Below are 49,261 nucleotides of genomic sequence, written 5' to 3'. Positions count from 1 at the left end.
AGGCTAGCCGCCGGATCACGTGTCTCTGCCTCGACTAGCGGTAGCGGGGACGGTGGCAACCTGATTCTGAAGGCTCCTGATGCGATTACAGTCAGTGGTCCTGGTGAGCTAGCAGTTGAAACTAGTGGTGGAACTGACGACGCTGGTGAAGCTGGCGATATCACTGCCGAAGCGCGAAGCCTCACTTTCTCGGATGGCGTTCGCGTCTCTGCTTCAACTGAAGGGGCGGGCGCGGCTGGCAACATCATTTTCAACTTGTCTGAACAGTTGGTAATTGACAGCAGCACAATCGAGTCAAGTACAACAGCAGAGTCAACTGGTGTGGCTGGCAACATCAACATCAGCGCCGCCGAGACTATACTGCGAAACGATGGGCGCATCACAGTTGATTCCGAAGGGGAAGCGCCAGGCGGTAATATTGCACTCGATGCCAACTCGCTTGCTCTAGACAACAGCCGCATCAGCGCCACCACGCTCAGCAGCAATGGGGGAAACCTCACCTTCAACCTACAAGACTTGCTACTGCTAAGAAACGGTAGCTTAATTACCACAGAAGCGGGCACCGCAGGAACAGGTGGCAACGGTGGCAATATCGTGCTAGGTATCAGTGAGGGTTTTGTTGTTGCAGTCCCCAGCGAAAACAGTGATATTCGTGCGAATGCCTTTGAAGGCAATGGTGGAAACGTGGATATTACAGCGCGTAGCCTTTTTGGTATAGTCTTTCGCCCGGATGTACTCGATACGCCAGAGAGCGATATCACCGCTAGCTCTCGATTTGGTAGCAGCGGCACGGTCGTGGTCAACGAACTCAACCCCGAAGCTGTGCAAACCGAGATAGAGCTGCCGACAGAGACGGCTGTTCCGCCCTTAGCGCAGGGGTGCCGTGCTCGTAACTCACGCACGAATAGCTTTGTGGCGACAGGACGAGGTGGACTGCCGACGAATCCAGCGGATCCGCTGAGTGCTGATACGGTCTGGCAAGACATTGCGCCGTTCGAGTCGGACAGTGCTGACTCGAACTCGATAGTCAGCAACCGTGCCAATGTCGAAGTAGCTGATATCAAAGCGCCAATCGTCGAAGCTCAGCATTGGACCCGTACAGCTAGTGGGAGCATTGTTTTAGTCGCGCGCTCCGAGGTCGCAGCAGAGGGTCTAAATCGAGCTTCTCTGCCATGTCATAGTTAGACAGCAACATACCTCTAGTTCACCTTTCTAACGGTAAGAAAACCGGTAAAACTATCTACTACCACTGCTTTGACTAAGGATCGAAAATTTAATAAGATGCACATTTTTTGCCGCCCTCACCCCAACCCTCTCCCGAAGGAGAGGGAGCTTGAAGTCCTTCTCCCCCAGGGAGAAGGATTTAGGATGAGGGCCTGCGGTAAGACTTGAAATCAGACAGTTTATTAAATTCTCGTTTCTAAGTAAGGATCTGACGCACTCAGAAAGCATCTAATTGTATTCTCCAGGAGTCTCTTTCTTGATAACAGTGACCCCGCCTACTTTCTTACCTGATATTCTCAATAGTTCATCACCTGAAAATTCATAGCCAAGCTTTAGTGCTATCCGCGCTACGTCATCTGCAGTTGATACGGCAAGCACCTCCTTCCTGAGAGCAGGTTCAGACTGCATTTTCTTTAAGAATGCTTTAAGTTGATCTAAAGCCATATTTTCAAGTTCCTATTTTCGCTAGCTGGACATACGATCAACAGGAACAAAGAAGTTCATAGGTATAGAACTAACTACTATAAAGTATGACAACTACTCTTCCGGGTAATTTACCTGTTGAATATGGGAGACTGTCTAAATTGAAGAAAGAACAGACGTATCGCGCAGATACCTTGCTGAGCAATCACGCTGCATGCAAAATATAAACGTTATAGAGGCTACAACTTAGATCAGTCGTAAGTTATAACCTCTATCAGTTTACCACTACGTCGTAGTCACCTAGACACTGATTACGGCTAGTACAGAACAACAGTTGCTATACACTTTGCGCTGCTGGGAAAGGACTGTAGATTCTCGTAATGTAGCGAGTAAAGTGCGGAAGGCTATACATTAGCAGTCGTAGCTTCGGCACTCAAATGCCTGTGGGTTTTCTAAGCAGTAACGTTCAAACGAAGTCTGACAGGAAGGCATTGAGGAAAGCAACCGCGCTCGACGAGAGGTTCTTAGCTCTTCAACAGTTTCCCATGCAACTGCTACGTCTACATCTTGATAACCGTACATTTGAGTAAGACGACGAGCATGCTCTAAAGCAGCCTGCAGTCGGTTCTCATAAGTCTCCTGGGGTGAGAGCGACTGCTGTTCAATTGTAGGGAGTGCCGCCGCAGATAGGATTGCCTGTTGCTCAGCGGCAGACATAGCTGTTGTAGGCATAGCTGTCTTTGGAGAAGTGATAGTCAAGTTATTCATAGCGAAGCACCTAGCAAGGGAACCGTTTGTGAACTACTCATAGATTAGTCATAACTCTAACGAATTGCAATAGTAAAAACATATAAGTTTTAGCTATATTAAATCAGCTTTCCTTAACTGTCCTCTAGCCAGTAGAAAGGTCAATCCCATCGAATATAGAGCTACATAAGGTTCGTAGCCTCAAGCTACAGAGACAGAAACACTTTTCAACTTACCTTGTCGTCACTTCTAAAGTAGTCCTGCAGCTTGCAAGCTCCTACGGCCTAGATATTCTTTGAGTTAGCTACTGCGGTAGGTTTGAGCGCGACTCATTTGTTAGCGTGTTTGTCATCAACGAGTAGCCAAACGCGGTGGCCTTAAAAAGACTTATACGCACTATAAGTTTATTGTGTTGATAAAATCTTTTATTTTTGGTGAATTGCGATAAGTTGATAAGTGTAAACAACAACAAACGAGGTCTAGTTCCCCCATGTATACTACTGTTGATGAGACAGGTCGCCTTAATAACTACGCGGTTGAGCCAGCAACGTATCTATCATCTTATCCATCTCCAGAACAACAAAAGGGTTATCTGTTACAGGGCGGCTTGGCTACAATGCTCGTCGCGACGCTTGTGACAATGGCCTATCTCGTAAGTTGAATGAATAGGAATTATGCACAACGTCTGGTGTGCTTCTCGCACGGTTTAAGTGTGCTTACCGCTGTAACAAAATTGTGACTCATTGGGTAGTTGATAACGATTTGGTCTCGATTACCTAATGAGTATTCTCTACGGGTTCCCAAGCTCAGAAGATTGAAAACGTCTTTCATAGTCTCAAAATATAGACCGAACCGTCGCAAAATCGCTTTTAATTAGTTGAATTAGACGTCTCAGACGCTAGGCGACACTTTCACCTGGAACAAGTGTGTAGGTAAGCAAAAAGCAGGCATAGCAGGGCCAAGCGCGACTCATAAGTCGCGAACTTAGCTACAAGCGGAAATTGTATAACAATCCTGTTAGATACCGGTTGTATCAAGTTTTCGCACTGAGACCGAGAATTTATCTGTGGCAAGTAGACAGTAACCGAGAGCTGCGATTCTTAACCGTAGAACTGGCCCTTGACTTCTCTTTAAACACCGTCCTTCGCATCCTCTAATACCCGATCACCCAACTGCTGAATCCGAATCTTCTTTGCCATGCTCTCTACTGCTAACCCTAGGGTCTGCATCAAGAGAGAGTTATCGCTGTAGTCAGCCTCTACTAGAGCCATCACTCGCTGACTCGCACTGACATCGTACTTGCGAGCCCATTCGCGCGCTGAGCCATCGGGAAATACCGCAATCGGAATGCCTTTATGCTGGTTTATCAAGCGAAAGCAAGGAAGATCAGAGGTGCCATCACCGACATAGATGACTTGATCGAGCGGAATATACAGCTCGCTATGAGGTACGTCTTGATAGACAAACATCAAGTCGTCTTCTGAATGAGATTCGATTCCTCTAGAAAGATAGTATAGATAGCGGACCTTGTCAGGATGCGTCACAGTATGTTTTAGACAAACGGCCTCGCCGTCTTCACCAAAGTGCAGATCGCATCCCCAAATAGCCTTGAATTGGTGAGCGATAGAAGTGCTCTTGACAATATCTGCGAAGCCACTGGAGATGATATAGAACTCCAATACAAGGTTAGGATCAATTGCCTGTACTCGCTGCCTTAGCTTGTCAAACATCTCAGCGACTCCTGAAAATAGCTGAAGCTGTTCTCCATATCTTTTCAGGTAGGAGCGTGTCAGCCTTTTCTCGTTGTCTGCTTGGTCTCTAGCGCCTTCTAGTAGCGTAAAGAATCTAGCTGGTATGCCGTCCCATCCATTCTTTTTTAACGGTTCATACTTCTCAGCCTTAAATTTCTCGATATCGTAGCCTAGATCTCCAATCAGGCTAGCAAACGTATCGGGGGCTAATGTGTCGTCAAAGTCGAAGGCGATCGCAATCCGATTGCACAGGTGCTGAGTTGTTCTACCAGTCATAGGTGGACATATTCTGGAACAGTGGTTCAATTAGCGCACGAGTACGGTCTCCGCCTCTTCCACCTCCCGACAGAACCTAGCCGGACGGCTTCTATTGCATTAGCCAGGCCGATTACGCCTCTCGCTGATATACCTGCAGCTCAAAGCTATCCAAGTTCATCGTGCCTTCTAGCGATCGCGCTTCAGTCATCTCATAGCGTCCTTGCAAAAGCGCGTCGGTCTTGGCCGCTAGCGCTACCACCTCTGCCTCAGTTTCAGGCGTATTCCACAGCGGATAGTTTGCTCGTAGCCACAGTACTCTGGCATAGTCCTTTTGCTCCAAAGCCGAAGCCAATACAGTTTCTAAATCCGCCGGATCGCTGACCAATATCTCTGGATTCACGCCTTCATCCAGGTAGTAGATCAGGCGATTCACATGGCCCCAAGCCTTAGAATTCATCGCGACTAAGGTGGGCTGGTCAGCGCTACCTTGGTTGGCTAGCAGCGCTGCATTAACCGAGTGAAACATCTGGCGATCGCGTCCCTCAAAATCCACCAGGTTCACGGCTAAATATACGGCCAAAATGCCTGCAGTTAGCCCCTCACGCCAGCGTCCCGTCGCTTTTTCTAGCCAGGCCGCTACCAATAGCACCATCCCCGGCAGCACCACAAACGTTGCCCGTCCCCAGCCAAAGCCCAGCGTATTGTTGTTCGTGACCACATCGACGCCTAGCGCCAGCAGCAGCGGAAACAGTCCCAATAGCCCGCAGCTAATTAGCACCCAGTATTGCCGGCGTCGGATTAGCCCGACTACACACATCACCACGAAGGCGATCGCACCGCAGCCAACCGCTACCGCCGTCGGTTTGATCGGCTCTGCTACGGGTAGCATCCCCGTGGTCAGATGCCCTAGCAGCAGATAGTTCGCCATCGTCTGCGCCAGGTCGCGGCCATGCTGCATCATCAGCGTCAACAGACTGCCTTCTTGAGACAGCCGCTCTAACACGTCCTTGCGATTGCTAACCTGCCGCAGCGTCCCCCACAAAAACCAGGGCATAAACAGCAGCGCTCCGCCGCCTAACAGCAAACCATGCTGAAACCACCGCTTACGATCGACAAATAAGACGAACGCCGACAGCGCAAAAAACCAATAGCCAAACAGATACTGAGTCATCAACCCCGCCGTTAGAGGCAGCACAACTCCGGCTCTTAGCAGCCACGCTCGCCAGCCTTGCGGTCGGATATTGGCCTCGCCCGCTGTTTCAAAAGCTGCCGTCTTGGACTTGTTCACACCCATCAAAGCCAATAGGCACAGTCCACTCAGGCAGGCCCACAGCGCCAGGGGTGAATACATCCGCAGGTTTAAAGAATGAGATAGAAAGAACGGGTTTAATGCCAGTAGAGCCGTAAAGATCAGTCCCCCTCGCTCGCCGAGCAGTCGCTGCCCTAAATAGTAGGCCGCGCCCAAAGTTGCTATGCTCATCAGCATTACCAAGCTGCGAGTCGCCCCTTCACCATTGCCAAACACCCTCATCCATCCGTGCTCCGACAGATATAGAAGCGGCGGGTGCGGCTCACTCAAGCAGCTCAGTATCAGCGCCTTCACCGTCTTGAGTGCATCGACCAAACCATTTTCTGGCGGAATTCTCAACAGCCCTGAAAAGTCAGCCAGAGCAAACGGCACGTCCTTCGGCAGCTTGTACGCACCCCTTTGGCCTGCCGAAAATAGCAGCGAGAGCACCTCGTCGTACCAAAACTCTCGTTTCCCTACCCACAAAAAGCGCAGGATAATTCCTAGCGCCACACTTCCCCACAAAAACCAAGTCATCAGCCGATTCGCCAATTTGTGAGACCAACGCTTCATAACCACCACATCTTCGATAGCAACTAGCCATAACATTCCCCCACACCTTCGCCCGTACCGATGCCCGCTCAAAGACTGCTCACCCCAGTCTGTATCTGGGCAATCTGCTAATAGGTTTCCAGCGCTAGCGATTCCCGCCGTCATCTCTTTTCTAGTCACCATGAGCAATCTGCTGCTTTCTCCACCGCCAGGCCCGCTAGAAGTCCCGATCGCCTCGCCCGGAGCAGATTCATCCACCGCTGCCGAAGTTGTCTTTTCTTTGATCATTCCGACTTATAAAGAAAGCGGTAACGTTGCCAAAATCGTGGCTCAGCTGACCCAGCTTCTAGACAATTTCATTCCAGATAGGTACGAGCTGATCCTGGTAGATGACGATAGCCCCGATCTAACCTGGCAGGTCGCTCAGTCGCTGACAGATAAATACCCTCAGCTCCACGTCATGCGGCGTCAGGGCGAGCGCGGTCTCTCTTCGGCGGTGATTCGCGGCTGGCAGGTAGCTAGAGGAAAAATATTAGGCGTCATTGATGCAGATCTGCAGCATCCGCCAGAAATTCTGCTAAAGCTGCTGAGCAGTACGCTAGATGGCGCGGACCTAGCGGTGGCCAGTCGTCATGTAGAAGGCGGTGGCGTCAGCGATTGGAGCGTGGTGCGGAGGCTATTGTCTCGCGGGGCTCAGGTGCTGGGACTGCTGGTCTGTCCGGCGGTGGTGGGACGGGTGAGCGACCCGATGAGCGGTTATTTTATGGTGCGGCGAAGTGCGATCGCCCACCATCGGCTCAGTCCTATTGGCTACAAGATTTTGCTCGAAGTGATTGGGCGGGGCGAGATCAAAGATATTGCTGAAGTGGGCTATGTCTTTCAAGAGCGAGAATCAGGCGATAGCAAAGTCACCTGGAAGCAATACGTCGAATATATCGGCCATCTGATTCGGCTGCGATCGCAAGGACGCATCAGCCGGATTCGTCAAAAGTGGCCAATGAGGCGCTTCATCCGCTACGGCACCGTTGGCTTTAGCGGCGTTATCGTCGATATGGCTTTGCTCTATCTGCTGTATCAGGGGGTTGGACTAGGACTGACCACCAGCAAAATTATTGCGGCTGAAGCAGCTATTCTTAGCAACTTCTTCTGGAACGATATCTGGACTTTTGCCGATATGGTCAGGCGGCAGACCGGCTGGAGCAATCGCTTCAAACGTTTGCTCAAGTTCAACACCATCTGTATCAGCGGACTGGTGCTAAACGTCTTGCTGCTACAGGTATTCTTCAACGTAATCTTCGGTCAAAATCTTCCGTATCTTGCCAATTTAATTACGATTCTCCTAGTCGCCGTTTGGAACTTCTGGCTCAACCTCAAACTAAGCTGGCGAGTGACTGCGGTGGAGCAGGGCAGGTAGGCAGTAGGAGTGGGTGCATCCCACTTATGCAGAGCTATCGAGCCCTCATCCCCTAACCCCTTACTCCCATAGAGCTTGCTCTTCTCGTAGAGTAGGGAGAAGGAGAACCGGATTCAAAGTCCCTCTCCCGATGGGAGAGGGATTTAGGGTGAGGGCGAGCAAATGACTTACGAAAGCGGGATGCACCCCCATAGGCAGTGATAACCAACGCCGAGTTCAACAACCCCGATTCAACTCGATAAACCGCAGGGGCGCTAGCATTTCTACGCCCTTCGACAATTTCTTCGACAATTGATGGATAAGCGATATAGGCAAGGGCTACAGCTTCTAGATATTGCTTGTGGGCTAAACGCGAGTTGATACGACCTAACTTTCTCTCCAAACTTCTAATAGCGCTGCGGCCCGCTCCGCACCTTCCCCATTCTCCTGCTCTTGATAGAGCTGTAGTGAACGCTGAAGTTCGTCGAGAGCGCTATTTCTGCTGCCCTGACCCCATAGCGCCAGGCCCAGGTTATAGCGGACACCCGCATCTTCTGGAAAAGCTCTGGTGAGCTGACGGTAGGCCAGTATAGCCCGCAGGTACTGCTGTCTTTCTAGCAGCAGCTCACCGAGTGCGGCTTGGGCAGGGAGCAGCCCTGGGTTGAATTCCACAGCCTGCTCAAAATGATTGAGGGCGCTGTTGATCTCTCCCCTTTGGCGAAGTATTTCGCCGAGATGATACTGAGAGTCTGAGTCTCTAGGGTTGAGGGCAACGGCTCGCTGCAAAGAACTGAATGCCTGGGCCTCGTTGTCTCGCTCCAGCCAAATTTTCGCTAGGTTAGCGTGGACACTCGCCCGGTCGTTGTCTATAGAACGCGCCCGCTCTAAAGGAGATAACGCCGCGTCGTAGTTGTCTTGAGCAAGATAGAGTAGTCCGATGGCCTCGTACGCCTGGGCATTACCAGGGGCGATCGCCACCGCTTTTTCGTAGGCGCTGCGGGCCTCTTCATAGGCTTCTAGCCTCAGCAGCGATCCGCCTAGCCCAACATAGGCATCTGCCGCGCGGGGCGAAATATCGATCAAATCGCGATAGGTGTCTGCGGCCTGATCGAATTCTTCATCCATGAACAGGCTGTGGGCTAGGCCATAGTAAAAAGAAAGATTGCGCGGCTCACGGTCTAGCGCCTGGCGGTAGTACTCGGCAGCGGGCTGATAGTTGCCTTGTTTGAGCTGTAGATAGGCAATGCCAGAGTAGATACGAGGATTGTTACGATCGACCTGAAGCGATTGTTCATAGAGGGCGATCGCACCAGGGTAATCACCGGCATCGACCCGCTGCTGCGCTCTGGTCAACAGATCTGCTAGCCGCTCTTCTTGCTCGTCACTGAGGTTGCCGCTAGCTTGAGCAAGGACTACTTCAGCAAGAAGTACTTCGGAGGTTTCTAGCGCTAGCTGTGTCTCTAATAACCGAGCTTCTGTATACGGAGGCGGGGCAGGCTGAGTGGCAGAAGAATCGATCTGAGCTGAGATCGCGCTTTCAGCCAAGAGACTCGCAGGTAATGCTATACCTACGGCGAGCCCAATCGGTGCAAATAGAATTGTGAACTTGTGTGGGCAGCCCATAGACTAACGCCTCCTAATAACTTGACAATGGCAAAGCCATAGAAAAGCACTTACGAACAACTGCACTAGAAAAATTGCACTGAATCCATGATTCTATCAACAACTGACTCCCTTCAAGGCGAAGAAATTAAAAACTACCTGGGAATCGTCACTGCCGAGGTGGTCTATGGCAGCAATGCCCTACGAGATTTCTTCGCCGGTATTCGCGACGTCCTGGGTGGGCGTACGGGCGCTTACGAACGTGTTTTTGAAAAAGGACAGCAAGAGGCACTCAAAGAGCTAGAAAACCGGGCAAAAAAAGTTAGCGCGGATGCGGTAATCGGCGTCCAGATCAGAACAGATACTATCAATATCGACGATCACGGGGTGCTGATGCTGATCACCGCTACAGGCACAGCAGTGAGTCTGTAGCGCGTACTTTAATGTCTAGCCGCGTCTGGCCTCGACGTTTAATCTCGTCGAAACACAACTGAGAAATTGTTGGCGGGCATGGGGATCACATCCGTCAGCGTCAAAGCGTGTTTCCTGGCGACTTGACTGACGGCTTCTAGGTCCCGAATTCCCCAGTTGGGATTGCGATCGCGCAGCATGGCATCAAACGCTTCATTACTCGGCGCAGTCTGCTGGCCCTCTCGCTTAAATGGCCCATACAGATACAGCACGCCATCAGAGGGTAAAACTCTCTGGGCTCCGGCCATCAGGTGCTGGCACATCTCCCACGCTGAAATATGCAGCATATTGATGTTTACAATCGCCGTGATTGGCTGAGCTAGCTTAAAGCCTTCCTGCTCAACTGGCCAGGGCTGCTGACTGACGTCCAGTGCTAGAGGATCTATCAAGTTGTCAGAAGGCAACGCTTTTACCCAGGCAGTCACACTGGCTCTAGACTCTGGGTCGGGCTCGCTAGGCAACCAGTGCAAATGACTCAACCTAGGTGCAAAAAACGTAGCGTGCTCACCCGTCCCGCTAGCAATTTCTAGTACCGTACCAGTGTTGGGCAGCACTTTGTGCAACACGTCTAGTATCGGCTGACGATTACGCTCAGTAGCAGGGGCATATCTGCGAGAATCTACCATTTGCAATTCTGCTGACAACAAAGCATCCGAGGACTATAGCGTTGGTCACTTGACTGAGGTACAGTTTTCAGGCTGAAAGCTTTATGTTGCAACGGGTCAAGTGTCGCGCCTGTACCGTAGGCTTTGCCTTCTCGTCGAGTATGCATCCGGTACAGGCTATATTGCTTGAGCCTCGAATGCTATTTTTTTAGGCTGGCTTTCGGAACCTAGATTTTAGAAACTAGCTCGAAAGAATAGCTCTGAGGATGGCTACTATGCTTCAGGCAGGCTAGCAGGAGTGCGGCCTTCAAGCAAATAGTGACCGAACGTCGTGCTCAAAAACGATAATGCAATAGGTCCGACCAGGAAGCCGACCAGGCCACGAACTTCAAACCCTGGCACAAATGCAGAGGATAGCCACAGGCAAAAGCCATTGACGAGCAAAGAAAATAGCCCAAAGGTAACAAAGGTCAAAGGCAGCGACAGTAGCTGGATGATCGGTTTGACCACGCCGTTGACTATACCGATAGAGACAGCGGCCAGAACCGAGGCAGTGACAGTATCTATTGTAATTCCAGGCAGCAGCCAATCGAGAATTAGTAGGCTAAACGCAGTAATAATAGCGGGCAGTACTATCCCAAGCATCCTAAAACTCCTGTCTCTATCAGAGATTAAACTATCCTCAACACTGGCCTAATAGCAGTAAGGAAAGCATCTTCATACAGACAGAGTTTCTAGAGCCTCAGCCTTCTTTTTCTACTTATCTAGTCTTTTCCTATTATCTAGTTTTGTTTGGTGTCTAGTTCGCCTTAGAGGCTACCAGGCTGTTCGGGAACTGCTAGAGCCCTAGTGTGGCAGGCGAGGTGTTCAGCAGCGCTTCGGCAGTACGGTAGTAGGTCGCCCAAAAGTAGGTTTCAGGGCGCGATCGCCACTCCTCTCGATCCACTCGGAGCGCCAGAATCGGCACCGTAATTCCTTGGCTTTCTACCACCACGCTAACCGATACATTAGTCGTTAGCAAATCTTGATCAAAGCTACGCTGTGCGCCAGCTCTAGCAGCCATCTCAGCTCGACGGACCAGAGCCTCGTAGTCCTCGCCAGCTTCTCGCGCTATGAACAAATCTAGCCGCGAGGTATATGCCTGCGAGGCTTGAGGAGCAATCAGCGCCTCAGTGATCCACACACCCGTGCCACCAATCACTGCAGCGAGTCCTGCCGATAAAATGGAGTGCCCTACAGACCGCCTCAAAGAGCGGCGTCTACGGCCTTGGTAAGCAGATCGCTTGCCAGGGAGCTGTGCTAAGTAGGGGGTACGGGTTGAATAGCGAGTTGGCCACATGCGGTTAAATCAAAATGAGTGTTCAGCAATTAAATTTGACAGCGTTCTGCATTGATAGCGCTTTATGCCTATCAGGCTACATCTATCAAGCTTCCCAGTTTAGAAGGTCTTCCCACTTTAAAGCGTTGCTTTTCGAGTAGCCTGCTAAAAAAAGTCACTGCATGAAACGCAGCAGGTGTGATACCTTCTGGTGCATACATAAATCGCTAGTTGCTAATTGCGTCAGTTTCCAGCCTAGCTAAAACTTACTTGGGCCTAGCTGATGCGGGCTGACTCGCTTGTCATTGTCATATGCACAGAAAAGGTTAAGAGACCTCTTTTGGACACATTTTTATCTGTCTGATTTATCTATCTAGGTCTGCTCTATTCGGGCCTCAAACCCTCTAGGTCTGTTTTGTTCGGGCCTAGACCCTCAACGCTATAGTTTTGGAGACGCTCAATGGCTAACTACTGGGCCATCACGATTGGAATCAACCAATATCAGCATTTGCAGCCTTTGATGCACGCGCAAGATGATGCTCGCTCCATGCATTGGCTGCTGACGCACTCAGCAGACATTGCTGCTAATCATTGCGTACTGCTTAGCGATCTAGGGCCTTCTGTCGGCGAGCAGGCAGCCTACCCAGATAAATCAGCGATTACTGAATGGATACAAACCATTACTGGGCAGGTGGGCGCGGATGACGTTCTCTGGGTTTTCTTCAGTGGCTACGGCGTCCAGCTAGAGGGCGCTGACTATCTATTGCCCATCGATGGTGAACCAGACAATATTGAAGAGACTGGCGTTGCGATCGCCGATCTGATCAGTACGCTAGCCCAGCTTCCTACTGATAGAACCCTTCTGATTCTAGACATGAGCCGATCGCAAGGTGCTCTATCGGGCCAGACAATTGGCTCCGAATCCATAGAACTCGCCCAGCAGCGTCAAGTGCCGTTACTGCTCTCTTGCCAGCCTGGGCAGTTCTCTCACGAAACTATGGTTCTTCGCCACGGTCTATTCACCGCCACCCTGTTAGAGGCTATTGGCACGCAAGGTCAGAACTACAAAACCTTAGCGGCGCTCAGCAGCTACGTTAGCCAGAGACTACCTGAGCTGTGTGAGCATCACTGGCGACCTATCCAAAACGCTGTCTGTCTTATCTCTGAAGCGCAGCAGGATGCTGTCGTTGTTCCTGATCTCAAGAAGCCCTTCGTTGACATCATCACCTTGCCCGTTGATAGTTCGGCGACTGAACTAATGACTGAACCAGCGGCTATTCAGAACACTAATGGTCAGGCTGTAAATGGGGCTGCTCTGAACGCCTCTGGCCTGAGCGATTCCGACTTAGATACACCTGCAGCGGGCGCGACGGCTGTTGCGACTGGGCCTGATCGTAGCCGGTTCGAGGACGAAGGTAGTGCCCCTAGCGATCGCATCCACCCCACGCCAATCACTACAAGCGATCTTGAGAGAGACTTCGAGCAAAAAGCAAGCAGTCATGTCATAGAGCCCGATAATGGAACTCAAAGCAATGGTGATCTAACTGGCGATCCAGACGATCGCAGTAGCGCCATCGTGCCCTACAGTCAAAATTCTGCTGAAACCGTCAGCGGCGCTAAGCTACGCAACTGGGGCTTGTTGGCACTAGCGATTTTGCTGTTAGGCGGTGTGCTGTTTGGCCAGCCAGCCGTCCGCACTGCGCTACAAGATTTAGTAGAAAGAGCTTCAGCCCTGACGGCAGGGGACTCAGAAAGCGGCCCAGAGAGCGGCTCAGAGCCTGCAGAAGATCCCGCAGAAGAAGCTGGGAATGCAGGTGATGCGGCAGAGCCTACCGAGCCTGTTACTGAGGATTCTTTGGAAGAAGGCGGCGCAAGTGATTCGTCTAGCCCAGAGCTAGAGCCTTTCACCACAACCGACATGCCAGAAGACGCCCCTTCCGAACCCGTCGCGTCATCGTCGGATACGGTGCCGCCGTCTGATAGCGACGCCGCCAGCAGCAACCCAGGTCAGTCTACTGCGGCGGCGCTGATTGCTAGTGCCAACTCGTCTCTTCAGCAGGGACAGTATTCTGAAGCTTTGGCTACTTTGCAGCAGGTGCCAAAAGCGCAGCGAGATAGCGCTTTTTCTGATGTCTTGACTCAGGCCAGAGCAGGCGCGGCAGCAGCACGACAGACAAATGCTTCGGTGCTGACCAATGCCAGGACGTCTATTCAACCTATCCAGGCTTCTCAGTTTGCAGAGGCGATCGCCAAAGCTAGGCTGATTCAGCCAGGTGAACCTTTCTATGAGGACGCCCAGCGAGACATTCGTAGCTGGAGCCAGGTGATATTAGATATTGCCGAGGGCCGGGCGACGAGCGGCGACTTGGAAGGGGCGATCGCAGCAGCTAGTGTCATGCCCTACGACAATGCCGAACTCTATCAAGCCTCTAAAGATCGCATTGCTTTTTGGCAGCAGCGTCAGAACAGCCGCGCTATTATTACTACCGCTCAAGCTATCCCGCGTTCTGGTCAGGCTAGCTCTTACCAGGAGGGCATTGTCAAACTACGTGAAGTGTCGATTGAGCACCCAGAATACGAAACCGCTCAGCGGCTAGCAGACGATTGGAGTCAGCGGATTTTTAGTATTGCTCAGGCCCGCGCTGCTCAAGGGAGACTGCGTGAAGCCGTGCAGGCGGCTGTGCTAGTGCCGGCTGGGACAGCTGCCTACGAGCCCACTCAGCAGGCAATTAAGCGGTGGCAAGATCAGTAATAGTATGAGCCAATAGCGCTATTCTAGCCTTGCGCCAGTAAATGGCAAAGGTACTTGTATCGATAGTTGTTCTTCAGACCAGCCGCTATTTTCAGATCAACCGCTATTCTCTTAGCGCAGTTCGAGTGCCAGTGAGACCATCGACAGCGCGCTGTAATTTAGCCTCAATCGCCTGTTTCTTGTTCATTAGCTGGCGGAATTTGTGGTATCGGGCGATCGCCATGCTAACCGTGCCCATTTGCTCAGATGGACAGGGTTGCGATATCACCTGTCCACTTCCATTCATATGACACAGGCGATAAGTCGCTGTTGCCTCCTTTACTTTTGTGGCGTCACCGCTTTGCCCAATGCTGCTAGATCTATTCATATCGTTCGAGCTAGCACTATCCAAGGCTTCTACATACCGAAGCAGTGCATCCGCGTCGCCGTGGCGCAAGATAGTAGAATCGGCCCCAGCGGCCTGGGCGACTGGGCGCGATGGCTGCACAGAAGATTCTAACCAGCCATCAACCATCGGGCCTTGAGCATGCAGCGCATGCAGGGCGTTGACAATCTGCCGTAGCTGCTCGTGCCAAACGGAGACTACCGACTGAATATCTTTGAGCAAGTTAAAAGCAAGTGCCGGATTAACCTCGTGCTTTTGACTGACAAAATGCTCAGAACGAACGGGTGGCAACACAACTGTTCCAGGCAAACTCTTCAAAGCGTCTACGCCAACGTCTATACCCGTCTGAGAAGAAATCATAGCGGTTGTCCCTTGGACGAAGAATTCTCGTAGTTCTTGAAGCTTCAGAGAATATTACAAAGAAAGCTATAGGAAGATCGATACCCTAGCTTCGGAAAACATACTGAATTGGATAAAAATTAATGAAAATTTTTGGTTTCCGCGCTAGGTCTTCAGAACAGGCGCAATAGCCTCTTTTCAAGAACGGGCATCCTAGTCAGCAGCAGTTACTATGTCAGTATTGTGGCCAAACCCTCGTTTATGAAATTACTGCCTACTCGCACAAAGTCACTGAACTATTTACTAATGGTGGGGGCTCCTCTTAGCATTCTGGCGCTGCTGTGTCTGGTCTTTTGGCAGTATGCCAAGCAGCCCGGTTGGCGACTTAATGCAGGCGGCAGCGCTGCCGCCCCTATCCCAAACGGTCAGGACCAAACCGCTCAAGAGACCGCTTTTTCAGAAGCAGACATGCTGCAGATGCTTTTAGAAAGCTCTGGCGATGGGGTGGGCTCTTTGGACGCCACGCTGCCGACGACTGACGCTAGGGCTGGGCAATCCGATCTCAACTTGCCATCAGAGCTAGCACTGAGTGAACCCAGTCAGCTCAATAACCAGTCAGCTCAGTCGTCTTATTCACCGTCTTATTCACAGCTATCTAGGCCAGCCGGTCCATTCGCTAGGTATAGAGCTGAATATCAGTTCCCTGTCGGAGTAAACGCTACGCCAAATGATGCGATCGCCAATACTCAATCGGCTACCCTATCTTCCCCCAACAGCCAATATGGCTTGGACCCGAGCTCAACGACTCCAGCCACGTCCACTCAAAACACGACTCGAAAAAGCGCCATGGTTGAGGCGCTTGAACAGCAAGCCGCTGCGAGAGCACAAACCAACAGCCGAAACAGCGCTAACCAGAGCGAAGACCGTACTGGCGCTTCGTCTAATACGCTGCCTAACTCTCAATCGAACCAGCTAGATAGAAACAGCCCCAGCGGGTATAATTCGCCCTCTGACCTTGGTGGCTCGAACGGTTCCGCTTTACCAGGTTCCTTGCCAGGAACGAGCGCAGCGGGCAATCAGCCGATTCCCGGTAGTTCTATCACCGCGCCGTACAGTCCTACCCCCTCGCAGATGTCGCCCCCGGCGGGTACGACCGGATACCAGGTACCCCCTGCAACCCCGTTTCCAAGTTCTGCGCCGCCAGCGCCGCGAAGCTCATCTCAGCCGCTAACCTCGCCTTCGGCTGCTGATACCCCTGCTTTTTTATACACACCGCCCGCTTTCACTCAGCCAGACCAAGGACGTCCAATCAATCCAAGACAATAAGTGCTAACTTTGTCTAAAACTCATCATCAGCCACAAATTCGCTTGCCGCTGCGATGTATGGTTTTTATGAATTTCTCGTTCTTGACGTCGTCTGTAGGTGTGGCAGCATGCAAAAGATTCTGATCGTTGATGATGATCGCACTCTACGAGTTGCCATTACTCGCTATCTAGAAGGCAGAGGTTTTGCTGTACTTAGTGCCGCCTCTGGATTAGAAGGGTTCAATAGCTTCAGCCAGGAAGTGCCAGATCTGATCGTTTCTGACGTAGTCATGCCTGAAATGGATGGCTTTGAACTTTGCACTAAGATCAGAGAGACCGAAGGCGGTCAGCTGCTGCCTTTCATCTTTTTATCTGCACGCTGCGAGCTAGAGGATAGAATCCAGGGTCATACGCTTGGGGCTGATGACTATTTAGTCAAGCCTTTTCACCCCAAAGAACTGATCGCGAAGGTCGAAGCGCAGCTCGCGAAAGCCAGTCGCATTAGCTCTCAAATTGATCTCGCCTTGCAAAGAACTCGCCCTCACTCTGCGCTGGAGAAGCCACCGCTACCGCTCACACCAGCGGAGAAAAAAGTGTTTTGGGAAGTAATTCAGGGCTATACCAATAAGAAGATAGGCGATCGCCTATTTATCAGCCCTCGCACCGTTCAAACCCACCTCAGCAGCATTTTGAGCAAGTTAGAGCTGGAAAATCGCTCTCAGCTAATTCGCTATGCCTTTGAAAATGGCCATACTCCGCTACAAAGCACTCGGTGAAAAGAACCCAGTGAAAAGCACTTGGAAAAGCACTTGGAAAAGCACTTGGAAAAGCACTTGGTGAACTAAGCAAGCATTCCACTATTCTACTATCATTGGACAAGCCGTAATCCATCACCGCAGGCTTGTCATATTGGCTGCCCCTGCCCTTCGTCTAACGCATGTCTTCAAACGCTACTGGGATAGATACCCTCACAGCCACCCTCGCCGCAGGCTCTTTAAAAAAACAGCTACAGGCCGTGTATGAGCTATCTGAATTAGACGCTACGGGCGATCGCATCCTAATTGATTTTCTAAAAGCTGAGCTAATCGGCCAAGACAATACCCCGAGCGCTATCCACGGCAGTGCTTATCAGCGACTTTGTGCCAGCGAATCGGATACGACCAAAACCTTTCTCTATCAGCGCTTTCCCAACGGCTTACTCACACCTCAATCAGAACGAGGCATAGACTACAGCGAGCTACAGGCGCTTTTGGTGAAACAAGACTATCAGAGCGCCGATAAACTCACCATGCAAAAGCTGTGCGAGCTAGCAGGTGAACAGGCTATGCAGCGCAAGTGGGTTTACTTTACCGAGGTCAGTCAGTTCCCGGTGAGCGATCTGCAAACCATCGATACGCTCTGGCGCATTTATTCAGAAGATCGCTTTGGCTGGAGCAAGCAGCACGAGCTGTGGACGCGCCTAGGCAAAGATTGGGAACGCTTGTGGACACAGTTAGGCTGGAAGTCAGCAGAGGGCGCTTGGACTCGCTATCCAATGGAATTTATCTGGGATCTATCAGCCCCAATTGGTCATCTACCGCTTTCTAATCAGCTGCGAGGCGTCAGGATGATGGATTCGCTTCTCTCACATCCGGCCTGGACACAATAGGCGATCGCCCTCGATAGTCTTTACGCACCCAGCTAGGATTCACCAGCATTTGCGCCATGCCTAGTAGCTGACGGGGATGATCGATCAAAAAAGCAGGGGATTGATTCGCCAACGCCTCTCGGCTGCTAAATCCCCAGGTCACCGCCGCAATCGAGATGCCTACCTGCTTAGAAGCATCAATATCTCTGGTCTCGTCACCGACATAGATCACCTGAGAGAAATCAAGACCCTCCCGCCGAATCATCTGCTTTAGGGTGCGAGCTTTGCTCAATAGACCCACGCCCCCCTGAATGACACTAAACAGATCGGCAATCTGCTGCCGTTCTAAAAACCGCAAGATATTTTGCTTGGAGTTAGAGCTCATAATCATCAGCTCGTGCCCGTTTCTCTTCAGAGATTTAATCGCAGGCACCAGTTCATCCGCGACTGAAACCGTCTCTAGCTCTGCACTCATTTCTCGGCGGACCTGGCGCAGCAAAAACGGCAGGCGAAACAGCGGAATTTCTGATTGCTTGAGCATTTCTTGGGTGCTCAAAGACTGATAGTAGCGCAGCTTTTCTGGCGTGGTTGGCGAATAGCCATACTCTGGAGCAATGCGGTTAGTAATCCGCACGATCGTATCGAGCGTGTCGGCAATAGTGCCATCAAAGTCAAAGATTAAAACTGCCACGCTGCCGGAGGGAAACTGAAACGTCGTTCCCTCAGCATACCTTTATCCTTGCTATTGCCAACGGCCTGAGCGCAAAATACTGCCGATCAGCCATAGCCCCAAGAAAGAAGCTGAAGCAAAGAGTAAAACGCTCAGCCACTGTAGTTGTTCGGTCTGCTGATTAGTAGAAACAATGGCCGCACCGATGATCAAGGCTGCAACCACTGTGCTAAACGCGCGTCGATTCGCAGCTTTTTCTAGGCTACGCTGCATAGATGATAGGCCCTGAATCTGTAGATTCCACCGTAGGGTTTCATCACTGAGTCGATCGAGTAAGAAGCCGACTTGCCTAGGCGCAGACATCGATAGGTTACGAAACTCTAACCCCGTACGTAAAAGTAGCTGTAGTGGATCGGCTCCGATGAGCTGCTGTTGAAACAGATCAACCATCAGCGGCCTAATTTCGCTCATCAGGTTCACAGAAGGATCGAACTGTCTAGCCACGCCTTCTAGATTGGCTAGAGATTTAGTGAATAGGCCAATATTGGCGGGCCAGCGCAGGTGATTGCGAATGCCCGTTTCAATCACTGCGCCAAAGGCTTCAGCCGTATTGAACCGACTTAGATCGAGGCCATAGTAACGGCCTAGCAGTCGACTGTAGTCGCTTTCTAATCGAACCAGATCTACCGGCTTCAGCGGTTCGGTGACTTGAAGCGTCAGCTGAGCGCAGCGTTGAGCATCAGAGCTAACAATGGCCAGCACCAGTTCTGTGAGCGTGGCACGAGTTTTAGGATCCAAGCGGCCCATCATGCCGCAGTCTAAAATGGCGACTCTGCCATCGTTGAGATAGAACAGATTACCAGGATGAGGATCCGCGTGGAAAAAACCTGTAACAAAATACTGTGAGAGAAAAGCGCGAAACAACAGCGTGGTAATTTTGCTTCTCGCTTCTTTTTCTTCTGTGTTGATGTCGTCTGTTCTATCTGCTTGAAATGGATTCTGGAACACGCCAGGGAACGTGCTTTGAGGCAGACGAGCGATAGTGTCAAACGGACTGTCTGTTCCGTTGTTTGGCCAGCTATTGCCGAACGGACTGTTGGCAGCGCGGTTGCTAGCTTTTTTAGTAGACTTGTAAGAAAAAATAGCCCCCTGTAGCAGCGGCTTGCCATCTAGCCATTCCATCACTAGAATTTTTGAATTGGTAAGGGGCCAGAGAATTTTGGGTACTGTTAGCCGTTCGGAATCGACCCAAGAGCTATCTAGCAGGTTTTGGCGCAGCTCGTCGGTGTAGCGAGCTTCGGTGGTAAAGTCTAGCTCAGCGGTCAGCGCTGCTTTGAATTCGTCGGCGAGCTGGGTGATGTTATAGCGCTGGCCAAACTGCGTAGGGGAAACCAGCCGAGCAATATCTTTGATCAAGCTGATATCGCGCTCGACCTGTTTGACGATGCCAGGGCGCTGCACTTTGACGGCGACAGGCTGACCGTTTTGGAGAACGGCGCGGTGGGTTTGACCAATCGATCCTGCGGCGATCGCAACATAGTCAATTTCGGCAAATATCTCCTCGGGCGATCGCAGCATATTTTGCCGGATAAACACTTGAATTTGATCGGCGCTCACCGCTGGCACCGTCGACTGCAGGTCACTAAGCGCTTTGATATAAGAAGGCGAGAGCAAATCCGGGCGGGTGCTCAGTAGCTGGCCTAGCTTGACATAGACCGGGCCTAGCTCAGTCAAGATATTACGGAGTACAGCCGGCGGGGGCAGGTCTGGCTCGTCTTCCGCGTTGCCAGTGAGCAAGCGCCGCATATAGTCCCAACCATTTTTGAGGAAAACCTCGGCAATCTCGCGCTGCCGTGAAATTTGGCTAGGTGTCAGTATGGAGGGAATAGGAGAGCGGGGCATAGTATTCACACGCTAGAGCGTCAGGTGAACGCAGAGAACAGAAAAAAGAGATAAATCTCTACCACGATGCTAACAAGTGTGATGCCAATCAAGTGTGGCATCGGCTGTATTTAGGGCTGCTGACGACTGTTCCGATACATTTTTCTGGCTGTCTAGCTCTACACATGAGCCAGGTTATGAAGATAGTTATGAATGTGTGTATTCGTAGATACCAGTGCTCTGAGATCTCTTAAGATCACTCTTGTCGTCAATAGCTGTGCCTGCCCCCAATAGTTGATAGCTATATCGGATCGTCGCTGTATCTAAAGCCTTGATCCGTAGGTCGGCTTCACTTTCGCCCCAACTGCTATGGATTCAGGACAGCTCTTTGAGCAAGCGGATCAGCAATGGAATATGGCAAGACTCTGTGCCGATCTGGCCGCTGCCAAGGCTAATGTAATGCCTCACAAGCGACCCGATCTAACTGAGGTAGAGCAAATCAGGCTGCGTGGGCTACTGCTAGGATATAGCCCAACTGAGATTGCTGAGCAGCAATATACCGCTACTCGCACTGTTGAGGTGGCGCTCAGCCAAGGGCTCTATCGCTATGTAGAAGTGCTAGTAGAACGCGATCGCAACACCTTGACTAGCTGGCGAGATGTGGCAACCTGGCTCGAAGCAGCTGGATATCGAGGCAATTCAGTAGCTGTTAACTGGGCTCAGATGCCCGATGTTCCTGTGCTCTACGGTCGTGACGTGGAACTAGACCAGCTTAAAAACTGGATTTTAGGAGCCTCTCCCTGTCGGCTAGTGACCATCAATGGCCCCGCTGGCATCGGTAAAACGTCTTTGGCCATTCGACTAGCCAAAGCCGCCCAAGCAAACTTTGATGGGGTGATCTGGCAGTCACTACGGCACAAGCCTCAGCTGCAGCACGTCCTCAGCCACTGGCAAGCCCAGCTACCCGAGCCGTTTAGCGAAGGGGTCGAATGGTATGACCAGCTCCAGGCCGTGATGACTTATCTCAGCGAACATCGCTGTCTGATCGTGCTCGATAATTTAGAGAGTATTCTGAGCGGCGGTAGTTTGATCGGGGAATACGAAGCGGGCTACGAATCTTATCGGGAATTACTCAAGCGGCTAGGCGAAGAACCTCATAAGAGTTGTATCATCGTCACCAGCCGAGAAAGCAACCGTGAGCTCAAAGGCTCAGCCACTAGCCTTTCGATTCGCCATTTAGCGCTAAAGGGGCTTCACTACGAGGCCGCAGAGTGCATCCTAGCAGAGGAGGCGCTCTCAGCCCAGTCCTACTGGAAACTGCTGGTAAAGCAGTACCAGGGCAATCCGCTGATGCTAAGGATTGTAGCAATGACTATTCAAGAAGTTTTTGATGGCGACGTTCGCAGCTTTCTTAAGCAGCGCATGACCTTGTTCGGCGATATTGAGTATCTGATCGACCAGCAGTACGAACGTCTTTCTGATGAGGAGCGAGATATCTTGTATCAGTTAGCTGAGCGCGCAGAGCCCGTACAGCCTGGTGAGATGAACTCTCCTCATACGCTGCCAGCGGTCAGTGCATTGTTGCGGCGATCGCTGATTGAAAAAAGCGCTGCTGGGTTTACGCTAAGGCCGATGGTGATGGAATACGTTCGTCTTCATTTGCCTTGAGGTTACCTGTGAGCTATTCACCTGTGGGCCACTTGCCTGTGAGCTACTGTATCAATCCCTGGTGCCCTGCTCGGCAGAATATCGCCTCTGACGACTGCTGCCAAAGCTGTGGCACGCCGCTCCTAGTACAGGGTCGCTATCGTCTGCTCCGGCCTTTGCGAAAGCTAGATGAGTGGGAGCCCTCAGAAATCTTTGAGGTAAGCGATCGCGGCACGCCCAAAGTGCTCAAAGTGCTCAAAAAGCCAGCCTTGTTCCCTTTATTCAAGCGGGAAGTAGAAACTTTACAGCAGATCAACCATCCTGGCATTCCCAAAGTGAACCAGGACGGCTTTTTCTCGGTTGCCATCAAGCAGCGCGAACTTCACTGCTTGGTAATGGAGAAGATTCAGGGGACGAACCTAGACACCTGGCTACAGAAGCACGGACCGATTGACCAAAAAACCGCTATTGACTGGATCACGCAGCTAGCAGAAATTCTGGCAATTATTCACGAAATGGGACTGTTTCACCGAGATGTAAAACTCACTAATATCATGCTGCGCCCGACCGGACAGCTAGCGCTGATTGACTTTGGCACAGTCCGACTGATGACTAACACATACTTAGCAAAAGTCGCCGGACAGCGCGATATTACCAGCGTCGTATCGCCTGGATACACGCCGCTAGAGCAGATGAACGGCAAAGCGGTTCCTCAATCGGACTTTTATGCGCTCGGTCGCTGCCTGATACATCTACTAACAGGACAGCATCCGATTGATTTACCAGAAGATGATAAGACAGGTCAGCTAAACTGGCGCGATCACACCACTCAGCCAATAGACAACTGGCTAGTCCAGCTTCTAGATACGCTGACCGCTCCTTTTCCAGGACAACGACCGATAGATGCTAGATCCATCATTGAACGAGTAGCCAGTCAGCCACGCCTAGATTTCTCCAGGACTGCTTCCGTACCGTCTGCTAGCGGCGCTAGTCGCTGGGCCGATCGTTGGCTGGATCGCTGGACCAAAAACTGGTCAGAAAAGCGATTGTTTCAGATGCTGGTGGCCAGCAACCTGGTCTTACTAGTCGCACTGACGGTGCTGATTGGTCTACGCTTAAGCGATCGTGAACGGAGTGAACGCGAACAGATAGTGAACCTGTCAGCATCAGCTATCGCTGTTCGATCCTTCTAAATTCAATAATTCTCTAGTCTTAGCTTGAGCCTCTGCCATCGCCTCGTCTACCGATCGATTGCCATTGATGATGTCGCTCAAGGCCGTTTTTAGAGCGTCAGAAGCAGCACCATAGTTGGTAACTAATGGACGAGAGACCGACGAATTTTCTAAGTAGTCAAGCATTCTAGGCATGTGGGGATACTGCTCGCGAATCTCGTCATCTTCAAAGAGCGCTCTTCGACTAGGCAAAAATCCAGACGCTAGCGTAAATTTCTTCTGTGCGGCTTCGCTGGTGAAGTATTTGATAGCGGTCCATGCCTCATCGGGATAGGCTGCATTCGTCGGAATACCAAAGCCCCACCCCCCGCGACAGCCAACGCTATCTGCTGAGGTAAAAGAGAACGGTAGCGCGATACCAATTTTGCCTTTCAAGCTGTCTTCCCGGCTGTCATCTGTTAATACTGACCAGAAAGAGGGCCATCCCCGCAAGAAAACGCCGCCCTCATTCATAAAATCATCTAGCGAGGACTGTTCTACATAGCCTTCTTTGTCTGCGGTGTCAGCTGCTGACGATTGTCCTGATTCCCTGGTGTCTCTGGTGACGGGTGAAATGTTTCTTTGGACGAGCGATCGCAGCAATCGGGCCGCCGCGACTGTCTCCGGTTTGGTCAGACCAACTTGATTGGTTGCCGGGTCAACCCACTGCCCGCCAAATCCATTCATCACTTCTATAAAAGTGGTGATCAAGCCTTCGTACGGCCCGCTCTGCCAGAGATAGCCAAATTTCACATCGGGCCTTTGAGTCAATAAATCACTTACCTGCTCTAGCTCAGCCAGGGTTGACGGCAAAGCTGCCCCGATTTCTTCTAGCAAGTCCTTGCGGTAATACAACAGGCCAATATCAGCCCTCATCGGCAGCCGATACAGCCGTCCCTCATATTTACCTGCCTCTAATTCGCTTTCTAGAAAGCCAGTGACATCGAAGCTATCGGCTTCAGCCAGGCTGGTCAAATCCTGTAGACGGCCTGCAAAGTCAGGCGTCCAGACGGTATCCATATAAACTAAATCGTACTGAGCCGGGCTCAGTTCAAAGTCAAGTGCATAGGCATTCTTGCGGATGTCAGTGGTTTCGTACTGCTGTCGGTTGGTGACAACGTTAATTCTGATATCAGGATGCTTTCTTTGAAAATCTTCGCTTAACCCTTCCCACGGTTTGACCTCATCTACAGGGACTAAGAACGAGAGTTCGACCGGAGAGGCGGAAAGGGTAGCCTGTTGCCTAGGCCAGCTCACCCCTAGAACAAACAAAACTACTAGCTGAAGGACGAAAGTGATACTCAGCCACCGCAGTGGCAGCAGATAACGAGATCGACTAGATGTGCGACGCACCTTAGCACCTACGACTTAGCACCTATGACTGTTTCCTACTATAGAAGTTGTGCTCAAGTTTTCTATAGTAGCGCGCAGTCTAAGGGAGTTTAGCAGATGAGACTTCGCTAAAGTGGTGTAGAACATCTTTTTAATCACCGATGACGACTGGCAACCATCTTCGATATTGTCTGGGCGCTGAGCACTGCTTACTTCGCGGTATGAGGATTTGATAGTTTCCATGTTTCTTCTGCCTCATTAGAGAAACAGCTGAGTTAACACTTGTGTTCTAACTCTATGTTCTACGGAGATGTCTGCTGCATGAGTCCGGTTATGAAAATGGTTACGAAGAGATCTGCGCTATAAAGTGCGATCTAGATGCAGCGGCTGCCCCGGCTTTAATGCCTTGATTTGAGCGCTAAAATCTAGCCACGGTTGTAGCTGTCCACGCTGAAATGTGCGACTCATGACGACGTAGATTGAGGTTTGGTCGGCGGCAATCCCAGCAGAGACGACTGCTTTCTAGTTAGGCGATCGCAGCTGATCAACCACGCGCCAGGTCTCGCCCTCCCATCGCAGCTGCCGGACAAACTGAAATGTCGTCGGTCGCTTGCCAGTGATCAAGACTTTTTGTAGCAGCTTACGGATCAGGTTTGGAAAAAAGCGGCCAACGGTAAACATCACTATGCGTAAAATCAATAGATTCAGCGGCGTCATCTGCTTTTGCTTAGCCCAGCCTAATGCGCCCCGAATTAAAATTTCGTCCTGATTCACCTGAGTATCATAAGTGCCTACCAGGTGACCAACCGCATTGCTTAGCTGGCGGCCCTGACCCACCTGAAGCGAGAACTGGGTATCTGAGCACACCAGGCGATCGCCTCGAAAGAACTTAAATGCGCCCCCTTTGTTAAGCGCCAAATACAGCTTAGTATCAGCCCTTTGAAAGTCTGCTCATAAAGCAGCGCCTGTATCCGATGTCAGGAAAAAAACGGTGAGGGTATGATAGCCAGGGTCGCAGCCCTCATATTCTTGAAACCAACCTTCGGTATCTTGCCAGGCAAAGGCTCGACCCAGGCGCTCTAGAATGGCGCTGTCCCATCGGTCGATCTGTAGCAGCGCCTTAGCTCGTAGCAGACACAGAACAATTAACGCCTGGTGATTGGTCAACTGGCTGCTCTCGTGATGATGAGCTAGCCAGTTCGATCGCAGCTCGAAAAAGCGTAGCATTGACGCGCGGCATAGGGAATGCCAGCCGCTACCCAAGATTTGATAGAGGGCTGCCGGTAGTAAGGATTATCAGGTTAAGGCAGAGCGTATACCAGCGCTAGGGGCCAAACGAACTCCTGAGACATACCGCTGGGAAAGTCGATGATTTTGTACTGCCAAAAGTTGCGCTCAAAACATGGGCGCATCGGCAACTGCAGTACGGCTAGCGACTCGAACGGCCCAACTGCCTAGCCGCTGCAATAGCTTTTTGGTCGCAGAAAAGTGTTTAATTTGTTGTATTGGTCTAGCACCAATCACAATCTGGGCATGTCCAGAGAGGATAGGCGCGACCAGTCTAGGAATAGCTGATAATGTGATCGACGCCCAGTTCTTTGGCTACTTCGACAGTGCGATCGCGGCTGCCATCATCAATCACCAACCACTCTACGCTATCGATACCCGGAACCTGGCGAGATAGGTCTGATAGCGTCACTGCCAAAGTTGCTTCTTCGTTGTAGCAAGGAACTTGAATAATCAGCTTTATCAGTTGGCTTATCAGGAAGAAACACGTTAAGGCTTATATTGTTCTTACCGTGTCTGATAGTTACTGACATTTTGTCTAGTTATATTGTTATTGTATTGTTACGTTTGTCTCGCCAATTGAGCTAGACCTCACTAACTGAGTTAGATATTGAGCCAGATACAGTTGACGAGACACCTATCGCTGAGTGCTAGCAAGGCGGCATCCAACGAAGCCTTTAGTTGGCAGCTAGCAGTCGACAGCTTGCTACCTAAGAGAAAAGAACAAAATCCTCAGCGCCAATTGTATGGGCACTGATACCAGAGAGGCTGACTAGAGTTGCGTTGTTAAAACGAATCAGCGTACTGTCACCTCGACCAACAATATTTAGGTCGCCAAAAGAGAGACCATCCGAGAGTCCAAGAGAGTCAACCCCGTTCTTAAAGTCTCGGATAATATCACGCCCCTGATTTAGCTCTAAGACAAAGATGTCGCGTCCTTGATTACCCGTCAGCAAATCGAAGCCATTTCCTCCGATTAGAACATCGTCGCCGCCAGCGCCTCTCAGGTTGTCTCTCCCACCACCACCGTTGAGCGTATCGTCTCCGGCCTTGCCAACTAGTCTATCGTCACCACCAAAGCCATTGATAATATCGTTCTTAGAAGAGCCAATCAGTCTATCGTCATCTCGCGTTCCATTGAGCTCATTTACCAGTTTGAGCACTTCGATGCCTCGTAGGTCATCGTAATCACCTTCTCCAATGAAGGTCGTCTCACCTGTTTCTACATCGATCTGGTACAGCGCATCTCTAGCACCGAACAAACTGCCATCCTCGGTAAAGACGATACTTTGAATGCCTGCATCAGCACCGACGCTAGGATTCACATCGGTAGTCGCTGCCGTATCAGGATCGATAATCACTAATCCCTCGGATATATCCCATCCATAGAGCGTTCCTTCTGGCGAAAAATCTAGTCCTTGAATACCAGAAAACCCCTGCGTCACGCCGACTAGAGTCCGCTCTCCCGTTTTGGGATCTAGTTTAAACAGCTCGTCACCATCAGGTGGTTCAGAAGAAAACTGAACTGCGAACAGCCTGTCCTCTGGAGAAAACGCTAAACCTCTAACATCTAAGTCGGTGAAATCGCCAGCAAGACCAGCTAACCCTGTGTTTGGATCAATCTCTACTAGCGGTCGAACACCATTGGGCAAGCCACTGATTGTAAAGAACTCATCCGCACTATTACTGGCTAAGGAGTTACCACCAAAGCCGTTGTTTTCAACAAAGAAGCCGCTGCCATCTGCTTCTATTCGAAATACGCCACCGGCCCTATTTGCAAGAAACTGAAGCGGCTGGCCATCGACTGTCTTAAACGCTTCAATTCCTCTAATGTCGTCGTAATCGCCTTCGCCAACAAATGTTGCTTCGCCTGTTTCTATATCAATCTCATAAAGGGCATCTCTAGCACCGAACAGACGTCCATCGTCCGTTACTGTAATGCTTTGAATAGCCGCATTAGCGCCGACCGCTGAATTGACGTCAGTGGCTTCTCCTGTCTGAGGGTTAATAGTGATTAATCCAAGAGAGAGATCCCATCCATACAGCGTTCCATCTGGAGCAAAGTCCAGTCCTTGAACGGCATTAGCACCAATGATCCTATTGATTAGAGTTTGCTGACCCGTTTCAATATTGAGCTCAAATAGTTCAAAAGCAGATGAGGGCGGTTGACTGATGGCAAAGAGCTCATCTGCATTAGAAAATGCTAGCGCTCTGACATCTCCAACTCCAAACTGCGTATTGCTAACGCCTACCCCAGTTTCTGGATCGATTTTTACTAGAGGCCCCGCTATTGTAAAAAGATCGCCTATGCTATCACTGGCTAATGAATTGCCGCCAAAACCACTATTGCCAATAAGAGAGCCGCTACCATCGGCTTCTAATCGAAATATTTCGTCAAACCCGAGTGCGATAAATTGAGTTGTATTCTTTGCCATTGTCTATGACTCCAGATTTCAAGATTTTAACTGCACGCTGGAGTAGAGTTATCAATAGAAAGAAAGCGTTTTCTGTTGTCTACAGCTAAAACTTCATCAAGTTTAGTTAAAACTCTACAGCGTCGATGTTGTGAAACCCGCTGCGTCAATTGGATCTAGGCTCTGAAAACAATCGTTAAGGAGAAAAGATTACTGCTGGTCTCAAGTAGGTTGGCTATCTCAATTGCTTGGAAAGTGGAAAAGCCAATTTCATGAACAACATTCGTCACCAGTGACTACTAGAATTATTAGCGGCGGCGGACTAGATAACTCTCCCTAGCACACCCCTTAGCATGCGTAGGCACTGGTCCTTTGCCAGCATATAGTCGCTGTATGACGCTAGGGAACGCCTACCAAGACAGCGGTAGGAACCCGCGTAGTCGCACGGTGCTAGGAGACGCCTACCAAGACAATTCACTAATGCATTAGCGGATTGTGCATTAGCAGATTGCTGTGGCTCAAGTCAGACGGCGTCAGGTTCGATTTGGTTGAAGGGGACAAAGCACTCTTGTGGAAGTAAGACAGGCTTGTCGCCAAAGACTAGTTTGCCGCGATGGTTTAATCGACCAATAGCGACTCCAATCGGTCTTTGTATGACTTCTGGATGCACTTCATAGAAAACACGATAAATCTGCCGGGCAGCCTTGATCAAATCTGGGTTCAAGAGAACAGAGTCATCTCCAAAGGCAAGGCGCTCAGCGGCGCTAATTGGCCTTTGTGTAGTCATAGTCGGCATGAAGTGCTCCTTTCGGTGCCTGATTTACAGGTGTTTTTGAGTAGTCAGAAGATCTATTTGCTTAAGCTAGTTTTGGGTCGAGCTCTATTTCGGCCTGACGAGCGATTTTACCCGGTAAGCGAATCTACTATCAGAAAAGTTGGCTCAAGTCTACTATAAGGCGTTCATTTTGACCTGTTTGGTCAGATTATTCAGTAGAATTACAGACGCAGCCTTTACGAAGAAAGCGCAGTTTGTAGAGCTTCTCCCATAGCTTTGCAGCCGACCACTTTCATCCCTTCAGACATAATGTCACCCGTTCGATAGCCCTGATCTAGCACGCTCAGTACGGCCTGCTCTATTCGATCGGCGGTGGCGGGCCGATCTAGTCCATAGCGGAGCATCATCGCAGCGCTGAGCACTTGAGCGAGTGGGTTGGCCTTGTCTTGTCCGGCGATATCGGGCGCTGATCCATGTACAGGTTCGTAGACGCCAGGGCCGCTCTCACCCAGGCTAGCAGAAGGGAGCATGCCAATACTGCCAGTGAGCATCGCCGCTGCATCGGAAAGGATATCGCCGAATAGATTGCCCGTGACAATGGTGTCAAACTGCTTGGGGGCACGGACAAGCTGCATGGCCGCGTTATCTACGTATAGATGGGACAGCTCAACGTCTGTATAGCTTTTGCTAAGTGCGGTGATGCGATCGCGCCAAAGCTGCGACACCTCTAGCACATTCGCCTTGTCTACAGAACATAGCCGCCCCTGCCTTTTCTGTGCCGTCTCAAAGGCAACTCGGCCAATTCGATCAATCTCTTTGCCAGTGTAGGCCATCGTACTCACCCCGCGCTGATCGCTATCTTCTGTTTCAAAGATTCCTTTGGGCTGGCCAAAGTAGATGCCGCCCGTCAGCTCACGCACCACCATAATATCTACGCCTTCAACCACTTCTGGCTTGAGTGAAGACGCCTCTAGTAGCTGCGGCAAGATAGTCGCCGGGCGCAGATTTGCAAATAGTCCTAGCCCTGCTCGCAGGCCCAACAGTCCGGTTTCTGGTCGCTGCGATCGCGGTAAACTATCCCACTTGTAGCCACCAATCGACGCTAGCAAGACAGCATCACTTTGACGGCAGATGCTCAGCGTATCTTTTGGCAAAGGCACGCCAGTGGTATCGATTGCCACCCCGCCGATCGGCGCTTCGGTAAAGTCGAATTTGATGCCTTCTTGCTCTCCAATCTGCTTCAAGACATTCACCGCCACCGCCATAATCTCTGGGCCAATGCCGTCTCCCGGAAGAAGCGTGATCTGAAAAGACTGGGCTGTAGAATCGGTCATGGCTGGCGCAAACAAGGTTTTAGGGACGGGTGCCATAATACCCGATTCAGAGGTGCTGTAGAATGCATGAGTGTTAGAAGGGCCAGCGTTGTCGGTTTGAATTGTATGTCTTTTTTACGTGCTGATTTAGCTCAGCTAGCGGCGTATCAGTCGCCTCACCCAGCAGATAAATCAGCTTCACTGTCGCCTACTGCCGAGCCACTAGATATCGACCCGCTAGATACTAATGAGAGTCCGATCGATCTACCAGCAGCACTCAAAGCAACGCTGGCGGAAAAGTATCAGTATGTGATCGCTGCCAACCGCTATCCAGACGGCTCGCACTCAGCCCTAAAGCAGGCCGTCTTGAGCTATGTCACGGCTTCTAACAGCAGCCTAGATACCCTCACGCCCAGTCACATCACTCTGGGGAATGGTTCTGACGAACTTATTCGCTCTGTATTGATGGCCACCTGCCTAGGCAATAACGGCTCCATCCTAGTGGCCACGCCTACTTTTTCCATGTATAGCATCTTGGCTAGAACGCTAGGCATCACTGTTCACAGCATAGAGCGCCAAGACAGCTTTGAAATTGACATTCCCGCCGCCCAGGCCACCATCGATCGGTTCGCCGCTCAGCCGACTGCCGCCCAGTCGACTGCCGCTCAGCCAACTACAGCGCCAACCAACGCCTCTACTCAAACGGCTCCCGTTCGAGTCATCTTCATGGTGCATCCAAATTCGCCGACTGGCAACGTCCTGACTCAGCAAGAGTTGGCCTGGCTCAGGCAGCTACCAGAAGATATCTTGGTCGTTGTCGATGAAGCCTACTTTGAATTTAGTGGTCATACTACCCTGGTAGAAGCGCTCAGTCGGCCCAACTGGATCATCCTACGAACCTTATCAAAGGCCTTTCGCCTGGCCGCTCACCGAGTCGGCTACGGCATTGCTCATCCCAACATCATCGCAGCTCTAGAGAAACTAAGACTGCCGTACAACCTGCCTAGCTTTTCTCAGGCAGCGGCCATGGCTGCGCTACTGCATAGCGATCGGCTACTAGAACAAATTCCAGTGCTGATAGGCGAACGCCAGCGACTGCTATCTGCTTTGACTAGCCACCCTGGTTTACAGATCTGGCCCAGCGACAGTAATTTTATCTATGTTCGATTGCGCGATCGCGCGCTGGCTCATATAGGCGCAACTAGCCAAGAGGAAGGGCTCAATAAAGTCTGTCAAAGGCTTCTCACCCGAGGCACTCGGATCAGACACACGGGCGGCGGACTTCGCATCAGTATTGGCACCGCTGCAGAAAATCAGCGCACCCTCGCTAACTTTTTGCAAGTGATAGGTGAAAAAGCCTAACTACAGCGGTTGAACAAAGCCGCAGTCAGCTACCAAACAAGTTCTGAACGCACTCGGTGAATCGTTTGGGGAAGCACACCAACAAGCATGGCAAACGCCTTGTCAGAAACTGAATCCACTGTCTCTTGATCAAAGTAGGTCTTAAATTGCTCTAGGATCATTCGAGCTCTGTCCGCTGGCTCTGGCTGATCTGTAAAATTTTGCGTCAGGCGAATCCACTGCAGCCGAATCTTAATCGCATTTTGATGGCCTTCATGTGAATCTGGCGCTAACAATGAAAGATTGCCGATTGGAATCACATCCACAATATCATCATCTATCAAGCCGCCAACCGCCGCCCCAGGACCAGCAAACTCTGCATGGAACTCCCGCAGCACAATCAAGCCATTGCGACGGCGACTGTTAACAACCCAAAGCTGTCCGCTACCGATCTTTTCCACTTCGTTGTCAACTTTGAGTTCTTGATTCACCGATGCACCAAAGAATTGCCAGCTGCCTTTATTAATACCCTGGTTGAGGCCCTGACCACCTACCTTTAGCTGCACGCTTGTGCGCTTTAGTGCGTTGGTCATATCAGAGCGAGGAACAGTATTCACCTTGTTCAGAGCCACCTGTCTATAAATCTCACCACGGATATTGGCATTGTCACTGCTCGGTACTAGCACGTTGCTCAACAGGAATCGCACTTATGTTTTAGCTGATGTTTTAGCTAACTAAACGCCTTAGTTGACTGAGCTACGCTGACTGACTAAAAACCCTCAAAGAAATCCTCCAAAGGAGAACATAAGACCGTCAACGAAACTGCTCTTCTACCAATGTGGTACGAATATCCAACAAACTGATAATGAACAAATAGTTTTTATTCATTCTTTACGACAGTGCCCCTCGTGCTTTACATACTGTACATAAAGCCCTGGTATAGCTGCACCCTAAAAATATTCGACTCCAACGCACCAAACGCCTATGCTGTAGGCGTTTAGAACTGTCCTGTCTGACCTAAATTTTCTTAATAAATAATTAATTAAACTTTAGTTTCACATAGTTTTGACTGTTCAGTAAATCTACTTAAGGCAGTGCCCCTGCTCACTTAATCTACCTACTTAGAGATATTATTTAGCTACTTAAAGAGAATCTTCATTTACAAACAATCTGCTTAGACATCAATAGTCTTTCTGGTCTAAGGCCCAGACCAGACAGGATAGGATTGCCTACGCCGCAATGTCGATAGCCGGCCTGCATATAAAGCGCTTTCGCCGCAGCATTATCTGCCATCACATGTAGATATACTCGGTGAAAGCCCCAGCTAAAAGCAATTTTCTCACTGGTGTTCAAAAGCTGCTGGGCCGCGCCCTGCCGGCGGTAGGCAACCTCGATAGCCAGATTAGAGATATAGGCTCGTTTAGGAGGAAGCAGCCGCCACGCCTCACAAGGACGCTGCGAAATCTCGGCAGTGCCTACCACTTTACCTGCCTGAGCCGAGGTTAGATCAACAGCGGTGGCCACTAGACAGGCATACTGACTAGCGGGTGTTTTGAGTCTAGTTTTGATATCTTCTCTCATGCCTAGACGCATTAGCCAGTACAGCCACTGAGTTGCCTGTGCCTGTGGATAAAAGCTAGAAAGCAAAACTGCGACAATTTGGGTCAAGTCTTTTGGCTGGGCAGAGCGAATGCGAAAAGTCTGCTGTCGATAAGGAGGCATTGTGAGCTCTGTATTGACCTGAAACATAGTTAGAAACTCAAAAGAGGATGGGCACTTTATGTAGGACGTTGCACAGCTATAGCATTTATCCCATCGTCAAACGTATGCAAGCGTATAGCCCTTCGGTGTGTTTTTGGTGTGTTTTGGATGGATTTGACGAGCGATTTTGTCGAACACGCATCCATACATTGCGTTTCTACAGTGTGTTTTGGGCGAACTCTTGACCTACTGGCTTAGCCTACTGGTTTCTACTTAGTAGAGTCTACTCAAAGAGATACTTCCTAACACGAACGATAGACATGTTTATAGCAGACGTTTCGGCCTAGATGAGAGTTTGATGCATGGCAGTTAGAGAGCGCAATCGACGGCAAAAAGCGGCTAAGCATAAGATCTTAGTAGTAGACGATGAGCCTGATAATCTAGACCTGCTTTACCGAACATTCTATCGGGACTTTAAAGTTATCAAGGCGAATAGCGGCCCCGACGCGCTAGAGATATTAGCCGAACAGGGCGACATCGCGGTCATTATTTCCGATCAGCGGATGCCCGGAATGAGCGGCACCGAGCTATTGCGGCTGACAGCCGACCGATATCCCAATTCGATTCGGATCGTGCTGACAGGCTATACCGATGTGGAAGATCTAGTCGATGCGATCAATGAGGGTAAGGTTTTTAAGTATGTGACCAAGCCTTGGGAAGAAAGCGATCTGCGGATGGTGGTCAATCAGGCGGTTGACACTCACAGCGTTTTGCAGGCGCGGACCCAGGAACTCAATAGAGTGGTGCGACAAGAGACACTGCTCAATGCCATTACGAATACTATTCGCAGCGCTCAATCTTCTGAAGAGATGCTAAAGACCATTGTGGAAACGCTGGGCGAGGCGTTTGAGTTGGACTATGGCATTGTGTATCCACTGACCGACGCTGAGCTGAATTCACCGATGTTTCACTATGTGGGAACAGACGCACCAGCCGGGGTGCTAGAGACGGTGCCAGGGCGAGACCTGACAGCGGTCGCCTTAGAGCAGCTGAAGCAGACGGTTTGGGAAACGATACTGACTCAGCATCTAGAGTCTGAAGAGGACATTGTGGCGGCAGCGCCTAAACCCGAGAATGTGGCCGCGTACACGGCTCTAGATATCTGCACAAGTTTATTAATTCCGCTGGCCTGCAAGCAAGATGTGCTAGCGATCCTAGCGTTACATAAGTGTTCTCACCAGAAACCGTGGCAGGAGAGTGAAATCAAGCTGCTGACAACATTAGCAGACCAGGCGGCGCTAGCGCTTTCTCAGACTTGGACCTATGAGCGAGTAGAGTCTCTAGCCCAGCGAGAGCTGCTGATCAACACGATTACGCAGGCATTACATGCGAGTTTAGAGCCGAGTGAAATTTTTGCGGCAATTACTCAAAAGCTGGGACAGGCTTTAAAAGCAGATAGCTGCACGCTGTCTTTGTGGAAGGATGACGACTATGCCCAGTGCGTAGGACGCTACGATCTACACATGGAGATGGCACCTACTTTACCAGAGCCGAAGATTGCGATTGCCAAAGATTCTATTCTGGCCGAGATGCAGGCGACCAAGCGACCGATCGTCATCAGTACAGCGGAGCTAGCGAATCATCACTTAGCGGGAGGCTCGTTTGGAACTAGGGCGCTTATGGGGGTACCGCTACTGGCTGAATCGAAGATTACAGGCTGCATCATGCTGCGACAGATGGGAGAAGATCGCGCTTGGACAACAGAGGAAGTCAATCTAGCCCAGGCAGTAGCCAATCAGGCTGCGATCGCAGTTCAACAGGCCAACCTCTACCAGACCAGCAAACGCCAGGCCGAACAGCTCTTGGAGCTAGACCAGCAGAAAAACGCCTTCTTTCAAAACATCTCTCACGAGTTTCGCACCCCGCTCACGCTCACAATTGGGCCGCTAGAATCAGCTGTCGAGCGCGGTGAAGGACTAGACGCAGAACAGGCGACGATCGCCCTACGCAATTCGCGGCGACTGCTACGGTTAGTCAACCAGCTACTCGACCTGCAAAAGCTAGACGCTGGCAAGATGAAGCCGACCTTCCGACCTTGCGATCTAGCCGCTTTCACCATAGAGGTCGTTGAAGCGTTTCAAAACTACTGCGAACGCAAGCAAATTCAGCTAAACACAGAGATTTCTCCTTGTTCTACGGTTTATCTAGACATGGAAAAATTCGATAAAGTGCTCTACAACTTGCTTTCAAATGCCATGAAGTTCACCCCTAAGGGTAAATCGATCACGGTGCGATTAAAAGAAGCAAGCGGCCAAGCGCACCTGCAGGTGCGAGACCAGGGAATTGGCATTCGCGAAGACCAAATCCCGCACCTATTCGAGCGATTTCGTCAGGCAGACGGGTCGGCTAACCGACACTACGAAGGCACTGGACTAGGACTCTCGCTGGTTCAAGAGCTGACTCAGCTACACGGCGGCGAAATATTAGTAGAGTCGGTCTACGGAGAAGGCACCACTTTTACGATTAATCTGCCTTTGGGTGCTGACCATCTACCGTCAGACCAGGTGATAGACCAAGCGCTATCTACTGAGAAAGGCCGAGCTGCCGTGGAGCTTTCTGATATCGAGATGGCCTCAGCCACCGCCGATAGCGCCATAGCGCTGCCACCGGCAGTCGAAGGCACGCAAACCGAACGGGCATCATTTAAAGACGCTCAGATATTGGTGGTAGATGATAATCCTGACTTGCGAGCCTATGTATCGAGCGTGTTGAAGCGCCAGGGCTATCAGGTGCAAACGGCTGAGCAAGGCGCGGCAGGGCTAGAGATGGCGATGGCCCATAAGCCAGATTTGATTATTACCGACCTGATGATGCCAGGGGTCAACGGTCTAGAAATGATTGAGCGAATTCGCCAAGATACCGCTTTGCAGGGAACACCGATCATTTTGCTGACAGCGAAGGTAGACAATGAGACTCGCTTAGAAGGCGTTGAACAGGGAGCAGATGCCTATCTGTCGAAGCCATTTAACGATCGCGAGTTACTAGCCGAAGTCCGCAATTTGCTGGCCCTAAAGTCGAATGAGCGCAAGGTAGCCGAGCTAAACCAGTACCTGACAGAATCAGTGCTGCAAAGATTTTTGCCGCCATCTTTGGTCAAGAAGGCGAACGAAGGCAACCTGAGACTAGATTTGCGACCTGAGCCGCGATTGGTGACTATTTTATTCAGTGATATTGTCGGCTTTACGCAGCTGAGTAATACGCTGCGATCGCGCCGAGTTGCTGAGCTATTAAATCAGTATCTAGAGACGATGACCCATGCCATCTTTAACCACGGCGGCACGGTAGATAAGTTTATGGGCGACGCGGTACTAGCCCTGTTTGGGGCACCAGAGGAGATGAGCCCCAACGAACAGGTCAGGCGGGCGATCGCCGCTGCCAGGCAAATGTATAAAGATTTAGAGGGGCTCAATCACGAGTGGGCAGAGCAAGGCATTGGCCCAGTCAAATTCCGCTGTGGCATTCACCAGGGCACCGCCGTCGTCGGTATGTTTGGCAGCGTCGAACGCTCTGACTATACGGCAATTGGTCCTAGCGTGAATATCGCCGCACGAATCCAAGAAGCAGCCACCGCCGAAACTATTCTGGTCTCCGCTGCCGTTGCTGACTACTTAGACGATCAAGAGATTGTCAAGTTTGACCCGCTCAAACTCAAAGGCGTTGACGAGACCGTGTTGACCTTTGGCGTCAAAACTCAGCTGGAGGTCTAGAAGAACGCGCTGGCTTATAGAACTACTCTGTAGCAGCAACCTACAGCAGCGAATAGACGCACTCGCTGAGCGCATGTCAGGTTCTACTGCTATTCAAGCGTTTTACCTATATTGCTATACTTCAGCTAGATAGCTCATAGGTGACCAACGCTATAGTCAAAGCAGCCATGATCTCTTTGCTACAAACTTGGAAACATCTAGAACCCCAGGGGCTATGGCCAGCTCTCGGGGGGTTAGCTGTGCTGACGCATGTAGGTATCTTGGGCTTCTCCCTGCCCTACCTGATCGAGATGATGCAGCCTCCTTCAGGAAGCCAAACCGCTGCGGTGCCAGTCGAATTAATCGTTGAACCAGGTGCGTTGTCGACAGCCCTTACACCAGATTCGCAGCCGTCGACCAATCGAGTAACAGAACCAGTCGCAGCATCAGCCGACAGTCCCGATCGTATCAACGAAAGCCCAACTCAAACAGCTACGCCAGCGACTCCTACGTCCCCAGCATCGCCAGCTAGTTCCAGCGTTTCTTCAGCTTCAATCCCGCTTGAATCTAGCTCTCCTGAATCTCCACCGCCTCAGAAAGCAGATCCAGTACAACCACCGCCGCTTACTGCCGGTTCAGAAGACTCTGCTGAGAGCAATACAGACTTGCCTGCGCCTGCGTCCGAGACTTCAACAGATGCTTCTACTTCAACCAATTCCAGCCCAGTGACCCAAAACTCTGCGAGTCCATCGTCAGTCCCGCAGAAGGAAGAAACTTTACCAACCTTGTCTGGAGATTCAGACATTCCGGTCCCCGGTAGCGAACCTGCAGGCGATGAAACACCGCAGACTGCCTACCTAAAAGTTGTGAGCCATGCCCATATTCCGCGATCGCTTCTAATAGATATTGCACCTAATCCGCCTGTTCCTATTTACGACGCTATCACTGCCGTAGAATTGCGTCCCCAAGAAGTAAACTGCGAGCGGGTAGACTTTTCCGTATCACAAGTGACCTATCGAATTGCCGTAAATAAAGACGGTTCGATGCGACACGCCTCGCCTTGGTCTGGCAGCATTGAAGAAAGTGCGCCTTTGACTGCTGAAGAAAGTGCGATCGCCTGTCTGCTGCTGGCCTCTGGATTTCGCTTCACCCCAGCTACCTTTGAAGGCGAGCCCGTTGTTAGCGACAATTTGCTGCTCACGATCGACGTAGTCGAATCACAGCTCAACTAAGCTTCCCTATGCTTACCTCTGGCCGTCTACAAAACCTTACCCGTAGGCATCGATCCAAAACCGTGATACTGTATCTAAGCTATTATGCAAATAGCCTCAAACGCGGGTGTAGTTTAGTGGTAAAACCTTAGCCTTCCAAGCTAATGATGGGGGTTCGATTCCCCCTACCCGCTTCGATTCTGGAACTACTGAAAGTAAAGGGATTCAGCATGTGACGACTATGTACCACAGGCTGTTTTTGCAAGTTATCATGTTCTATCCTTAGAACGTTTTGGACATTTTTGGACTCATTTAGGCTGATTATTGGGGTACGATTGGGGTACAGATTTGGCCCTGTACCCCAATTTTTGCTATGGCTGAGCAACTAAAACGTCGAAAAGCTGCCAAAGGATCAGTTCGAATAAAGAACTCTCGTGGGTGGCTTCAGCTAGTATTCACTTTCAATAGACGGCGACGCTATCTATCGCTCGGTGTCACCGATACCAAAACGGCCCGAGCCTTAGCTGAAATGAAGGCTCGGCAAATTGAGCTAGATATTTTGTCTGGCAACTTTGACGAGACGTTGGCGAAATATCAGCCTCAAGTTACTGAGCCGGATGATAAAGCTGAGTCAGTGGTCGAAGATGAATTCACTGGACCTGACCTGAATGAATTGTGGGAAAAGTTCGTTGAATATAAACGTCCGCAGTGCTCGCCCAATACGATGTACTACGTGTACGGAACGTACTCCAACTACATGGAGCAGCTACCGACCTACAATCTTGAGCGAGCTGCTGACATCCGGGATTTTGCGATCAATACGTTTCCGATTGAGTCTTGCAAGCGCTTTGTCGTAAGGCTGAATGCTTGCTGTAAGTGGGCTTGCCAGTCGGGGTTGATTTCTGAGAATCCGTTTGAAGGGATGTCGCGAGAGATTAAACCGCCTAAGGCAAAGCGGAAGTCAGAGGAGGGCGATATCTTTCCGTTTACGGTGGCGGAGCGGGAGGCGATTATTGAGGCGCTGCGGGCGAATACTTTTTGTAGTAAGCATTCGGCCTATAAGCATGAGCACTATGCAGGCTATGTGGAGTTTTTGTTTCTGACGGGGTGTCGGCCTAGTGAGGCGATCGCACTCCAGTGGAAAAATGTCAGTCGTGACTATGGCACCGTCAGCTTTGAGCGGGCTGCAATTACGACTGGTAGCGGTCGCAAAATGCGGGATGGGCTGAAGACACAAGAGCGGCGAAGGTTTCCTTGTAATGCCAAGCTGAAGGAGTTGCTCAACTCTGTAAAACCCGAGAAGTACACTCCCGAAACGCTGGTTTTTCCTGGCTTCTCGGGTAAAGTTCTGAATACTGCCTCGTTTCGGAAGACAGTGTGGAAACCGGTTTTGGAAGGACTAAAGATTGAGTACCGGAAACCGTATCAAACCCGGCATACGTTTATAACACTAGCGCTAGAGCACGGCTTAGATGCTAAGGATGTTGCCCAGTTAGTGGGAAATTCTCCAGAAGTGATATATCAACATTATGCAGGCCAAAAACGAGAGCTAGTTGTCCCTGAGTTTTAGATAGCCTACTAGCCGTACAAATACTACGGTCGTGCCAAGGAAAACTGAACATAAGAGCATTCAGCACAATCGGCAAACTCCTGAAGCAGTTAGATTCGGTGACTGTGTGCTCGCTTCATCATCCTGAGAGTGCTTCTCTTGGTCAGGTTGACTCAGGGAATCAAAGACAATAGTGTACTGTGCCGATGGAATGAGCTGAGGACTCTATCTGTTTGAGTTACCAACTTACTCACCGGAGTTGAATCTGATCGAAATTCTCTGGCGGTTCATGAAATACGAGTGGATAGAGATTGAGGCTTACGAGAGTTGGAATGCTCTCAGAAATCATGTCGAAGAGATGCTTGTAGGGTTTGGCGGTAAGTTTGTAATTAACTTTGCATGACTACTTATCGCCTCCCAGAAATACTCGTCCACCTATTTCAGCTCGCCCGAGCGCCCAATCAGAAGAAAAACAGCCTCGAAGGCCAAATAATCAAATTTTTGCAGGAGGCAGGGCTCTGGGAAACAATTCTAAAAGACTCGGACTTTCATTTCAAGATTCACAATGAGCCTTACATTCCACTGGTGGTAGAACGGCTAGGCAATGATCTCTGTTTTACTCACTACCTAAGCCAAAACGGCGACACCTACATCGATACGGAAATGGTGTTCATCTTTCAAGAAAACGACCGACTTAAGTTTAAGGAAGTAGCTGTGCCCAATGCATTACAGGGGGGAGAGCTACGAGGATATGACCCAGCCTTTGCCAAGCTTTTTGCGACAAACATTGTTTCTCAAGGATTTGTAGAAGCTGCACAGGAGCAGTTTCGTGCAGAAACGTTGGAAGTAGCTGAGCCTCAGCAACAGGTCCAGCGAGTGGTCGCGGCCCCAATCACAGAGCCTCCGCTGAAGGAAGTTGCAGATGAGGTGCGCGAGGCTGATTTGGAAGCGGTGGCAGTTGAGTTGGGATTGGAGCGCGATCGCCTTGACAAACACAAGTGGCGCGATGGCGATCACATTATCAGCATTAGCGATCGCCTCTTCATGGACTGGCTGGCGGACAAGGGTGGCGGCGGTGCCATTGATTTGGTGATGCATGTTAGAGAGTGCGAGTTTAAGGAAGCAGTAGAGTGGCTTTCAGGACGTGATTTCTCAAGAGCTGTTTCGATTGCACCGCAGAAAGCAGCTTCCGAAGAACCTCGACCTTTGACGATGCCAGCCGTGAATGAGCAGCGCTGGGGGGCAGTGCAGCAATACTTGGTAGAAGCACGAAAGCTGCCGCTGGTCCTGGTGGAAAGGCTACACGACAAAGGATTGATCTACGCAGATGATTTTCAGAATGCGGTGTTTGTCCGGCATGGAATGGCCGAGGGGCAGTGGCGACGAGGGGATGTTGCTGGAGCAAGCTTGCGAGGGACGTGGGGTGAACAGAATGCGTTTCGCGGGATGGCTTCGGGGACGGTAAGGGATAAAGGATGGTTTTGGCTGGGAACTGGGAATGGCCAAATTGCGCGGATTCTGCTTACTGAATCACCGATTGATACGATGTCACTGGCGGTACTGGATAAGCAGCGCGAGGCTGGCGTGACGCTTTACCTGTCGGTGGATGGTTCTGGAGCGGTACCCGTGGATGCTTTGAAGGATGTGCTGCGACGAGGAAGGAGGGTTACGATCGCATTTGATGCCGATAAGGCTGGTGAACTGATGGCGTGGCGAGTGGCTCAAAAGTTACCGGGAACAGAGAGGTTGTGGCCTGATATAGGTAAAGACTGGAATGAGCAGCTCATGGGCAGCGAACAATCTGTTTCTAGAAGTCCAGAGACTGCCGCTTTATGGAAATGGCATAAAGCTGCTTTTATGCTGGGTCATTCTCAAAAGTATCTCGACAGAATTAGCGACGTATCTATTTCTTCTGTGAAAGGAAAGAAACTATCTAACGAAGCTAGAGTAGCTATGGCACAAGATTTAAACAAGCGGCAAAGATCGGCCTCTACTCACTGCGAATGCGACTAACCTTTGTATCTTATTGAGCACCACAAAATCTCTAAAGAGATAGTCAACTCTGATGTCATAGAAAATGTCATAGAGTCCGTTCTTAAACAGAGCGCACTGGAATAGAGCAAGAATTTGGGCTGGTCACAAAAAATTTCTTCCAGTATGTTCTATTGCTTTTTAGACGAAACAAGAAGAGATTTTATACACTCGGTATAGTGGTTAATACTGGTGACGGACATTGTTTATTTCTACACCTCAATCGCTCAAAGACTAAGCTGCACAGGGCTTTGCGGAACGCATCAACCAAAGTCGTTGAAACTTGTTTTAAAGGCCGGGAACTCTGCCTGTAATTCGTACAGACAAGGTTCATTTCAACAATATGCCTGATGTGACTGCGCCCGGTGCTCGAATCGTCTGCCGCGATGCTGAATGGTTAGTTAAGTCCTCATCTCTCTCTTCTGCGGGCGATCGCGTCATCGAAGCGATTGGTGTGTCTGAATTTATTCGCGGTAAATCGGCCCGATTTCTTCAGGAATTAGAACAGGACAATTTAAAGATATTACTGCCAGAAGAAACAGCGCTGGTTGCAGATGGCTCGGCTGGCTACCGGCACAGCCTGTTGTTTTTAGAGGCACAGCTGAGACAAACGGCCCCTGATGACGGACAAATTTACATCGGGCATCAGGCGGCGATGGATTTGCTGCCTTATCAACTCAGACCTGCCTATGAGGCGCTGCAAAAGCCGAGGCAGCGCATACTGATTGCTGATGCAGTGGGCCTGGGTAAGACGCTGGAGTGCGGCATTTTAGCTGCTGAGCTAATTAGGCGCGGGCAGGGGCGGCGCATCTTGGTGGTGACAACCAAGGCGATGCTGACTCAGTTTCAAAAGGAATTTTGGGCGAGATTTACCATTCCACTAGTGCCGCTTGACTCAACGACTATTCAGCGGATTCGGACGCGGATTCCGGAAAATCACAATCCTTTTCATTACTATGATCGCGCGATTATCTCTGTAGACACGCTGAAACAGGATAGAGAATATCGCAGCTATCTGGAAGAGGCGCATTGGGACATCATCATTATCGATGAGGCTCATAATGTGGCGCGGCGCGGTCATGGGGCTTCGCAGCGGGCGCGTTTGGCCAAAAGGCTCTCGACCTGCTCGGATACGCTGATTTTGCTGTCGGCGACGCCTCACGATGGTAGGCCCGCTAGCTTTGCTAGCTTGATGAATATGCTCGATCCAACGGCGATCGCAGATGAAACCGACTACACCAAAGAAGACATTCGCGATCTTTATATTCGCCGCTTTAAGAAGGATGTGCTGCAAGATCTGAAGCAGCATGTACCGGAAAGGCAGGTAGAAGCGGTAGAAGCTCAGGCATCACAGGCGGAAGAACGGGTTTTTGACTGTCTTAGCGACCTTAAGTTTTTCAGCATCGACAGCCACCGTCAGGCGGGACATCTATTCAAGACGACGCTGCTGAAGGCAATGCTGTCTAGTCCTGCTGCTTGCTTGGCGACGGTAAAGAATCGGATTAAGCGCCTAGAGGCTAAGACGGATGAGAGTGGCCAAGCCAAGAAAAGGAGCAGCATAGAAAAAGATATTGAACAACTCTTTGAATTACAGACGGCTTTAGATCAGGTTGAAGTCTCTGACTTTTCTAAGTATCAAAAGTTGCTGGATGTGATTCGGCAAGACTTTGGCTGGACGGGGAAAGATGCCAAGGATCGGCTGGTCATTTTTACGGGACGGTTGGATACGCTGAGGTTCCTAAAAGAACAGTTGGCGAAGGATTTAAAGGGGCTGAAGAAAGGCGCGATCGCAACCTTAGACGGCGGCATGGCCGATGTAGATCAAACCCAAATGGTGGAAGCCTTTGGTCAAGAAAGTTCACCCATCCGCATACTGCTCGCGACTGAAGTCGCCTCTGAGGGTTTGAACCTCCACTATCTCAGCCATCGCCTGATTCATTTTGAAGCGCCCTGGTCACTCATGACCTTGCAACAGCGAAACGGCAGGATAGATCGCTATGGGCAAACCCAGCAGCCGCAAATTCGCTACCTGCTGACGCGCTCTAAGCAGTCTCGAATGGATGAGGTAGAGCGGATTATTAGGGTTCTGCTAGAAAAGGACGATCAAGCGGTTAAAAATATCGGCGACCCGTCCGTGTTTATGGGCGTTTTTAGTGCTGATGCCGAAGAGATTGTAACGTCGAAGGCGATTGAGTCTGGACTCTCTGCTGATGAATTCTCTCGCCAGCTTGAGGACAATGCTGCAAGCGGCGGGGAGGGTAGCATTTTTGACTGGTTTGAGAATTTTGATGCGACTGAAGAAGAGACGGAAAGCAAGCACGTTGTTCAGGCTCCGGTAGAGCAGGGCTCACTGTTGAGCCTTTTTCCTTCTACGTTTGAGTTTGCGATCGCATCCCTGCAAAGCCTAGACTCACCACCCGAGAATCTATCTATTAACCAGGCTGAGCGATTCATTGAATTGCAGCTTCCGCCTGAGCTAGAGCGGCGCTATAAAAGATTGCCGAAGCAGATTCGACCAAAGACCGGGATTTTGCATTTGAGCGAGCGCCCCACGGCCATCATGCAATCTATGGAGGCTGCTAGGCGAGAGGAAGATACCTGGCCTGCAAAGCAATACCTGTGGGATTTGCATCCGGTGGTGGAGTGGCTGAACGACCGAAATCTGTTTCGCTTTGGGCGGCATGAAGCGCCTGTGATTCAGCTAGGGGACGGGTTAACACCTCAAGAAGCGACTTTTGTGCTGTTTGGTAGCTTTCCTAATCGGCGCGGGGTACCGGTGATGTCTCGCTGGCTGTCGGCGATATTTCAGGCGGGTAAGTTTCAGTGGATAGAGCCGTTTGAGCGCACGGTGGAGCGAACGGACTTGGGGACAAAGGCGTTACCTAATCCAGGAGAACTTTCGACCGATGATTTGTTGCCGCTGAGATTACAGGCTGTAAATGAGGCGCAGCGGTATCTGCGGAAGGATCATCGGGACTGTGAGGCGGTGCTGAAGGAGAGATTGGCTGAGCAGCGATCGCGGCTGGAGACTTTGCGCGATCGCCACCTGCAAAAGCTAGATCTACGGTTCGAGGCGGATAAGCGTCGGGACGCGATTAAGGAACAGGACAAGGAAAGAGAGCGATCGCACATTGACCGCATCTTTAAAGACCACCAGGACTGGGTGGATCTGTCAATGACGACGGAGGCTCAGCCTTACGTTCGATTGGTGGCGGTGCTTGTAAACAATTCTGAGAAATCGACGGAGGGGAAGTAGGCAGATGGTATTACAAGGCATTGCGAACGAAAACGAATTTTACTCAGCTCACTATCTCAGTGCAATTTTGGCGGGAGACCTGGAGACGTTTGCCAAGCAGACAGAAAATCAGAGAAAAGAAAAAAGGGCGGCACGGGCAGAAGCACTTGAACAGTCAGATTCTCTATCAGAAATTGAGGATGCTGATGAGCGAGAATCAGCGGAGTCTTTGCGTAGCTTGCGGCAGGATTATTTTCGGCTGAAGGATACGCTGTTGGGGCGGCTGGATGCGTCGGAGAAGCTGGACTTGCAGCGGGACTTTTTTCAGCGGCTGCTGAAGATTTTGGGCTATGCGTGGCGGCCTGAGGTGAAGTCTCTAGAGTCGGGCTATGCGCTGCCCGTGCTGGCGGAGGTGGCCCATACAAAAGCCAGTAGAGACGGGCTTTGGGTGATGGAGGGCTTCAACGAAGGCGGGGAGCCGAGCGATGTGCTGTCTTTGGGCTTGAGCCCCTTGCAGTACGCGGGGTTGTCGGTTGCCTATGATGAGTCGCAGGTGACGGCAGATGAGACGCTGGAAGATTTGCTGACGGATGCGGTGTTTGCCCAGGAGCTGCCGCCGCGCTGGGTGATTTTGCTCAGTATCGATCAGATTGTGTTGATTGAGCGGCATAAGTGGAGTGCTTCGCGGCTGCTAAGGTTTGACCTGGAAAAGCTGTTGCAGGAGAACGACCGGAGTGCGATGCTGGCGGCGGATACGCTGCTGCACTGTGAGCATATTTGCCCGAAGGAAGGGAGTGCGCTGCTTGATGAGCTAGATGAGAATAGCCATCGCCATGCCTATAGCGTTTCGGAAGATTTGAAGTTTGCGCTGCGGCAGGCGATTGAGCTGTTGGGCAATGAGGCGATGCGGTATCGGCGTGAGGTGCAGCGCAAGCGGGTTTATTCTAGCTCGGTGCAGCAGGCGCGGGGTGAGTCAGAGATTAACCCTGATCAGCTGAAGGCGGAGTGTTTACGGTATGTGTATCGGCTGCTGTTTATCTTTTATATTGAGGCGCGGCCTGAGCTGGGCTATGCGCCGATGGGGTCGGATATTTATCGAGAGGGCTATAGCTTAGAGGGGCTAAGGGATTTAGAACAGACTGAGCTGACGACTTCTGCGGATGAGAATGGTGAATATATTCATATCTGCATTCAGCGGCTGTTTGGTTTGCTGTGGCAGGGCTACCCGGTACTGAAAGAGAAGCAGCTCGATTTAAGTGCGGTGCAGTCTGCTGTTGTGCATGACACGTTCCATTTGCCAGCGCTGAAGAGTCATCTGTTTGACCCTGGGCGGACGCCGATGTTGAACGGGGTGAAGTTTAGCAATCATGTGTTGCGGCAGGTGTTGGAGCTGATGTCGCTTTCTCAGTCGGGGAAGGGCAAGCGGCGCGGGCGGATTAGCTATGCACAGCTCGGGGTGAATCAGCTCGGTGAGGTGTATGAAGGACTGTTGTCTTTGTCTGCTTTCTTTGCTGAGGAAGATTTGTATGAGGTGAAGCCTGCTAAGGAGCCTTCGGTTCGCAGTGAGTTAGAGGTAGGGTACTTCGTTTCCAAGTCTCGGCTAGATGAGTTTAAGCCGGAAGAGTTAGTGACTGACCCGGTGACGGGAGAAACGCCGCGCAAGCATGAGAAGGGTAGCTTTCTGTTTCGGCTGAAAGGAAGAGACCGGAAGAAAAGCGCGAGCTATTATACGCCGGAGTCTTTGACGCAGTGTTTGGTGAAATATGCGCTGAAGGAGCTGTTGGAAGACAAGTCGGCGGATGACATTTTGAATCTGACCGTATGCGAACCCGCGATGGGGAGTGCGGCTTTTTTGACCGAGGTGATCGATCAGCTTTCAACCGCGTATTTGGAGCGGAAGCAACAGGAGCTGGGTCAACGGATTCCGCATGAGCGAGTCGCGATTGAGAAGCAAAAGGTGAAGATGTGGCTGGCCGATCGCAGCGTGTTCGGCATTGACCTGAACCCGATGGCGATGGAGCTGGCGGAAGTGTCGCTGTGGCTGACTTCTATCTATGGTGACAGAAAAGATACACAGCAGGTGTTTGTGCCTTGGTTTGGGTTGCAGCTTCACTGTGGGAATTCGCTGATTGGGGCGCGGCGGCAGGTATATGAGCGCACTCAGGTGACCGCCCAAAAACAGACCAGTAAGAAATCGAAGGCGACCTGGCATGAGATTGAGCCGAGGCGGATTCCGATGGCTGAAGATTTGCCGGAGGGTGGGATTTTTCACTTTTTGCTGGGTGATCCGGGGATGGCGAACTACACCGATAAGGTGATTAAAAAGATGGAGCCGGAGGCTATTAAGCAGATTAAGGAATGGCAGAAGGGATTTGCGAAGACTGAGCTGACGAGTGATCAGGCGGACTATGCGGCGCGGTTGAGTCAGCGGATTCAGGCGCTGTGGCTGGACTATACGCACGACCTAGCGCAGATTCGGGCGCGGACATCGGATTATTTGGTGGTGTGGGGACAGCAAGAGAGTGATGTAGCGGCGGGGCAGGCGGTGCCGCTAGACCAAAAGGACAAAATTCACGAGCAGGAGAAGCTGTCGCAGGGGATTGTGAATGCGACGCCCTACAGGCGGCTGAAGCTAGTAATGGACTATTGGTGTGCGCTATGGTTTTGGCCGACTGCGGAGGCGGCGCTGTTGCCGAGTACGGAAGAGTTTTTGCAGGAAGTCGGCGCGATTTTGGGTGAGACGGAGATGGTGATGCCAGGGCAGGCTGAGCTACCACTGTTCCCTGAGACGCAGACGAAAGCGTCGATTCAGACGATTTTAGAGAAGCATAAATTTGTGAACTTAGAGCAGCTCAAGCGGTTTTCGCCTCGGATTCGATTGGTGGATGAGATTGCTGAGCAGCAGCGTTTTTTCCATTGGGAGCTGGAGTTTGCGGATATTTTTTATGAGCGTGGTGGATTTGACCTGATGGTGGGGAATCCGCCTTGGGTAAAAGTGGAATGGCAGGAAGGCGGGATTTTGGGCGACTATAATCCGATGCTGGAACTGCGAAAATTGGCAGCGAGTAAGTTGGCAGAAGAAAGAGAAGATCTATTTTCTACTTATCCTGGTTTGCAAGCAAACTACTTACAAGAGTTTGAGGAAGCGGACGGCACACAAAATTTTCTCAATGCAACCCAAAATTACCCGTTATTAAAAGGTAGTCAAACGAATCTCTTCAAATGCTTTTTGCCGCAGGCATGGAACCTTAATAAGCCTGAAGGAATTTCTGCGTTTGTTCACCCTGAGGGTGTTTATGACGATCCAAAAGGAAAGCTGCTGAGAAGAGAGCTATACAGCCGGTTGAGAGAACACTTTCAGTTTCAAAATCAGCTCATACTTTTTCCTATTGGTGATCGAGTCAAATATAGCTTAAACGTTTACGGTGGAAGCCAAACACCAAGGTTTAAGACGGTTGCTAATCTATTCACACCAAAAACTGTGGACGAATGCTTTTCTCATGATGGGCATGGAGAAGTAGGTGGCATTAAAGACGAAAATAACAAATGGAATTTTGAAGGACACAAAGAAAGAGTTTTAGAGGTTGGAGAATCAGAGCTAAAGCTGTTTGCAGAACTCTACGACGAATCAGGAACGATGCCCGATGAAGCTAGACTACCAACGCTTCATTCTCAGGCGCTGGTAGAAGTCTTACGAAAGTTTGCTATTCAAGATAGGAAACTAGCATCTCTAAATGGTCAGTATCTTGCTTTAGAGATGTGGCACGAAACAAATTCACAAAAGGATGAAACTATTCGTCGTGATACACAATTTCCAGAGACTACAAGAGAGCTAATTCTTTCCGGCCCACACTTTCATGTTGGAGCCCCTTTATAC

36 protein-coding genes, 1 tRNA gene and 2 pseudogenes are annotated in these 49,261 nt (G+C 50.7%); 19 read left to right on the top strand and 20 right to left on the bottom strand.

Going from position 1 to position 49,261, the window contains the following annotated elements:
• Positions 1-1,185: pseudogene (locus IQ256_RS13070) on the top strand (S-layer family protein); the annotation flags it as partial.
• A 267-nt stretch (positions 1,186-1,452) separates the two neighbouring features.
• Here IQ256_RS13070 and IQ256_RS13065 read toward each other — a convergent pair.
• Together IQ256_RS13065 and IQ256_RS13060 are read right to left on the bottom strand one after the other, a co-directional pair.
• The gene (locus IQ256_RS13065; RefSeq protein ID WP_193855983.1) at positions 1,453-1,668 is read right to left on the bottom strand and encodes a Nif11-like leader peptide family natural product precursor; all 216 of its coding nucleotides are present in this window, start codon (positions 1,666-1,668) and stop codon (positions 1,453-1,455) included.
• A 390-nt stretch (positions 1,669-2,058) separates the two neighbouring features.
• A complete protein-coding gene (locus IQ256_RS13060) occupies positions 2,059-2,415 on the bottom strand; it encodes a CP12 domain-containing protein (RefSeq protein ID WP_193855982.1) in 357 nt (118 codons plus the stop codon).
• A gap of 469 nt (positions 2,416-2,884) precedes the next feature.
• Here IQ256_RS13060 and psb34 point away from each other — a divergent pair, with 469 nt between their 5' ends.
• Positions 2,885-3,055: a photosystem II assembly protein Psb34 gene (gene psb34 / locus IQ256_RS13055; protein ID WP_193855981.1), complete on the top strand. Its 171-nt coding sequence runs from the start codon at positions 2,885-2,887 to the stop codon at positions 3,053-3,055.
• Between the two features lie 469 nt (positions 3,056-3,524).
• Here psb34 and IQ256_RS13050 read toward each other — a convergent pair whose 3' ends face one another.
• Complete coding sequence (locus tag IQ256_RS13050; protein ID WP_193855980.1) at positions 3,525-4,421, bottom strand: HAD family hydrolase; 897 nt, start codon at positions 4,419-4,421, stop codon at positions 3,525-3,527.
• Between the two features lie 112 nt (positions 4,422-4,533).
• Complete coding sequence (locus tag IQ256_RS13045; RefSeq protein WP_193855979.1) at positions 4,534-6,426, bottom strand: glycosyltransferase family 39 protein; 1,893 nt, start codon at positions 6,424-6,426, stop codon at positions 4,534-4,536.
• Here IQ256_RS13045 and IQ256_RS13040 point away from each other — a divergent pair.
• On the top strand, positions 6,425-7,657 hold the full coding sequence (locus IQ256_RS13040) for a glycosyltransferase (protein ID WP_193855978.1): 1,233 nt from the start codon (positions 6,425-6,427) through the stop codon (positions 7,655-7,657). The genes IQ256_RS13045 and IQ256_RS13040 overlap by 2 nt on opposite strands.
• A 366-nt stretch (positions 7,658-8,023) precedes the next feature.
• On the opposite strand, the gene IQ256_RS13035 is transcribed toward IQ256_RS13040, so the two are convergent.
• Positions 8,024-9,259: a tetratricopeptide repeat protein gene (locus tag IQ256_RS13035; RefSeq protein WP_193855977.1), complete on the bottom strand. Its 1,236-nt coding sequence runs from the start codon at positions 9,257-9,259 to the stop codon at positions 8,024-8,026.
• 87 nt (positions 9,260-9,346) lie between these two features.
• On the opposite strand from IQ256_RS13035, the gene IQ256_RS13030 reads away from it, so the two are divergent.
• Entirely contained in the window at positions 9,347-9,670 is a 324-nt protein-coding gene (locus IQ256_RS13030; protein ID WP_193855976.1) for a YbjQ family protein, read from the top strand.
• Between the two features lie 38 nt (positions 9,671-9,708).
• Here IQ256_RS13030 and IQ256_RS13025 read toward each other — a convergent pair whose 3' ends face one another.
• The 3 genes from IQ256_RS13025 to IQ256_RS13015 all read right to left on the bottom strand — a co-directional run bounded on the left by IQ256_RS13025 (position 9,709) and on the right by IQ256_RS13015 (position 11,653).
• Complete coding sequence (locus IQ256_RS13025) at positions 9,709-10,335, bottom strand: DUF938 domain-containing protein (RefSeq protein WP_193855975.1); 627 nt, start codon at positions 10,333-10,335, stop codon at positions 9,709-9,711.
• A 252-nt stretch (positions 10,336-10,587) separates the two neighbouring features.
• Positions 10,588-10,959, bottom strand: coding sequence for a phage holin family protein (locus tag IQ256_RS13020; protein ID WP_193855974.1), 372 nt, complete (start codon positions 10,957-10,959; stop codon positions 10,588-10,590).
• Between the two features lie 193 nt (positions 10,960-11,152).
• Entirely contained in the window at positions 11,153-11,653 is a 501-nt protein-coding gene (locus IQ256_RS13015; protein WP_228024840.1) for a hypothetical protein, read from the bottom strand.
• 439 nt (positions 11,654-12,092) lie between these two features.
• On the opposite strand from IQ256_RS13015, the gene IQ256_RS13010 reads away from it, so the two are divergent.
• Positions 12,093-14,384 carry a caspase family protein gene (locus IQ256_RS13010; RefSeq protein ID WP_193855973.1) on the top strand — a complete coding sequence of 764 codons (2,292 nt, stop codon included), beginning with the start codon at positions 12,093-12,095 and terminating at the stop codon, positions 14,382-14,384.
• Between the two features lie 103 nt (positions 14,385-14,487).
• Here IQ256_RS13010 and IQ256_RS13005 read toward each other — a convergent pair whose 3' ends face one another.
• Entirely contained in the window at positions 14,488-15,129 is a 642-nt protein-coding gene (locus IQ256_RS13005) for a hypothetical protein (protein ID WP_193855972.1), read from the bottom strand.
• Between the two features lie 240 nt (positions 15,130-15,369).
• Between IQ256_RS13005 and IQ256_RS13000 the strand changes: the two genes are divergently transcribed.
• The 3 genes from IQ256_RS13000 (at position 15,370) to IQ256_RS12990 (ending at position 18,061) form a co-directional block, all read left to right on the top strand.
• Positions 15,370-16,434, top strand: coding sequence for a hypothetical protein (locus IQ256_RS13000; protein WP_193855971.1), 1,065 nt, complete (start codon positions 15,370-15,372; stop codon positions 16,432-16,434).
• 107 nt (positions 16,435-16,541) lie between these two features.
• A complete protein-coding gene (locus IQ256_RS12995; RefSeq protein ID WP_193855970.1) occupies positions 16,542-17,189 on the top strand; it encodes a response regulator transcription factor in 648 nt (215 codons plus the stop codon).
• A gap of 161 nt (positions 17,190-17,350) precedes the next feature.
• Positions 17,351-18,061, top strand: coding sequence for a GUN4 domain-containing protein (locus IQ256_RS12990; protein WP_193855969.1), 711 nt, complete (start codon positions 17,351-17,353; stop codon positions 18,059-18,061).
• On the opposite strand, the gene IQ256_RS12985 is transcribed toward IQ256_RS12990, so the two are convergent.
• Both IQ256_RS12985 and IQ256_RS12980 read right to left on the bottom strand, forming a co-directional pair.
• Entirely contained in the window at positions 18,015-18,731 is a 717-nt protein-coding gene (locus IQ256_RS12985) for an HAD hydrolase-like protein (RefSeq protein WP_193855968.1), read from the bottom strand. The two genes, IQ256_RS12990 and IQ256_RS12985, sit on opposite strands and share 47 nt — an antisense overlap.
• A gap of 51 nt (positions 18,732-18,782) precedes the next feature.
• Entirely contained in the window at positions 18,783-20,612 is a 1,830-nt protein-coding gene (locus IQ256_RS12980) for an AarF/ABC1/UbiB kinase family protein (protein ID WP_193855967.1), read from the bottom strand.
• 348 nt (positions 20,613-20,960) lie between these two features.
• On the opposite strand from IQ256_RS12980, the gene IQ256_RS12975 reads away from it, so the two are divergent.
• Positions 20,961-22,259, top strand: a complete 1,299-nt coding sequence (locus IQ256_RS12975) for an NACHT domain-containing protein (RefSeq protein ID WP_193855966.1) — start codon at positions 20,961-20,963, stop codon at positions 22,257-22,259.
• 8 nt (positions 22,260-22,267) lie between these two features.
• Complete coding sequence (locus IQ256_RS12970; RefSeq protein ID WP_193855965.1) at positions 22,268-23,431, top strand: serine/threonine-protein kinase; 1,164 nt, start codon at positions 22,268-22,270, stop codon at positions 23,429-23,431.
• On the opposite strand, the gene IQ256_RS12965 is transcribed toward IQ256_RS12970, so the two are convergent.
• The 7 genes from IQ256_RS12965 to leuB all read right to left on the bottom strand — a co-directional run bounded on the left by IQ256_RS12965 (position 23,405) and on the right by leuB (position 30,591).
• Positions 23,405-24,802, bottom strand: a complete 1,398-nt coding sequence (locus tag IQ256_RS12965; RefSeq protein ID WP_193855964.1) for an extracellular solute-binding protein — start codon at positions 24,800-24,802, stop codon at positions 23,405-23,407. The genes IQ256_RS12970 and IQ256_RS12965 overlap by 27 nt on opposite strands.
• Positions 24,803-25,303: 501 nt before the next feature.
• On the bottom strand, positions 25,304-25,699 hold the full coding sequence (locus IQ256_RS12960) for a hypothetical protein (protein ID WP_193855963.1): 396 nt from the start codon (positions 25,697-25,699) through the stop codon (positions 25,304-25,306).
• Between the two features lie 33 nt (positions 25,700-25,732).
• Positions 25,733-26,008 carry a hypothetical protein gene (locus IQ256_RS12955; protein WP_193855962.1) on the bottom strand — a complete coding sequence of 92 codons (276 nt, stop codon included), beginning with the start codon at positions 26,006-26,008 and terminating at the stop codon, positions 25,733-25,735.
• A gap of 334 nt (positions 26,009-26,342) precedes the next feature.
• On the bottom strand, positions 26,343-26,480 hold the full coding sequence (locus tag IQ256_RS29630; protein WP_370623435.1) for a glycosyltransferase: 138 nt from the start codon (positions 26,478-26,480) through the stop codon (positions 26,343-26,345).
• Positions 26,481-26,778: 298 nt separating this feature from the next.
• On the bottom strand, positions 26,779-28,503 hold the full coding sequence (locus tag IQ256_RS12945; RefSeq protein WP_193855961.1) for a hypothetical protein: 1,725 nt from the start codon (positions 28,501-28,503) through the stop codon (positions 26,779-26,781).
• A gap of 502 nt (positions 28,504-29,005) precedes the next feature.
• Positions 29,006-29,278, bottom strand: a complete 273-nt coding sequence (locus IQ256_RS12940; protein ID WP_228024839.1) for a hypothetical protein — start codon at positions 29,276-29,278, stop codon at positions 29,006-29,008.
• Between the two features lie 215 nt (positions 29,279-29,493).
• Positions 29,494-30,591 (bottom strand): 3-isopropylmalate dehydrogenase, encoded by a 1,098-nt coding sequence (gene leuB / locus IQ256_RS12935; RefSeq protein ID WP_193855985.1) that lies wholly within the window; start codon positions 30,589-30,591, stop codon positions 29,494-29,496.
• A 105-nt stretch (positions 30,592-30,696) separates the two neighbouring features.
• Here leuB and IQ256_RS12930 point away from each other — a divergent pair, with 105 nt between their 5' ends.
• Positions 30,697-31,932, top strand: coding sequence for an aminotransferase class I/II-fold pyridoxal phosphate-dependent enzyme (locus IQ256_RS12930; protein WP_193855960.1), 1,236 nt, complete (start codon positions 30,697-30,699; stop codon positions 31,930-31,932).
• A gap of 29 nt (positions 31,933-31,961) precedes the next feature.
• Here IQ256_RS12930 and IQ256_RS12925 read toward each other — a convergent pair whose 3' ends face one another.
• Together IQ256_RS12925 and IQ256_RS12920 are read right to left on the bottom strand one after the other, a co-directional pair.
• Positions 31,962-32,618, bottom strand: a complete 657-nt coding sequence (locus IQ256_RS12925) for a hypothetical protein (protein WP_193855959.1) — start codon at positions 32,616-32,618, stop codon at positions 31,962-31,964.
• Positions 32,619-33,066: 448 nt separating this feature from the next.
• On the bottom strand, positions 33,067-33,660 hold the full coding sequence (locus IQ256_RS12920) for a GNAT family N-acetyltransferase (RefSeq protein ID WP_228024838.1): 594 nt from the start codon (positions 33,658-33,660) through the stop codon (positions 33,067-33,069).
• Positions 33,661-33,974: 314 nt separating this feature from the next.
• Here IQ256_RS12920 and IQ256_RS12915 point away from each other — a divergent pair, with 314 nt between their 5' ends.
• The 8 genes and pseudogenes from IQ256_RS12915 to IQ256_RS12880 form a co-directional block, all read left to right on the top strand.
• Positions 33,975-37,379 (top strand): response regulator, encoded by a 3,405-nt coding sequence (locus tag IQ256_RS12915; protein WP_193855957.1) that lies wholly within the window; start codon positions 33,975-33,977, stop codon positions 37,377-37,379.
• 140 nt (positions 37,380-37,519) lie between these two features.
• Positions 37,520-38,590 carry a hypothetical protein gene (locus tag IQ256_RS12910; RefSeq protein ID WP_193855956.1) on the top strand — a complete coding sequence of 357 codons (1,071 nt, stop codon included), beginning with the start codon at positions 37,520-37,522 and terminating at the stop codon, positions 38,588-38,590.
• 102 nt (positions 38,591-38,692) lie between these two features.
• Positions 38,693-38,763, top strand: a tRNA-Gly gene (locus IQ256_RS12905).
• A gap of 179 nt (positions 38,764-38,942) precedes the next feature.
• On the top strand, positions 38,943-40,139 hold the full coding sequence (locus IQ256_RS12900) for a site-specific integrase (protein ID WP_193855955.1): 1,197 nt from the start codon (positions 38,943-38,945) through the stop codon (positions 40,137-40,139).
• A gap of 202 nt (positions 40,140-40,341) precedes the next feature.
• Positions 40,342-40,521: pseudogene (locus IQ256_RS12895) on the top strand (transposase); the annotation flags it as partial.
• Positions 40,518-42,131: a DUF3991 and TOPRIM domain-containing protein gene (locus IQ256_RS12890; RefSeq protein ID WP_193855954.1), complete on the top strand. Its 1,614-nt coding sequence runs from the start codon at positions 40,518-40,520 to the stop codon at positions 42,129-42,131. The pseudogene IQ256_RS12895 and the gene IQ256_RS12890, both read left to right, overlap by 4 nt.
• A gap of 361 nt (positions 42,132-42,492) precedes the next feature.
• The gene (locus tag IQ256_RS12885) at positions 42,493-45,405 is read left to right on the top strand and encodes a DEAD/DEAH box helicase (RefSeq protein WP_193855953.1); all 2,913 of its coding nucleotides are present in this window, start codon (positions 42,493-42,495) and stop codon (positions 45,403-45,405) included.
• 4 nt (positions 45,406-45,409) lie between these two features.
• On the top strand, positions 45,410-49,261 hold a 3,852-nt coding region (locus tag IQ256_RS12880; RefSeq protein WP_193855952.1), incomplete at its 3' end, for an N-6 DNA methylase.

This window comes from cf. Phormidesmis sp. LEGE 11477, from assembly GCF_015207105.1.
In the GTDB taxonomy this organism is placed as follows: domain Bacteria; phylum Cyanobacteriota; class Cyanobacteriia; order Phormidesmidales; family Phormidesmidaceae; genus Phormidesmis.
This window is presented reverse-complemented; position numbering and strand designations above follow the sequence as displayed.

Bases quoted from the DNA above. Each gene is read 5' to 3' on its own strand.
- IQ256_RS13065 (WP_193855983.1), bottom strand. From the start codon at position 1,668: ATGGCTTTAGATCAACTTAAAGCATTCTTAAAGAAAATGCAGTCTGAA.
- IQ256_RS13060 (WP_193855982.1), bottom strand. From the start codon at position 2,415: ATGAATAACTTGACTATCACTTCTCCAAAGACAGCTATGCCTACAACA.
- psb34 (WP_193855981.1), top strand. From the start codon at position 2,885: ATGTATACTACTGTTGATGAGACAGGTCGCCTTAATAACTACGCGGTT.
- IQ256_RS13050 (WP_193855980.1), bottom strand. From the start codon at position 4,421: ATGACTGGTAGAACAACTCAGCACCTGTGCAATCGGATTGCGATCGCC.
- IQ256_RS13040 (WP_193855978.1), top strand. From the start codon at position 6,425: ATGAGCAATCTGCTGCTTTCTCCACCGCCAGGCCCGCTAGAAGTCCCG.
- IQ256_RS13045 (WP_193855979.1), bottom strand. From the start codon at position 6,426: ATGGTGACTAGAAAAGAGATGACGGCGGGAATCGCTAGCGCTGGAAAC.
- IQ256_RS13035 (WP_193855977.1), bottom strand. From the start codon at position 9,259: ATGGGCTGCCCACACAAGTTCACAATTCTATTTGCACCGATTGGGCTC.
- IQ256_RS13030 (WP_193855976.1), top strand. From the start codon at position 9,347: ATGATTCTATCAACAACTGACTCCCTTCAAGGCGAAGAAATTAAAAAC.
- IQ256_RS13025 (WP_193855975.1), bottom strand. From the start codon at position 10,335: ATGGTAGATTCTCGCAGATATGCCCCTGCTACTGAGCGTAATCGTCAG.
- IQ256_RS13020 (WP_193855974.1), bottom strand. From the start codon at position 10,959: ATGCTTGGGATAGTACTGCCCGCTATTATTACTGCGTTTAGCCTACTA.
- IQ256_RS13015 (WP_228024840.1), bottom strand. From the start codon at position 11,653: ATGTGGCCAACTCGCTATTCAACCCGTACCCCCTACTTAGCACAGCTC.
- IQ256_RS13010 (WP_193855973.1), top strand. From the start codon at position 12,093: ATGGCTAACTACTGGGCCATCACGATTGGAATCAACCAATATCAGCAT.
- IQ256_RS13005 (WP_193855972.1), bottom strand. From the start codon at position 15,129: ATGATTTCTTCTCAGACGGGTATAGACGTTGGCGTAGACGCTTTGAAG.
- IQ256_RS13000 (WP_193855971.1), top strand. From the start codon at position 15,370: ATGAAATTACTGCCTACTCGCACAAAGTCACTGAACTATTTACTAATG.
- IQ256_RS12995 (WP_193855970.1), top strand. From the start codon at position 16,542: ATGCAAAAGATTCTGATCGTTGATGATGATCGCACTCTACGAGTTGCC.
- IQ256_RS12990 (WP_193855969.1), top strand. From the start codon at position 17,351: ATGTCTTCAAACGCTACTGGGATAGATACCCTCACAGCCACCCTCGCC.
- IQ256_RS12980 (WP_193855967.1), bottom strand. From the start codon at position 20,612: ATGCCCCGCTCTCCTATTCCCTCCATACTGACACCTAGCCAAATTTCA.
- IQ256_RS12975 (WP_193855966.1), top strand. From the start codon at position 20,961: ATGGATTCAGGACAGCTCTTTGAGCAAGCGGATCAGCAATGGAATATG.
- IQ256_RS12955 (WP_193855962.1), bottom strand. From the start codon at position 26,008: ATGCTACGCTTTTTCGAGCTGCGATCGAACTGGCTAGCTCATCATCAC.
- IQ256_RS12945 (WP_193855961.1), bottom strand. From the start codon at position 28,503: ATGGCAAAGAATACAACTCAATTTATCGCACTCGGGTTTGACGAAATA.
- IQ256_RS12940 (WP_228024839.1), bottom strand. From the start codon at position 29,278: ATGCCGACTATGACTACACAAAGGCCAATTAGCGCCGCTGAGCGCCTT.
- leuB (WP_193855985.1), bottom strand. From the start codon at position 30,591: ATGACCGATTCTACAGCCCAGTCTTTTCAGATCACGCTTCTTCCGGGA.
- IQ256_RS12930 (WP_193855960.1), top strand. From the start codon at position 30,697: ATGTCTTTTTTACGTGCTGATTTAGCTCAGCTAGCGGCGTATCAGTCG.
- IQ256_RS12920 (WP_228024838.1), bottom strand. From the start codon at position 33,660: ATGTTTCAGGTCAATACAGAGCTCACAATGCCTCCTTATCGACAGCAG.
- IQ256_RS12915 (WP_193855957.1), top strand. From the start codon at position 33,975: ATGGCAGTTAGAGAGCGCAATCGACGGCAAAAAGCGGCTAAGCATAAG.
- IQ256_RS12900 (WP_193855955.1), top strand. From the start codon at position 38,943: ATGGCTGAGCAACTAAAACGTCGAAAAGCTGCCAAAGGATCAGTTCGA.
- IQ256_RS12890 (WP_193855954.1), top strand. From the start codon at position 40,518: ATGACTACTTATCGCCTCCCAGAAATACTCGTCCACCTATTTCAGCTC.
- IQ256_RS12885 (WP_193855953.1), top strand. From the start codon at position 42,493: ATGCCTGATGTGACTGCGCCCGGTGCTCGAATCGTCTGCCGCGATGCT.